The sequence below is a fragment of the Photorhabdus australis DSM 17609 genome (assembly GCF_000711895.1).
Classification (GTDB): domain Bacteria; phylum Pseudomonadota; class Gammaproteobacteria; order Enterobacterales; family Enterobacteriaceae; genus Photorhabdus; species Photorhabdus australis.
This window is the reverse complement of sequence record NZ_JONO01000010.1, coordinates 57,672-112,943: the sequence shown is the minus strand read 5'-3', so window position 1 is coordinate 112,943 and position 55,272 is coordinate 57,672. Positions and strand designations below refer to the sequence as shown.

The 55,272-nt window shown below is 41.0% G+C and carries 45 protein-coding genes and 2 pseudogenes (1 of these 47 cut by a window edge); 22 read left to right on the top strand and 25 right to left on the bottom strand.

Going from position 1 to position 55,272, the window contains the following annotated elements; translation table 11 throughout:
- Positions 1-280, top strand: a 280-nt coding sequence (locus BO26_RS05440; RefSeq protein ID WP_036769669.1) for a transposase, incomplete at its 5' end; no start/stop codon positions are given.
- A gap of 132 nt (positions 281-412) precedes the next feature.
- On the opposite strand, the gene BO26_RS05435 is transcribed toward BO26_RS05440, so the two are convergent.
- From BO26_RS05435 to fucP, 5 genes are all read right to left on the bottom strand, one after another.
- On the bottom strand, positions 413-1,504 hold the full coding sequence (locus BO26_RS05435) for a PLL family lectin (protein ID WP_036769664.1): 1,092 nt from the start codon (positions 1,502-1,504) through the stop codon (positions 413-415).
- Between the two features lie 711 nt (positions 1,505-2,215).
- Complete coding sequence (fucR, locus tag BO26_RS05430) at positions 2,216-2,917, bottom strand: L-fucose operon activator (RefSeq protein WP_036769660.1); 702 nt, start codon at positions 2,915-2,917, stop codon at positions 2,216-2,218.
- Complete coding sequence (gene fucK / locus BO26_RS05425) at positions 2,914-4,368, bottom strand: L-fuculokinase (RefSeq protein WP_036769656.1); 1,455 nt, start codon at positions 4,366-4,368, stop codon at positions 2,914-2,916. Before fucK ends, fucR begins: the two co-directional genes overlap by 4 nt.
- A gap of 51 nt (positions 4,369-4,419) precedes the next feature.
- Positions 4,420-6,198 (bottom strand): L-fucose isomerase, encoded by a 1,779-nt coding sequence (gene fucI / locus BO26_RS05420; protein ID WP_036769653.1) that lies wholly within the window; start codon positions 6,196-6,198, stop codon positions 4,420-4,422.
- 38 nt (positions 6,199-6,236) lie between these two features.
- A complete protein-coding gene (fucP, locus tag BO26_RS05415; protein WP_036769650.1) occupies positions 6,237-7,547 on the bottom strand; it encodes an L-fucose:H+ symporter permease in 1,311 nt (436 codons plus the stop codon).
- Positions 7,548-8,098: 551 nt separating this feature from the next.
- Here fucP and fucA point away from each other — a divergent pair.
- Entirely contained in the window at positions 8,099-8,746 is a 648-nt protein-coding gene (fucA, locus tag BO26_RS05410) for an L-fuculose-phosphate aldolase (RefSeq protein WP_036769648.1), read from the top strand.
- Positions 8,747-8,808: 62 nt separating this feature from the next.
- On the opposite strand, the gene BO26_RS05405 is transcribed toward fucA, so the two are convergent.
- From BO26_RS05405 to BO26_RS05395, 3 genes are all read right to left on the bottom strand, one after another.
- Positions 8,809-11,391 carry a TonB-dependent receptor gene (locus tag BO26_RS05405; RefSeq protein ID WP_036769644.1) on the bottom strand — a complete coding sequence of 861 codons (2,583 nt, stop codon included), beginning with the start codon at positions 11,389-11,391 and terminating at the stop codon, positions 8,809-8,811.
- 84 nt (positions 11,392-11,475) lie between these two features.
- The gene (locus BO26_RS05400; RefSeq protein WP_036769641.1) at positions 11,476-12,456 is read right to left on the bottom strand and encodes a FecR domain-containing protein; all 981 of its coding nucleotides are present in this window, start codon (positions 12,454-12,456) and stop codon (positions 11,476-11,478) included.
- 9 nt (positions 12,457-12,465) lie between these two features.
- On the bottom strand, positions 12,466-12,969 hold the full coding sequence (locus BO26_RS05395) for a sigma-70 family RNA polymerase sigma factor (RefSeq protein ID WP_051690880.1): 504 nt from the start codon (positions 12,967-12,969) through the stop codon (positions 12,466-12,468).
- 451 nt (positions 12,970-13,420) lie between these two features.
- On the opposite strand from BO26_RS05395, the gene BO26_RS05390 reads away from it, so the two are divergent.
- The 7 genes from BO26_RS05390 (at position 13,421) to cas6e (ending at position 22,694) form a co-directional block, all read left to right on the top strand.
- Positions 13,421-14,776 carry a Fic family protein gene (locus BO26_RS05390; protein WP_036769638.1) on the top strand — a complete coding sequence of 452 codons (1,356 nt, stop codon included), beginning with the start codon at positions 13,421-13,423 and terminating at the stop codon, positions 14,774-14,776.
- A 526-nt stretch (positions 14,777-15,302) separates the two neighbouring features.
- Complete coding sequence (locus BO26_RS05385; RefSeq protein WP_036769636.1) at positions 15,303-18,023, top strand: CRISPR-associated helicase/endonuclease Cas3; 2,721 nt, start codon at positions 15,303-15,305, stop codon at positions 18,021-18,023.
- 14 nt (positions 18,024-18,037) lie between these two features.
- Complete coding sequence (gene casA, locus BO26_RS05380) at positions 18,038-19,639, top strand: type I-E CRISPR-associated protein Cse1/CasA (protein WP_036769633.1); 1,602 nt, start codon at positions 18,038-18,040, stop codon at positions 19,637-19,639.
- A complete protein-coding gene (gene casB, locus BO26_RS05375; RefSeq protein WP_036769631.1) occupies positions 19,639-20,220 on the top strand; it encodes a type I-E CRISPR-associated protein Cse2/CasB in 582 nt (193 codons plus the stop codon). Before casA ends, casB begins: the two co-directional genes overlap by 1 nt.
- Before the next feature lie 20 nt (positions 20,221-20,240).
- Positions 20,241-21,275, top strand: a complete 1,035-nt coding sequence (cas7e, locus tag BO26_RS05370; protein ID WP_036769629.1) for a type I-E CRISPR-associated protein Cas7/Cse4/CasC — start codon at positions 20,241-20,243, stop codon at positions 21,273-21,275.
- Between the two features lie 11 nt (positions 21,276-21,286).
- Positions 21,287-22,033, top strand: coding sequence for a type I-E CRISPR-associated protein Cas5/CasD (cas5e, locus tag BO26_RS05365; protein ID WP_036769678.1), 747 nt, complete (start codon positions 21,287-21,289; stop codon positions 22,031-22,033).
- Positions 22,020-22,694, top strand: a complete 675-nt coding sequence (cas6e, locus tag BO26_RS05360) for a type I-E CRISPR-associated protein Cas6/Cse3/CasE (RefSeq protein WP_036769627.1) — start codon at positions 22,020-22,022, stop codon at positions 22,692-22,694. The genes cas5e and cas6e overlap by 14 nt, the downstream gene beginning before the upstream one ends.
- Positions 22,695-23,638: 944 nt before the next feature.
- Here the strand turns inward: cas6e and BO26_RS05355 are convergent.
- The 7 genes and pseudogenes from BO26_RS05355 to BO26_RS24800 form a co-directional block, all read right to left on the bottom strand.
- On the bottom strand, positions 23,639-24,406 hold the full coding sequence (locus tag BO26_RS05355) for a DUF4123 domain-containing protein (RefSeq protein WP_036769624.1): 768 nt from the start codon (positions 24,404-24,406) through the stop codon (positions 23,639-23,641).
- 401 nt (positions 24,407-24,807) lie between these two features.
- Positions 24,808-25,083, bottom strand: a pseudogene (locus BO26_RS05350) (hypothetical protein); the annotation flags it as partial.
- Between the two features lie 12 nt (positions 25,084-25,095).
- Positions 25,096-25,239: a hypothetical protein gene (locus BO26_RS23400; protein ID WP_157835527.1), complete on the bottom strand. Its 144-nt coding sequence runs from the start codon at positions 25,237-25,239 to the stop codon at positions 25,096-25,098.
- 66 nt (positions 25,240-25,305) lie between these two features.
- On the bottom strand, positions 25,306-26,055 hold the full coding sequence (locus BO26_RS05345) for a hypothetical protein (RefSeq protein ID WP_036769621.1): 750 nt from the start codon (positions 26,053-26,055) through the stop codon (positions 25,306-25,308).
- Positions 26,052-27,974, bottom strand: coding sequence for a lipase family protein (locus BO26_RS05340; protein ID WP_036769620.1), 1,923 nt, complete (start codon positions 27,972-27,974; stop codon positions 26,052-26,054). The genes BO26_RS05345 and BO26_RS05340 overlap by 4 nt, the downstream gene beginning before the upstream one ends.
- Positions 27,975-28,899: 925 nt before the next feature.
- A complete protein-coding gene (locus tag BO26_RS05335) occupies positions 28,900-29,508 on the bottom strand; it encodes a plasmid pRiA4b ORF-3 family protein (RefSeq protein ID WP_036769618.1) in 609 nt (202 codons plus the stop codon).
- Between the two features lie 304 nt (positions 29,509-29,812).
- A complete protein-coding gene (locus BO26_RS24800; protein WP_477707007.1) occupies positions 29,813-29,998 on the bottom strand; it encodes a hypothetical protein in 186 nt (61 codons plus the stop codon).
- 445 nt (positions 29,999-30,443) lie between these two features.
- Here BO26_RS24800 and BO26_RS05330 point away from each other — a divergent pair, with 445 nt between their 5' ends.
- Positions 30,444-32,036, top strand: a complete 1,593-nt coding sequence (locus BO26_RS05330; protein WP_051690879.1) for a sulfatase-like hydrolase/transferase — start codon at positions 30,444-30,446, stop codon at positions 32,034-32,036.
- A gap of 536 nt (positions 32,037-32,572) precedes the next feature.
- Here the strand turns inward: BO26_RS05330 and BO26_RS05325 are convergent.
- Positions 32,573-33,148 carry a tyrosine-type DNA invertase gene (locus BO26_RS05325; RefSeq protein WP_036769617.1) on the bottom strand — a complete coding sequence of 192 codons (576 nt, stop codon included), beginning with the start codon at positions 33,146-33,148 and terminating at the stop codon, positions 32,573-32,575.
- Between the two features lie 685 nt (positions 33,149-33,833).
- Between BO26_RS05325 and BO26_RS05320 the strand changes: the two genes are divergently transcribed.
- The 11 genes and pseudogenes from BO26_RS05320 to BO26_RS23050 all read left to right on the top strand — a co-directional run.
- Positions 33,834-34,373 carry a fimbrial protein gene (locus BO26_RS05320; RefSeq protein ID WP_036769616.1) on the top strand — a complete coding sequence of 180 codons (540 nt, stop codon included), beginning with the start codon at positions 33,834-33,836 and terminating at the stop codon, positions 34,371-34,373.
- Between the two features lie 81 nt (positions 34,374-34,454).
- On the top strand, positions 34,455-35,006 hold the full coding sequence (locus BO26_RS05315) for a fimbrial protein (protein WP_036769615.1): 552 nt from the start codon (positions 34,455-34,457) through the stop codon (positions 35,004-35,006).
- Positions 35,007-35,026: 20 nt separating this feature from the next.
- Positions 35,027-37,633, top strand: a complete 2,607-nt coding sequence (locus tag BO26_RS05310) for an outer membrane usher protein (protein ID WP_036769614.1) — start codon at positions 35,027-35,029, stop codon at positions 37,631-37,633.
- Between the two features lie 37 nt (positions 37,634-37,670).
- The gene (locus tag BO26_RS05305; protein WP_036769612.1) at positions 37,671-38,414 is read left to right on the top strand and encodes a fimbria/pilus periplasmic chaperone; all 744 of its coding nucleotides are present in this window, start codon (positions 37,671-37,673) and stop codon (positions 38,412-38,414) included.
- A 30-nt stretch (positions 38,415-38,444) separates the two neighbouring features.
- Positions 38,445-39,044 (top strand): fimbrial protein, encoded by a 600-nt coding sequence (locus tag BO26_RS05300; RefSeq protein ID WP_036769610.1) that lies wholly within the window; start codon positions 38,445-38,447, stop codon positions 39,042-39,044.
- Positions 39,037-39,603, top strand: a complete 567-nt coding sequence (locus BO26_RS05295; protein ID WP_036769608.1) for a fimbrial protein — start codon at positions 39,037-39,039, stop codon at positions 39,601-39,603. Before BO26_RS05300 ends, BO26_RS05295 begins: the two co-directional genes overlap by 8 nt.
- A 13-nt stretch (positions 39,604-39,616) precedes the next feature.
- Positions 39,617-40,108, top strand: coding sequence for a fimbrial protein (locus BO26_RS05290; RefSeq protein ID WP_036769606.1), 492 nt, complete (start codon positions 39,617-39,619; stop codon positions 40,106-40,108).
- 11 nt (positions 40,109-40,119) lie between these two features.
- Positions 40,120-40,665, top strand: a complete 546-nt coding sequence (locus BO26_RS05285; RefSeq protein ID WP_036769603.1) for a fimbrial protein — start codon at positions 40,120-40,122, stop codon at positions 40,663-40,665.
- Positions 40,666-40,700: 35 nt separating this feature from the next.
- Positions 40,701-41,516 (top strand): MrpH family fimbial adhesin, encoded by an 816-nt coding sequence (locus BO26_RS05280; protein WP_036769599.1) that lies wholly within the window; start codon positions 40,701-40,703, stop codon positions 41,514-41,516.
- 34 nt (positions 41,517-41,550) lie between these two features.
- Complete coding sequence (locus tag BO26_RS05275; protein WP_036769595.1) at positions 41,551-41,850, top strand: helix-turn-helix domain-containing protein; 300 nt, start codon at positions 41,551-41,553, stop codon at positions 41,848-41,850.
- Positions 41,851-42,137: 287 nt separating this feature from the next.
- Positions 42,138-42,233 (top strand): annotated as a pseudogene (locus tag BO26_RS23050) (IS481 family transposase); the annotation flags it as partial.
- Positions 42,234-42,362: 129 nt separating this feature from the next.
- Here the strand turns inward: BO26_RS23050 and BO26_RS05270 are convergent.
- The 9 genes from BO26_RS05270 to fdnG form a co-directional block, all read right to left on the bottom strand.
- Positions 42,363-42,791: an NUDIX domain-containing protein gene (locus tag BO26_RS05270; protein ID WP_036769592.1), complete on the bottom strand. Its 429-nt coding sequence runs from the start codon at positions 42,789-42,791 to the stop codon at positions 42,363-42,365.
- Positions 42,784-44,067, bottom strand: coding sequence for an adenylosuccinate synthase (locus tag BO26_RS05265; protein ID WP_036769589.1), 1,284 nt, complete (start codon positions 44,065-44,067; stop codon positions 42,784-42,786). Before BO26_RS05265 ends, BO26_RS05270 begins: the two co-directional genes overlap by 8 nt.
- Before the next feature lie 203 nt (positions 44,068-44,270).
- Positions 44,271-44,933 carry an HAD family hydrolase gene (locus BO26_RS05260; RefSeq protein WP_036769586.1) on the bottom strand — a complete coding sequence of 221 codons (663 nt, stop codon included), beginning with the start codon at positions 44,931-44,933 and terminating at the stop codon, positions 44,271-44,273.
- Positions 44,933-46,138, bottom strand: coding sequence for a phosphoribosyltransferase (locus tag BO26_RS05255; RefSeq protein ID WP_036769583.1), 1,206 nt, complete (start codon positions 46,136-46,138; stop codon positions 44,933-44,935). The genes BO26_RS05260 and BO26_RS05255 overlap by 1 nt, the downstream gene beginning before the upstream one ends.
- Positions 46,139-46,140: 2 nt before the next feature.
- A complete protein-coding gene (locus tag BO26_RS05250; protein WP_036769580.1) occupies positions 46,141-46,917 on the bottom strand; it encodes a HisA/HisF-related TIM barrel protein in 777 nt (258 codons plus the stop codon).
- A 675-nt stretch (positions 46,918-47,592) separates the two neighbouring features.
- On the bottom strand, positions 47,593-48,915 hold the full coding sequence (locus BO26_RS05245) for an SLC5/6 family protein (protein ID WP_036769577.1): 1,323 nt from the start codon (positions 48,913-48,915) through the stop codon (positions 47,593-47,595).
- A 539-nt stretch (positions 48,916-49,454) separates the two neighbouring features.
- Complete coding sequence (gene fdoI, locus BO26_RS05240; protein ID WP_036769574.1) at positions 49,455-50,096, bottom strand: formate dehydrogenase cytochrome b556 subunit; 642 nt, start codon at positions 50,094-50,096, stop codon at positions 49,455-49,457.
- Positions 50,096-51,022: a formate dehydrogenase subunit beta gene (fdxH, locus tag BO26_RS05235; protein ID WP_036769571.1), complete on the bottom strand. Its 927-nt coding sequence runs from the start codon at positions 51,020-51,022 to the stop codon at positions 50,096-50,098. Before fdxH ends, fdoI begins: the two co-directional genes overlap by 1 nt.
- A 12-nt stretch (positions 51,023-51,034) precedes the next feature.
- Entirely contained in the window at positions 51,035-54,082 is a 3,048-nt protein-coding gene (gene fdnG, locus BO26_RS05230) for a formate dehydrogenase-N subunit alpha (RefSeq protein ID WP_072023219.1), read from the bottom strand.
- Positions 54,083-54,919: 837 nt separating this feature from the next.
- Between fdnG and BO26_RS05225 the strand changes: the two genes are divergently transcribed.
- On the top strand, positions 54,920-55,272 hold the 5' portion of the coding sequence (locus tag BO26_RS05225; protein WP_036769568.1) for a CsgG/HfaB family protein. It continues 319 nt past the right edge of the window; only the first 353 of its 672 coding nucleotides appear in the window; its start codon is at positions 54,920-54,922; its stop codon lies beyond the right edge, outside the window.

Genomic DNA, 55,272 nt, shown 5'->3' with positions numbered 1-55,272 from the left:
GGATGGGGCGGGTTACAACAAAGCGCATCTGGTGAAGGACTGGGCTTATATCAGCAATATTGAGTTACATTACCTTCCTCCCTACAGTCCCAATTTAAACCCGATAGAGCGATTATGGAAGGTCATGAATGAACAGGTTCGAAATAACCGTTATTTCGCTAATAAACAGGAATTTCGAGACAAAGTGTTCAAATTTTTCACTACAACGCTACCTGATATAGCGGACTCGCTGACATCGAGAATTAATGACCATTTTCAGGTGCTAAAAACTGCATCTTGAAGTTTCTTGGGTATATATTTAACTAAGAATCTATTTTGAATACCAATGGCCCGATGCGAAGCAGTAAATTTTTTCTTTAATACATCAGGCCAAAGGTTACTCTTGTTTTGAACTAAGCTGGATTATTCAAAATTATTTGGTTGCTGAAGCATCGATCAAGATACCGCCAATGGAGCACCAAGTATCCCACGATACTTTGGATGGTGTGTTTTGCTGTATGAGCCAGAGTGTGTTATCAGTACCGCGTGCAAAGACGTTAAACCGACCGGAGGAACTTTTCATTACGACTGGCGCGCTGGTAATCGAGCCACCTAATGAGGCCCAGTCAGACCATAGACCTGAATGGGCTTCCGTCTGCCAGATGTGCCCGACTGAGTTATTGGCGTTACGCACAAAAACCTCGAGACGACCGTCAGTGTTGACCTCTACCGCTGGGTTGCTGGTGAGCACGCCACCTAGCGATTCCCAATTCGACCATTGACCAGCATATGTTTTTTGCCAGACGTGCCAGAGTGCGTTATCGGTGCCACGCGCAAAAATCTCAAGCCGACCATCGGCGTTACTGATTAGCACGGGTTCGCTGGTGATCTCGCCATTTAATGATTCCCAGGCTGACCATGGACCTGCTTGTTCTGTCTGCCAGATGTGCCAGAGAGCGTTATCAGAGCCACGTGCAAAAATCTCAAGTCGCCCTCCGGGATAGATATATACTGCTGGGTTGCTGGTGAGCACGCCACCTAGCGATTGCCAGTTCGACCATGGAGAGGAATGGGGAGCTGTTTGTTTGATGTACCAGAGTGCGTTATCACTGCTGCGTGCAAAGACTTCAAGTCGACCATCGTAGTTAGCACATACTACTACCGGGTCGCTGGTGAGCGAGCCACCTAAAGAGCACCAGCCGGCCCAACCGGAATTGGGAGAGAATTGCCAGTTATGCCAGAGTGCATTATCCGTGCTTCGCACGAATACTTCCAATCGACCGTCTGAGTTGATGTGAACGGCAGGTTTGCTAGTCGCTTGTCCCCGAAGTGAGTACCAGCCGTATAAGGTGGAGCTTGTATCTGATACCGTTTGCCAATTATGCCACACGGCATGGTCAGAGCCTACACCGAAAATTTCGAGCCGATTATCTGCATTTTTTCCCAGAGAGACCACACCGGATAATGCGTTTATCGAGTATTCGGTATTATATAGATTTAATGTTTCAGCCGAGTTTATTTTCATATATACGCCTCATTAAAAAAATAATCTTTCAGATTCACTAAATAGCCATTTAATACGCAAGATAATTAATTTTTTATACTAATTTTTTTTGCTGATTTTTGAACAGCATAAAATAAATATAATTATATATTATAAACGCCGTGTGTTGATATGTTTTTTTACATGTAATTGTTCAAAGGTAATTAATTAAATATAAACTGTTTTTTTATTTAAAAATCACTCTGTATTTCTATTTGCAATATTTTTGTATCTTGAATTATTTAGTGAATTTATTTGCAATAATATTTACTAATGGTTTGCTTATAACAACTTAAATGAACTAATGACTTGATCGCTTTATAATCTTATATTGATGGAATCTGGTATTGATTTGTAAATTTGGTTTTGATTTAAAATCTATTGGGTATATACCGAATGAACTTCAAGATGCTTGAGTTGTCAGACATAAAAACATTTAAATTCAACAGCATAGTCGTTTTTCAAACATGCACTTTGAAGTATCTTGAGTATATACCCTATGGATTTCAAGATGCATCACGGCGGCAAGGGAGCGAATCCCCGGGAGCATAGATAACTATGTGACTGGGGTGAGTGAGTGCAGCCAACAAAGAAGCAACTTGAAAGATGGCGGGTATAAAGGCCCATAGAAACCAGTATCAGACTTATTATGTGAAAATATCAGGAAGGATTATAACAGTTAACAGCTACCATTTAGTCATTCGATATTATATCAGTGATATTTCCATGATTTTCTATTTTAATTTCACTTTTTCGGTTAATTTTGCTTTTATCAATTAATAAAATTGATTGTAATGCTCGTTTTATAAGAATCTCTTTGAATGCTGCGTTATCAATATTCGAATCCCATAAATCGCCATTTGCATCAATGCCGTCACAGGAGAAAATGAAGAGATCAATTTCTAAATTTTTTAATTGAGCAATAAGTGATGAACTAATGTAGCAAGCATATTTACGATGAAGGACTCCCCCTGAGCTGATTAATTGAATGTTTTTTTTCTTTGATAATTCATGACAAATACGAATGCTATTTGTAAAAACAGTGATATTAATATCAGGGAGTTGTTTTGCTAAATACCAACAAGTTGAACTTGCATCAAGTGCAATGATCATTCCTTCGCTTATCCAGGTCACAGCTTGCTGAGCAATAAGCGATTTACTTGAGAAATGGCTTTTAACTCGAATGTGAAAGGGGTCTCCATTATCTAGTGTTTCTCCGTTTAAGCTTTTTGCTCTTCCATGTAAACGCAGAAGATGACCATGCTCCTGAAGCAATCGCAGATCTCGACGTATTGTTTCTCTACTTACGTGTAAAACTTCTGCAAGTTCAGTCGTTGTCAATGATTCATGTTGATGAAGAAGATCCATAATTTTTTGATGTCGCTCATTTCTCATAGGGGAATCTCTTTTATAAAATCCTGGGCTAATGAATCATAAGTTTTTTGGTGTTCACCGGGTGTATGAAGTTCATAGTGATAAGAAAATTGTTCACGGGCTTTTTCAGGCGATTCATAGTAACCTGCACCAAACCAGGCAAAGAAAGACGCGCCGAGTACAGTTGTTTCTGCTTCATTAAGTACTTTTATTGGCATGTTTAGAATATCGGCTTTTATTTGGTTCCAGAGATGATTTCGGCTACCCCCACCTACTAGCACTAATTCTTTAGAATGAAATCCGCTTATTTTCTCTAAAAGAGACAGATTTTGTTTTAACTGATATCCCAAAGCTTCTAATGCGGCACGATAAAAATGACGGCGATCAGTATTTAACGTTGTTCCACGCCACCCCGCTCTGGAGGTTAATAAATGACAATTCATTCTTAAGTTATTCGAACCGGGAGGAACCGATAAAGCTTCATGGATCATTTGGCGATAGGCTTCTGAAGGAGGAATATCTTGCCAGAAAAGTCCTCGAATCCATTCAAGTACCCCGGAAGCCAGCCATTGCAAACCTGGGTTAAAAAATCCTTTTCTCGCGTCCAATTCACAGGTAGAGCCAGCATAATAAGGTAAAATACCGGTATTTACATAAGGGGTGCGTACCATCAGAATTTCCCAGGTACCCGAAGATAATACGGGTTGATGCAAATCAGCGCCTGAACCAAATAAAGCAAATTGTGTGTCATGGCCAGAAGAAATAACTGGAATTCCTGAAGGCAAGTTTAACTTTCGGGCTGCCTTTGATGTCAAATTGCCAATTTGTTCGCCAGCAGAAACGAGTTCAGGAAATAAACGTGCCGAAATAGAAATCGCATCTAAGATTTCTTCACTAAATTGATCATGATGAATATTGAGTAACTGGCTGGTTCCGGCCATGGTTCTGTCAGTAGACATCACGTCTGTTAAGCGATAATTAATTAAAGAGGAGATAAATAACCATGCATGAGCTTGATTTAAAAGGGTAGGGTAATTTTCTTTTAACCAGATTAGTTTATAAAGCGTATTAAAATTAAATTGTCCGACACCGGATATCGTTTGTAATTTTTCAGCAGGGAAGTAATGAGTAATATTTTCAACAATGGGGATTGTTCGTGGACATTTCCAACTAATTATTGGATATAGTAGGTCACCTTTTGCGTTGACCAGTGTTCCGTCAACACCAAAGGTTGTCACCGTTACTGCGCGTATCTTATAACCTGATAATTCAGGGATAATCACACGGCAACAGCTCGCCAGCCGTTCTAAAATGGCATCCAGTGACCATATATGCCAGTGAGGATTGGCCTTATCCGGTTCACTGGTATTTAGGGTTGATTCTTTTGCAATCACATTACCTTGTGGATCAATTGCAATAACCCGCACATTCGTAGCACCACAATCTAAAACTAAAATGACATCTTGAGTCATGCGAGCTCCTATCATGAATAATGGCGGCACAATTCGTACCGCCGCCAGCGATTATTGCTTATAGAGAGGACCATAGTTTTGGCAGGCTCGGTAATCTGAACCTTCAGGATCCATACCGTGTGCACTCCATGAAGAAGGACGATAAATGGTTTTTTCATCCACGTTATGCATACAAACAGGGATTCTTAACATCGCAGCTAATGTAATGAAGTCTGCGCCAACATGACCGATAGAGAGCACTCCGTGATTGGCCCCCCAATTCGCCATAACAGAGTACACGTCCTTAAAGGCGCCTTTACCGGTTAAACGTGGTACAAACCAGGTTGTGGGCCAGGTTTCATTTGTTCGTTTATCCAGAACGTCATGAATATCTTTAGGCAGCTCTGCACTCCAGCCTTCAGCTATTTGCAGAACGGGACCAAGACCTTTAATCATATTGATCCGGCTCATGGTGAAAGGAACGCCTCCTTTTGTTAAGAATTTGGAGGAGAATCCGCCACCTCTGAAATATTCATGGATTGCCGGATACCACCGCGTTGCAGCCAGACAGGCATTCACTTCCTCGTTGGTAATTTCCCAGTGAGGTTTCATCGTAGGATGACCCTGCTCGTCTTTTTGACAACAGGTTCCGTCCAGCGTTGCAGAACCTGAATTAATGAGATGGAGTATCCCATTTTCTGCCAGCCCTGTAAGTTTTTGGCCCGTGACACGTTCAACAGATTCGGGAGACCAGAAGGTGCGAACATCAGCAAAAATCTGAGCGGTGTTTGTTAGCATATGACCAAATAGCATGGCGATGCCATTTAGGCTGTCGTTTTCTGTTGCAATCGGAAATGGCTGACGAATGCCGTTCCAGTCGAATGAACTATTTAAAATGGCTTCTGCCATATCGCCATTAGGGTATTGATCTGTCCAGTGACGTTGCCCCTGGAAACCTGCAACAATCGCGTTGTAGCCGAGAGCTTCTTCGCCATACCCTTTTGCTTTCAGCGTTGGATTTCCTTGCATCATGTCACGAATACAGATAGCCATGAGTAAACTTTCGCGCAGAATGTGACGATGACTTTCTGGTGAACGGCGATATTGTTCAGCATTCAGGTCTTCACCATATTGAAAATATTTATCTACCCAGGATAAGGCGAGTTCCAGCTCCTCTTCATCATATATTTGCTTATCAATACGACGGCGTAATTCAGTCATATCAACAGATTGGACTTTCATACCAAGCCAGGATTCAAAAAAGTTATGATCAACAATTGAGCCAGCGATACCCATTGAGACACCGCCAACAGCGAGGTAAGTTTTTCCTTTCATACTGGCAACGGCCAATCCAGCACGTGCAAATCGTAGCAATTTTTCTTTAACATCGTCAGGAATGCGAGTGTCATTAGTATCTTGAACTTCATGTCCGTATATAGAAAAAGCGGGGATACCTTTTTGCGCGTGAGCGGCTAAGGCTGCGGCAAGATAGACTGCACCAGGACGTTCAGTCCCATTAAAACCCCAGATAGCTTTCGGTCTGGTTGGTACCATATCTATTGTTTCACTGCCATAACACCAACATGGGGTGACAGTCACTGTCAGACCAACATTTAATATGCTGAATTTTTCATCACAAGCGGCAGATTCAGCAAGACCAGCAATGCACGAATCTGCAATAACGCATTCAACAGGGGTGCCGCAAGGATGGCAAATATGTTTAGTCAATAAATTAGCTGTCGCTTTTGCCATATTCATAGTTTGATCTTCGAGTGATTCACGTACCCCCAGACGACGACCATCAATAACTGGGCGAATGCCAATCTTGGGTAAATTCATATGCTTTTTCATGTTATTTCCTCATCTAAATAAAGTTGTTATTTGCCCCTTTAATTAAACGGATTACTGGGCACCGCATTTGTGCGGAATTTTGCGAAAATCAAAATCACAGAAAAACAGAGGGCGGGGACCAGCTCAGCAGTTGGAATGTGGCCTACAGCATCACTGACAAATCCCATAATAGGCGTTACGATGCCACCACCGACAATGGTCATGACAATCAATGAAGAGCCATATTTAGTATCCTGACCTAATCCTTTAATGCCTAATGAGAAGATGGTTGGGTATTGAATAGACATAAATATGCTGCAAATGGTCAATGCCATTAAGCCGATGTGCCCCCCGGCGAACGCGGAAATAATGCAAAGGATCATGGATATTGAGGCATAACAAGCCAAAACTTTTTCTGGAGCGAACCGTTTAACTAACCAAGTACCACTTGATCGACCAATAAAGAAAAGTACCATTGTTGCTGTCAGGTAATTAGCGGCATACCCCGGAGTCATACCCGGAATTTCATCAATGGCATAACGTATAAGGTAACTCCAGCAAGCTGTTTGTGCACCGACATAGCAAAATTGGGCTAATACGGCCCAACGCCAGTGCTGGATTTTGATAATACGTCGCAAAGACTTAAAGAATGAGCTGTTATTATCATGTGCATCACTTTGTATTACAGGAAATTTGGTCAATAAGACTAAAAAGGCAATGACCAAAACGACGGCAACGATAATCATGTAAGGGGATTGTACCGTCAAAACGAGGCTATGGTTATAGGCATCAAGTTGCTTAACGGTCATTTTATCAAGTGTTTCTTGGGGCAAATGGGGAACGTTAGATAAAATCAAGTTTTGCCCAAAAATAACGGCGATAATTGCCCCAAATGAATTAAATGTTTGTGCCAGATTAATTCGAAAATGCCCCGTTTCTTCTGGGCCTAAGACAGTGACGAAAGGATTAGCCGCTGTTTCTAAGCAGCCTAATCCGGCGGCGATAATAAAAAGCCCGAACAGGAATAGTGTATAATTCATCGCTTTTGCTGCGGGCCAAAAAAGTGCAGCACCCACAATATAGAACAATAATCCAGTCATTATTCCCGCTTTATAACTTAACTTATTCATTAATATACCAGCAGGAATGGGAATAATAAAATAACCAAAATAAAATGCCGATTGAATTAACCCAGCCTGGAAGTTTGTTAAGGTAAATGCCTTTTGAAATTGAGGTAGTAATATATCATTTAAATTATTTGCCACAGCCCATAAAAAAAAGAGAGAACATAAAATAGCAAAAGGAATTAAGTAACCTCTGTTTTTTTTCTTATCTCGAGCTATATTTGGTTGTATCGATATGTTATCCATATTACCCTCTATATTACCGCTGATATTGTAATTCTTCCAGAAGCAGTAGTATTTTTAGTCATTTATGAGATGAAAAAAGGATCTAAATCACATTTATTTATTCATTCGGCTAAACTGTGAACTTAATCACTGAAATAAACCTATTACCGACGTTCGTTTATATTTTCTTTTTATTTAATTTGGTCGTAAACATGACCGTATGATTTTTTTTATAAGAAAACGGTCAATCAAACCAATATATCTTATGGATTTCAAGATGCTTCGCGACGGCAAGAGAGTGAATCCCCGGGAGAATAGCGAACAATGTGACCGGGGTGAGTGAGTGCAGCCAACAAAGAGGCAACTTGAAAGATAACGGGTATAAATGACTGTTTGAGTTAGAAATGAAAAATACGGAATAAAAAAATAAATAGGGATATTTAGAAAAAAGAAAAAGTTCTGAAAATATTTGAAATTAATCACAAAAACTAACTAAAACGTTTATTTTAAAACAACAAAGTACTACAAAAATAAAAGGTAGATTTAATCATTTTTAAATAGGATAAATAATAATGAAAAGAAATGCATTATCTCGAGAAATTATTGATACATGTTTGGAAATGACCCAACTTGGGTTGAATCAAGGTACAGCAGGTAATGTCAGTGTCCGTTATAAAGATGGAATGTTAATTACCCCGACAGGGATACCTTATAGACAATTGACTGAAACACATATTGTCTATGTGGATGAAAATGGTCAACACGAGGATCATAAAGTTCCCTCTAGTGAATGGCGTTTTCATCAAGCGGTTTATCATGCCAGGCCCGATGCAAATGCAGTTATCCATAATCATGCAATTCACTGCGTCGCAGTTTCTATTTTAAATAAATCGATCCCGGCTATTCATTATATGATTGCAGCGGCGGGAGGAGATTCTATTCCCTGTGTACCTTATGCAACATTTGGCACTAAACAACTCTCCGACTATGTATTTGATGGGTTTAAAAATAGAAAAGCCATTTTATTACAGCATCATGGGATGATCGCTTGTGAGGTTAATCTGCAAAAAGCACTATGGCTTGCGCATGAAGTTGAAGTGCTCGCTCGCCTGTATTTACAAACTTTGGCGATTCAAAATCCGGTTCCTGTTCTGAGCCAAGAGGAAATAGCAATTGTGCTTGAGAAATTTAAGACATACGGCTTAAAAATTGAAGAATGAGATCATGCTGACAGAAAGTGGCATATCAACTCAATGATATGCCTTGTACTTAACTAATCGACTTAAAAGTAAGTTGTAATACCCGCGCGAAATGTTCTTCCCGGTGATGGAATATAGCCCAGGCTGAGAGGCTGGATATAATATTTATCAAAGATGTTATCCACACCAAACTCAAACTCTACATGCTTATTCACACGGGCAGTCAGAGAAATATCAGCCACGGTTGCTGGTCGCCAAATAATAGGTGCTAGCAGGGTAGCAGAACCACGGCCTGGTTTTCCTGCTGGCACTGATCTTTGACTATAATGGGAGACTCTTGCATTGAGAGAGATTTGGTCGTTTAAAAATCTTTGTGTCAAATCGAGTGATACGGCGTATTTAGGGGGAATATGGTTGGTGGCATAATCCGAAGGGAGGCTACGTGCAACACAGCCTTCATTTTCTGTACAGAATTTGACATTCGTGTAGTAATTCATAGATAAACGTGCGTCAAAGTGATCGCTGTGATAAACACTTGCTAATTCTAATCCTGCAAATTTCGCTGCTTTAATATTACTGATGTACATACTCCAGTAATCATCCATCCATGATCGGTTGATATAGTCCTTCACCCGGTTATCAAAGTAGGACATTTTAATATCGAAACTGTCATTTTGAGCAATGACATTCGGGAAGCGTGATGTCAGTCCGACTTCTATATTTTTTGAGATTTCAGGTTTTATATGGTCATCAACACTCATCAGGTAGCCACGAATACCTTCAACCATCGATGGAAAACGTGGTGCATAGGCATATTTGGCATGCAGTGCTGTTGCATGATTAAGCTCAAATTTAGCGCCGACCCAATAACCGTGGGCGTGATCTCGCTTATTGTTTACTTTTCCTGAAGTCAGTTGTGGTAACCAAGAGTTACCAGAATGAGCCGGGCTGTAATCTTCGACTCGATAGGATTTGTAATCCCATCCACCCATTAAAGTTAATCGTGCAATAGGAGAATAGTTTCCATTTAGGAAAAGATGATCTTCCCTACGCTGCCCTTCACGGTTAACTGCGTATTGCCACTTTCCTTCGCTTGGGCCAGTACGTTCACGAATAAAACTGGCGCCGTAATTCAACTCAATATCTTGATTTGAAAGTTCAAATAATGAGGTGTTATTCAGATTCATCCCTATTGTACGCATGAATTTTTTATCACCGAGAGTATTATTTGAGGTTCGGGGGCGGTCGTTAACCCGTGTTTGCCACACGCTTATGTCTAAGTTAATCCAGGGATTTGATGCCGGTTCCCATTTGTAATTAAGGCTGTGTCTGTTCATGTTGAGTCGTGTTAGTGGCCCTTGATCTAAAATCATGAAGGTTTGGCTTGGGCTTGCCATATCTGCAACATAAGATTCCCCATAAAGATTTTGGTAATGACTCACGATAGCGGAGATTTCGTGGCCATCACCAAAACGGATTTTTCCTTTACCCAATAGCGATTGGCTATCTTCAGAAGTATTAGGCACGGCATCTCCCATTGCATACAGTGAATAACCTGCCATCTGTTCACTGAATTGTGGAATGTGGCAATCTTGTGGATCGCTTTCACATAGATAACCGGGCATCCCACGTTCTTTGGCACCCGGTCCGTGTTTGCCAGAATGGTAATTACCACGTTTGCGCTGAGCGGCACCAAATAGCAATTCGTAGGACGGTTCGGCCACGGCGAAAACGATACTCCCGGTTCTATTCCTGGCATCAAAAAAAGAAGTTTTTGCTGGGGAAGGCCAGTCATTGCGCTGATAATCGTCAGGATTGGAATGGTTGTTCAGCAGACTGCCTTTCAGACGAAGCCCGACTTTTTGTCCCTCAAGCAGAATATCACTGGCTTCGATGGTTTTTATCTCCACGACACCCCCAATGGCTCCCATACCGCCTTTTCCGGTCGGGCCTTTGCTGATATCTACCCGGCCAATAAAATCGGGATCAATAAAGGAACGGTTGGAGACACCTTGATAACCGCGGTATAGAGCGGTCTGGTTAGATGCGCCGTCAACGGTCGTCAAGACTCGCCCTTGTCCTTGCAAGCCACGAACATTGACATCCAGACTGCCTGAACTGCGTGCTTCGCCGGATAAAACGCCGGGGGTTATTTTGAAAATATCGACAGGATGGATCACACCAAATTTTTCGATATCTTTGCCTTTGATGGTGGTACTGTCGAAACGCAATGGCTCATTTCCCGTGTACCCGCGATTGCCTGCTACCGTAAGAGGGTCTAGTTCTATGACACCATGGTTGGTCATATTCTTTGCCATTTTTACCAGCGTATAACTGCCATCGTCACGCTGGGACAGGCGTAAATGACAACCTGTGAGTAGTTGTACTAAACCTTGACGAGCGGTAAAACTGCCGTTTAACGAAGGTGCGGTTAACCCGTTGGTTAAATTTGGATCGAAGGAGAGCGCTGTACCGGTTTGAGCAGCAAAACGAGATAAAGAATTGCCTAATGAACCCGCCGGAATGTTGACAGAATAAAGGGGATCTGTTGGTGTGGTTGCGTACAGGGATGGTGCTGATAGTAGCATCAATGGAAGCAACAAGATGGTTAAAGGCTTTTTCTGCCAACATGGTTGTGAACCCGGACAGTTAATATGATATGGCATAGATAATTTCTCCACAGCTTTTTAAGCTCCTTTTATCTCTATGCCGTATGAGATTGAAAAAAGTGTCAGCAAAAATAATTATTTTTATCGACTGGGTGAAGAGAGGGTAACCCAATAACGAGTCAGGCTGTGCATTGAGAGAGGATAGGTTTGCAAGAGCATCTGTATTGCCAAATCTGTATCCTGTGTGGGAAAAGCACCGGAGACACGCAGATTAGCTACTGCATCATCACAGCGGATCACACCGGAACGATAGCGATTCAATTCGGTCACTACTGTTGCCAGCGGCAGGTTATCTGCCATTATCATGCCCTGTAACCAGCTTAGAGATGTGGATGAACGTGGATATGGTGAGGCAACTGCAAATTGAGTGAAATGTGTTGCTTTTCCGGCATACAGTATTTGTGATAATCCATTATCTGGCATGATGCGGACTGTCCCTTCCACGATTTCCACCTCAGTATGGGAGGCTTGTTGACGGACGCTGAATTTCGTACCGAGTGCCACAATAGAACCTTGTTTGGTTTGTACTTTAAATGGGCGTACTGGCTGGTGGCTATCTTTATGAGTTTCAATATAAATTTCTCCCAGCTTTAAACGAACAAGCCGCTGAGTATTGTCATAATCAACATCTGTTGCGCTTTGTGTATTTAACGTCAGTTGACCGCCATCGGGTAATGGCCAGTGCTGTATTTGTCCTGTCCGAGTGTGATAATCGCCAGTGAAGAGCTTAAATTGATCAGGTTGCCAGAAGAGTGATACCCCAGCCGGTATTAACAACATCAGAGTAAGCTTGCTGATAGTTTCTCGGCGGGAAAGAGTTTGCTTACTGTTTAACAGCGGTGAGGCGATATGAGGTGGTAGATGATGTAACCGGGTTAACAGACATTGTGCCCGCTCCCAGGCTTGAGCATGTTCTGGACTTTGTGCGCACCAGGCAGCGCAAGCATTCCGGTCAGCTTCGCTGACATGACTATCATTCAGAATGGTCAACCATTCTGCGGCTTCTGCCAAAATTGTTTTAGTGGATGTGCTTGATGAATGAGATGTATCCGTGGAGGTCATATCAATCCCTTATGCCATTGCTATCAGACACTGATAAAAACCTTGTTTCATATAGCGCTTTACCGTAGATAGCGAAATATTCATGTGATTTGCAATATCTTCATATTTCATTCCCTCTATTTGGGAAAGCAAAAAGACCGTTTGAACGGGTATGGAGAGCTGGCTAAGCATGATGTCAATTTCCTGAAGTGTTTCGAGGATAATCAATTTTTGCTCCGGTGCAGGAATAAGCTGCTCAGGCAGGCTGACGAGTAAATCCAGATACGACTGTTCAAGTGAGCGGCGGCGATACCAATTAATCATCAGTCCCCTAGCGATAGTGATGATATAGGCACGGGGTTCGTTTAGTTGCTGTGGTAAAGGTGAACGAAGTAATTTAACAAAAGTATCTTGAGCCAGGTCAGCAGCGGTTTCATCGCAGTTAAGACGATGCTTAAGCCAGCGAAATAGCCAATCATGATTGTGGATGTACATCCACTGGATCTGTTGAGTGTCCAAAACATTAACGGTCATTTTTATGCCACTTCATTAATGTAAATGTAAATCATTATCATTTTTATATGTTACAGGTAATTACTCTCCGTTACCAATGAATAATGGGTGGGGATACGTTGATTAAATGGGTTTTTATTTATCATTTAAAGCTATTGTATATTCGATATCACATTATTTGGCTCAACAAATAGATCAAATAATGATAAAAAATTTTTTTATTTCATTAAAAGTTTCTTTGTTTTTCTTTACTGTGAGTTTAGATAAATATCCTTAAATATATTCAATGAATATGTACCAGCCTACGAGAGTATTAACAATATGGGTATAAAAAAAAGGAATCTATCTATTTGAAATGGTGAGATAATTTTAAATCGCGCCATACTGATGGCACAAAAGTGGCGCGATTATCTGAATTGCGCCACTTTTGTGCCATAATAGCGCGCCATATTCTCACAGGAATTTCTTTTCTATGAACTCAATGACCAATATTTACGAGACGTTGCGTGTTGCATCACAACCTATGTCTGTTTCTGATCTATTAGCAGAGCATCCCTCTGTTCCCAGACGAACTGTCCAACGTTGGCTGGGACAGCTTGTTGAAGATGGAAAAATACACGCTTTGGGCGAAGGACGAAATCGTCGCTATGTTGTTTCTGGAAAAGAAACATCAAAGCAGGTAATCGAAAGATCCGGCAATTTCCCAAGTTATATCCCATTGTCTGAAGATAGTAAGGATGTTCTCGGTTATGTAGATCAACCTATGGAGGCTAGGGTACCCGTTGGTTATCAACGAGAGTTTCTGGAATCGTATGAACCCAATGTGACTCATTACTTGTCAGTTCCAATTCGTAATCATCTTTGGAGAATAGGAGGGACAAAACAAACTTCACAACCAGCGGGAACTTATGGTAGAGCTATTTTAGATCGTTTACTCATTGATTTATCATGGGCTTCAAGTCGTTTGGAAGGGAATACCTATAGTCGATTGGATACGATCGAATTAATTGAGTATGGCAAAATTGCGGTAGGAAAAGACGCGATTGAAACTCAAATGATCCTAAATCATAAATCCGCTATTGAATTACTCGTTGATGGGATAGTGGAAGCTGATTTTAACCGATATACCATTCTCAATTTGCATAGTGCATTATCTGAAAATTTATTGCTTAATCCTATAGATGAAGGACGTATCCGTCAGCATCAGGTTGAAATAGGAAAAAGTGTTTTCAGGCCGTTATCGGGAGAGGTCTATATTAGTGAAGTTTTAGATTCTTTGCTTGCGAAAGCACAAGTTATCTCAGATCCGTTTGAGCAATCGTTTTTTATCATGGTCCACTTGCCGTATTTACAACCTTTTGCAGATATAAATAAACGAACTTCCCGCCTGGCGGCTAACTTGCCGTTGCTGCGTTCAAATCTATGTCCGTTGACTTTTCTGGATGTACCGGAAGAAGCATATAGCCGCGCAATGCTTGGTGTTTATGAAATGACCAGAGTTGAATTGTTACGAGATCTCTATTTATGGGCTTACGAGCGTTCTACTCAAGAATATCTGGCTCTTAGGCAGGAAATTACTGAACCAGACCCGTTAAGGTTACAATATAGAAATACGATTAAGCAGGTTGTTTATCAGGTTGTTGTCACACCGGAAATGGATTCGCTTGAAGTTATAGATAATTTAATTTCCAATGAATTAAGTCCATCTGAACGTGATACGTTAAAGGCATTGGTTATTGAGGAATTACGGCGATTGCATGAAGGTGTTTTGGCGAGGTATGGGCTTCGACCGGCTCAATTTAAACAATGGAAGGAAAAACACCGATAGTCTTTGTATTCACTCGATTAAATGGTTGTGTGGTTGCCAAGCGTGTTGATGTTAATCATACAGCTGATTCAGGTAAATTAATTAATTAACTTTTTCGCTGTGGTTTGGTACCAGGATCTAAATTTATACGATTAATGATTAGAAATGTGATTCATAAGTCTATTTGTATATTGACAGAGCTAAACACCCATCAGTAATTTTATCTCATATCGACCTGACGTCCTATGGGCAGGGTAATCTATCTAAATGAATTCTTGGTGAAATGGTATGGACCTTTCATATGATTTTCTTTATTTATCAAATATATATTTATCGGTGGATTATCCTGTCAAGCTGCTTCATTGCAATACGATATCATGCTATTTCTGGTTAATGTTTGAATAAGGCAGTCTGAAATGTAATCTGTTTGGATGGGAGTGTTATACAGAATTATCCTAAAAAAACAGAAAGTAGTGTTTTTTTGATTTAAATTTTCGCATTATGTTCTAAAAGTATGTGGAAAAAGCGTTTAAATAAAGGGTTTTAGATGGAAATGCCAATTTATTTTCAATACTGGGGTAAGTCGAAGAGAGAGCCAGAGGCTAATAATGCAGATTATCATCTACTTCCTTATCATTGTTTAGATGTGGCTGCTGTAGGAATACAGCTACTTTCTTTAGAAAGATCATTGACCAAAGATCTTGCTAGTTTTCTGGCATTATCTACGAAGCAATTACAAAGCATAGCCTCTTTTGTATTTGCTTTGCACGATATTGGTAAATTTGCGTCCGCTTTTCAAAGATTGTTTTCCCATCAAGCAGTAGGTCTGTTTCAACCCTATTGCTTGAAGAAATATAATGGCCGTTATTTTAGCCATGCTCGTCTGGGATTATATTTTTGGGAAAATATCAAAACGAAGTTACTTAATAGACTCGTTAATATTGAAGGCATTGAGCAAGCGGAACAACAAGAAATGCTTGATACCTTAATGGTGTTCATGGATTGTGTGTTAGGCCATCATGGTCAGCCAATTGATAAAACAGACTATAAAACGATTAAACGTTTTACTGAACCTCATAATTTCAATGCTGCCACACTCTTTGCTCATCATTTAATTGAATTATTACAACCTGAGTTTCCCATTGAAAAACTACGATCCAAAGAATGGAGACGACGATTAGAGCAAGTGAGTTGGCAGTTTGCCGGTATTACAGTATTGGCAGATTGGATTGGTTCTGATAATCACTATTTTAAATATCAGTCTGAACCTATGCCATTAACGGATTATTGGCAATATGCTCAAACAGTGGCAAAAAAAGCGGTCATGGCGACAGAATTAGGTAAAACGCCAATAGTAAAACCATTTATTTCTATTCAGGAATATTACGGATTTGCCGCAACTCCCTTGCAACAATGGGCTGAATCAATACCAATAGATAATTCACCTCAATTATTCATTCTGGAAGATGTATCTGGGGCAGGAAAGACAGAAGCGGCATTAGCGCTCACACATCGCTTGATGCAAGCAAAAGCCGCCGATGGTTTTTATTTCGGTCTGCCTAGTATGGCGACATCCGATGCGATGTTTAGCCGGGTGGCTGAGCATTATCAACAAATGCTATCGACAGAAGATGGGAGCCGGCCAAATATTGTTTTGGCTCATGATGTACGGAAGATGATGAATAAACAATTTCGTGCAGCTGCTTTGGTCTCAAGATATATGGATAGCAGCGAGAGTAAGAAAGATATCACGGCTTCAGTGTTGTGTAGTCAGTGGTTAGAAGACTCACGTAAAAAAGCACTGTTAGCGCCTGTTGGTATCGGGACCATTGATCAAGCATTATTGGCTGTATTGCCAAGGCGTCATCAATCATTGAGATTGCTCGGGCTTAATCACAAGGTATTAATCGTTGATGAAGTCCATGCTGCTGATGAATTTATGTTTAATTTATTGGAAAATTTATTAGCGCTGCACCTTTATCAAGGTGGTTCGGCTATTTTATTAACTGCAACACTGACCCTTAAACAGCGTCAACGTTTAGCGGATATTTGGTTGAATACCGGTGGGTTAAATTCTCAATTACTGCGAAAAATTAATTTCCCGTTAGCAACAAAAATAAATTTAAACCCTGTAGCACCGATTATTGAACAACCGTTATCGAGTCGAAAAGACGTTAATCGGGAAGTTAAGGTCGAGTTTTTAAATAGCTTTAGCAGTTGTGTTGAAAAAGTATTGGCCGCAATTGTACAAGGGCAATGTGCAGTTTGGATTCGAAATACAGTAGAAGATGCGATTGAAGCTTATCAGGCGTTGCGAAACTTGCTCACTGAACCTGAGCGTTGCTTATTATTTCATAGCCGATTTGTACTGCAACATCGAAAAGAAATTGAAAGTTGTGTGCTGACGATCTTTGGTAAAAATAGTTATGGTGAGATGCGTCGAGGCAAGGCGTTAATTACTACGCGAGTGTTTCAGGAAAGTTTAGATACTGATGCTGATGTCATGATTTCAGATATTTGTCCTATCGATGATCTGATTCAACGAGCTGGACGTTTGCATCGCCATACGCGTGATAGTGATGGCATTTATCAACATGGCATTAAAGACTCACGTTCTGCCCCAGTACTTTTTGTCCATGCACCTGACTGGAAGGAGAATCCTGAATCAGATTGGTTAAGCCATAATTTCCGTAACACACAATATGTTTATCGATCTCCTGCACGTTTGTGGTTAGGCATGCGGGTGTTGAGAAAAATAGGTGCAATACGTATGCCTGCGGATGCCCGCCAATTAATTGAAGCGGTTTATGGTTACGGTGATGAACAAATACCTGAAGCGCTAAGACATCGAGAAGATGAATTAATTGGTGCAGAGCGAAGTCAGGCAGCTAAAGCCAAATCTTATTGGTTGCAATGGCAGTTATATGGTTACTGTGATCGAAGTGCTGATAATTGGTATGAAGATAATTCTGGTATTAATACGCGCTACTGCGATATTGAAACTGTTGAGGTGTTATTACTTAGACTGACCGATTCAGGACAACTCGTACCATGGGTAAATGCTGCTGAATTTTCAGTGCCATTAAGTACGGTTAAATTATCTAAAAATAAATATGCGGATAAATTAGCCCGAATCCCGACTAAATTAATTCCAGCGCTCAATAGATTGCAACAGCGATACCGTCAAATTAAATACTTGCAGCCTTGGTTGCCAGAAAAAGATCCAAAATTTACTTATTCTTCAACAATAGGCTTTTGTGAAAAATAAAAGCAGGAGGTGTTATGAACTTGGTTCAGGACCCATGGTTACCTTTCCGCCTACGTGACGGTAGTGAAAAAATACTGCCTATAAATGCGATATGTGATCATGATGTTATGGACTTTGCATTACCGCGAGCTGATTTTCAAGGAGCAGCTTACCAATTTGCTATTGGTTTATTGCAAACTGTTTTTGCGCCGAAAGATAAGTATCAATGGCATTCTCTGTATCAAGCATCACCTGATAAGAAAACATTACAACAAGCTTTTAATAAAGTTGTACATGCTTTTAATGTTACCGGTACAGGGCCTCTTTTTATGCAGGATTTTGATCCGCTACAAAAAATAAAATCAACTACTGTTGCTGGGCTATTAATTGAAGCCCCGGGAGCTAATGGTTTAAGACTTAATACGGATCATTTTATTAAACGAGGTGTTGGGGATGTGATGTCTCTTGAAATGGCAACGTTGGCACTTTTTACCTTACAAATTAATGCGCCGTCAGGGGGAGCGGGGCATCGTGTTGGATTACGGGGTGGGGGACCATTAACCACATTATTGCTGCCACAACATGATGTAACGTTATGGCGGAAACTATGGTTAAACGTCATTAATCGCAAAGAATGGCATTATTCGGAGCCTGATTTGACCAGTGCCCAGGTTTTTCCCTGGTTGGCACCGACAAAAGTGAGTATTGATCAAGGGACAGAAATTTATTCTGAGGATGTTCATCCCTTACATATGTATTGGGCGATGCCAAGACGTATACGTCTTGTCGTAGTGAATAATAAGCAAGTTTGCAAAGTTTCGGGTAAGTGTTCTGCGTTCACTGTTTCTGAATATCGTACACGAAACTATGGTGGCAATTACTCCGGTAATTGGGTTCATCCGTTAACGCCTTATAAATGGGATACTAAAAGACCCGCTGAACAGTTATCTCTTAAAGGCCAACCGGGCGGGGTGACATATAAAATCTGGGATATTTTGGTTTCTAGCCATCATAATAAGGGACAACGTTGTGCACCTGTAGTAAGCCATTTTTATACTTTATGTTGTGATTTCCCGGAACTACAAAGTGCAATGCCTCGTTTGTGGGTGTTTGGCTACGATATGGATAATATGAAAGCACGTTGCTGGTATTCTGTCTCTATGCCATTATTTTTTGTCTTACCTGAACAACAAGAAAAAGTTTGGAATCAAGTCAAAGAATTACAAAAGCTGGCAACTAATGTGATTTGGCTATGCCGAAACCAGATAAAAGCGGCTTGGTTTGAAAAGCCTATTGATGTAAAAGGCGATATTTCTTTTATTGACCTTATTTTCTGGCAACGCAGTGAGTCTTTATTCTTTTCAGTTATTCACCAGCTTATCGATAATGCCAAACAGAATGCGCCTATTTTGACACCTGAGCAAGCTAAACATTGGCTCAATACATTGTGCCATCTTTGTAGAGATTTGTTTGATGAACATATTACATTATCTGATCTTAGCAATGAGCGTTCAGTGGCAAGACGCATCAAAGCACGTCAGCATTTAATAATGGGGTTGTATGGACAGAATGCTTTAAGAGAGATCAAAATATTTATTGCTAATAACCATATTCAATTGTGTAAACAGGAAGAGTAATGGACAGTAAAATTGAAATCATATTATTGCGCTGGTGGCAAAGTATGTTTTTGTCACCAGAACAATTAAGAGAGAAAGGTATTACTCCGGCGCCTTCTATTTATAAAGCTCAACTAAAACGCTGTGAAAATATCGAGATGGCTATGTTAACCGACGGTTTTCGCGACTTATGGATCCGCTTACCTGATGAAATTAGTTTATCTAATAATCCGGTGAAAATAGAATATTGGGCGATGATAGCGGTGGCATTAGTTTATGTTAGAAGTAACAGTGACATAAAACTGGCGGTAGCAGCGGGTAGGAAAGGTGGTGGAAATAAATCGGTTGTCAGTGAATTGAGATTTTCACAATTACAAAGTGCTAAAACGCCTAATGAATTATTACGCCGATTACGTCGAATTCTACAGCAAGTAAAAGGAAATATTTCTGTTCTGGCCTTGGCTCAGGATATTGAAGAATGGTTTGCTGAATATGGAAAATTACAGCCATACAGGGCAGATAAGCGTATCAATGTGAGGTGGGTTATAGATTATTACCGTGCAGCAAGCGGCAAATCGATTGATTTATCAGATTTTCGTTAATTAATTCTGGGATAATTATTATGAGTCAGTTTATTCAATTACACCTGTTAACTTCTTATGCGCCATCTAACCTTAATCGTGATGATTTAGGTCGCCCTAAAACAGCCAAAATGGGGGGATTTGAACGTTTACGTGTGAGTTCTCAAAGTTTGAAACGTCACTGGCGTACTTCGGAATTATTTGAGCGAACGTTATCAGAGAATATTGGTATTCGTACAAAGCGTTTTGGTATTCAGGTATTTGAAGCCTTACTCAGTGCTGGCGTGAAAGAAAAATCGGCTAAGGCATTAGCTTCAACTATTGCGGGTGTTTTTGGAAAAACGAAAAAAGATGCATTAGAAATTGAACAATTGGCACATATTAGCCCGGCAGAACAACGGTCTGTTATGTCGCTGGTTGCTACATTGGCACGAGAGCGCCGAGCGCCGACATCCGAAGAGCTTAATTTATTAAAAGCTGAGCAAACTGCGGTAGATATTGCCTTGTTTGGTCGAATGTTGGCTTCCAGTCCTGCATTTAACGTCGAAGCCGCTTGTCAGGTTGCTCATGCTATTAGTGTACATAGTGTTGTCGTTGAAGATGATTATTTTACAGCGGTGGATGATTTAAATGATGGTAAGTCAGATACTGGTTCAGCCCATATTGGCGAATCGGGTTTTGCGGCTGCACTATTCTATAGCTACATCTGTATTAATAAAACGCAACTGATAGAGAATTTAGACGGTGATGAAGTGCTTGCTAATAGAGCGATTAAAGCATTGATAGAAGCCGCGGTAAGAGTATCGCCAACGGGTAAACAAAATAGTTTCGCTTCTCGTGCTTATGCCAGTTTTGCTCTTGCTGAAAAAGGAGAACAACAACCGCGTTCTTTATCCGTCGCATTTTTAAAACCAATAAATGACAGTGATCAAGGCCCCGCGGCAATTAATGCATTGGAAAAGCAGATGCAAAATATTGATAAGGTTTATGGTGATTGCGCTGATAAGCGATATAAATTTAACGCATTTACAGGGGAAGGGCGTTTAACTGAACTGCTTAAATTTGTGGTGCAGTAATGGGGGGCAGAATGAAGGCATATTTAGTCTTTCGATTATATGGCCCGATGGCAAGCTGGGGACAGCCTGCGGTTGGAGGGGAGAGACCCACGGGATTGTATCCTAGCCGCTCTGCGATTTTGGGATTATTGGGGGCGGCATTAGGTATTCGACGAGATAATGAGTCTGAATTAGCAAAATTACAAAAAAGTGTCTTGATAGCAATTAAACAAACTATTCCCGGTTTTTTTATGCGTGATTACCATACGACACAAGTCCCGACTCACGATAATCATGTCACTCATTGTAGTCGTAAAAGTGAATTAAGTGCGGATAAACTGAATACCATATTATCGAATCGTGATTATTGTTGTGATGGTATTTGGATAGTTGCTATTTCATTAACTAAACATGCTTCTTTTACTCTTGAACAATTGCAGGATGCTTTATTTAAGCCGGTATTTGTTTTGTATCTTGGCCGTAAATCTTGCCCACCAGCTTTACCTCTTTGTCCTAAATTGATTGAATCATCGACATTAAAAGCTGCATTAGATACACCTTTTCCACCGCTGACTCACTCTGATAAAGAAGATAAATCATGGCTGGGAGCGAATGGTTTTGTTACTTACTTTTGGGAAGGGGATAAAGATGAAATGATCGCTAGAAATATCTTGATAAACCATCCTTGGGATGAGCCGATTAATCGAGGGCGTTGGCAATTCAGGCAACGTATTATGTATCAACTTTCTGTTGAGGAGGGTGTTGATGTATCTATCTAAGATTATGCTCCGACAATCAAGTGAGACTGCAAATATATTGGCAAAACTTGGTGAAAATGGCGTTTATACTTCTCATCAATTATTATGGAAGTTATTTTCAGAGGATGAAAAACGTCATTTTTTATTTCGGGAAGAAATAGGAGTAATAGGATTACCTATATTTTATGTGTTGTCCAAAACTTCACCACAAATTGAGTCCCCCTTATTTGATGTTCAAACGAAAGCATTTTATCCGCTCTTAAAAGAGGGACAACGTTTAGCGTTCAAATTACGTGTCAATCCGACAGTCTGTACGATCGATCCTTTTGGAAAACGTCGGCGTCATGACGTCTTGATGCATGCTAAGTTTCAGGCGAGGCAGAGGGGGGAAACTGAACAGAGAAAAATAAAGGTCATCATGGAGAATGCTGCCCGTAATTGGCTCCTGAATAATCGTCGTATGCAGAAATGGGGTATTCAGTTTGATGATTTACTGGATATTGAAGGTTATACCCAGCATCGAAGCGTAAAAAAGAGAGGGCAGAAAATACAATTTTCCAGTGTCGATTTTCAAGGTCTTCTGACCATTACTAATAGTGATTTGTATTTGGCTCAGTATGCAAAGGGGTTTGGTCGCGCTAAGGCTATGGGATGCGGACTAATGTTAATCAGGACAGTATAATGGCATGCTGATTGAAAGTCGTAATTCGATAATCTCCGTTGGAAGAAACGTATTAATGTTGCGATTTCCTTGATTGATTAGGAATTAGTCGCTATTCTAAAAAACATAGGTAAAATGATTACCATGTTCCTCGCGTTAGCGGGGATAACATAAGCGCTGTATACATCTGGACCAGAAAGAATGTATTCCCTGTGCTCCATGGGATAAACCGCTATACTTAACGAGTAAGAGATAACGTGAAGTAATGTTCCTTGTGCTTACAGGGATGAACCAAACTCAATAAATCTTATTAATGAGAGAATGGTATGTTCCCTATATTGGCGGGGGTAAACCAGAGTATTTAAAATGAAGCGGTTATTTTTCTGAAATGTTCCTTGTTGTTGCGGGGATAAACCGCGTCAAGAGTGATGCTTTATTCAGATCACTAAATGTTCCTTGTTTCTACGGGGATGAACCGAGTAGTGCTCTAAATAGTGTGATGTTAAGGAAATGTTCCCTGTACTTTCGGGGATAAACCGTACGAAAATGACATCTATAATTTGTTTTCCCCAAGGTTCCTTGTCTTTACGGGGGTGAACCGAACTGATACTGATGTATTCTTGTTTTGGAAAAATGTTCCCTGTGTTTACGGGGATAAACCGAACAGTTAGCGTTTGATTCAACAGGGATATACTCGTTCCTCGTACTGACGGGGATAAACCGCTAAAAACAGAGCTATTCTTGTCTATAGCAATGTGTTCCCTGTGGCCCGTAGGACTTTGTTATCTGGGAGGAGACTCCGACATGGTGCTAAAGTTCTTTGGGTTCACTGGGATCAACCGGATTCGGGCTTTATGATGATGGCAGGGTAAAAAAGTTCCCCGTGTTTACGGGGATAAACCGATAATAGAAAAGAGTTGAGTAAAGCGGGTGAAATGTTCCCTGTGCCTATGGGGATACCGTGGTTATCCGTTTTCATTCAGCATTTGTAAGTAATCTGCACTGGTAAGATTGCTAATGTTACCTTTGTCTTTCCTATGCTCTTTTAGCCAATGGATAATCTTTTCTTGTAATATTCCTTCTGGCTCATCCAGTTTCATAGCCAGTTCACCGTGGTCTTCCCAGAGGTCATTCCAGATAGCGAATGCCATCCCTCTCAGGGCGTAATCGGAATGATGCCAGGCATGCGATAAATGACTACCCAAGACAAAGGGCCGTTCACTTCCATCTTGACCGCAATTTTCAGGGCGGAAATACAACTGTGGTTCAGGCAGATCGATCATTAACTCGCTCACTGGTGTCAGAAATGCTGACCAATCGCTCGTGATCATTGCCGGTAATAATTGGCTGAGAACACGCGGGTCCATACTGCGTAGAATCACTTGTTTCTCTTGCAATATCACCTGCTGGCGTGAACGCCAGTGATTAAGCTGTTGCGACCATGAATCATCACTGCGATAAGCCCAGCCCCAACTGTTATCACTTAAGGAATGGCTGTCAAGCCAATGACCTATAATTGATAAAGAATTCAATTTGGGTTGAATTAGCCAGGGGCTGCACTTCAGTAGGTGATCCATTGGGGTACCGCTATACAGTGGAAAAGCTTGCTCCACCCAGTCGTTGCTATAGAACGGAGCAACAGGGTTAGGTTCTGCCAATGAATTGAGCATAAAGAAAACGGGGGGTTTATTAGGGGTGTTCAGCCATTGTTGCCAAGTCATTGAAATATTCATATATCCTCCGAATAGTATATACCCAATAGATTTCAAGATGCATCGCGACGGCAAGGGAGCGAATCCCCGGGAGCATAGAGAACTCTGTGACCGGGGTGAATGAATGCAGTCAACAAAGAGGCAACTTGAAAGATAACAGGTATAAATTGGTTTTAATCCATGGTTCATAGGGGGGCTTTATTTCTGGTATTGGTGTTTAAACAGATTAGTAATAAGGTATTCATAGTTAGTTTTCCTCAATTCCGACAGCATTATTTGTATAGCGTGTTAAGGCTGTATTGCCCTATTTATTTTGCCGTAGACTTTGGCGACGTTATTTTCCAGTAATCTATTGATTGCCGATTGAGATCAATTCTGCCATTTGGATATTCAACCCATTCTTTCCCTTTAGTAATAGTGATTTTCGGCATTTTGGTTTCATCCAGACTTAATCCGTTATAGGTTGGTACCTTATGAGGTGTCATAGTCGCACTAAACTCATATTCAAGACAATCTTTTGATTTATATACAGCCGACACATACGGCTTTGTATATTTTGGTGCAACACCCTCCACTGTTATCCATGGCCCTTTTCCCTTAGATGAAAAGGGAAATAGCCAGTTAAAAAAGGTGTCTCCCATCGACCAGTAAATAAAAGACAACAGTGATAATAACAATGTAACTTTTAATATCCTCATACTGAAAGTTCCTTACCATTGCAGTAATGCTATAAAGCCAATATCCATTTTTCTTCCTGTTGACTGACGGTCAATGATTTTATTAACTTTTATCCATTTCCAGAAAACAGAGATTACGGTAGTAAATGGTATCTGGAATAAGTTTTTTATCAGCATCCATTTTCTCCTTAAGATGTCTGTGAACGTTTTTTTATGTTTATCATGGTCAGTTATCTTGATGAATTACTTTATATATCGATAATTGACATTTCGGGTATTGGTTTCAATGTGCCCATCAGGATATTCAACCCACTCGCCTTTTCCATTAGTAATGGTGATTTTTGGTATTTTGGTTTCATCCAGCTTAGGCTTAAAGATAATTTTCCATTCAGCTCCCGGAGTTAATTTTAATTGGAAGAAACGCGTACCTACTTCACCTCGTAAAAATAAGCGCTTCGGAAACCCTTCAACTATTTCCAGAATAGGGTAAATAACTGGTCTAAAATCTAGGGTATTTAATACCGCAGTTTCGCTGAGACTTGTTTGGGTTGCATCGTTGATAAAAGCGGTTAAACCTGTTCCATCGCCTCCCTCATTAACAACATCCTTCATCAGATGGCTGACGTCAGTATAACGCACAGACACAAAGGCTCGGTCTATCTTCCATTTACACCAACCACCACCACTAAAAGGCAATTTCGTCTGAAAGTAACCTGTTTGAGGATCAGTGATTACCTCTTGGTAAAGCACATTGTAAGTCGGTACTTTATGAGGTGTCATCGTCGCACTAAATTCATATTCAAGACAAGATTTTGAGATATACCTTGCCGCTACATACGGCTCGGTATATTTCGGTATGATGCCTTCCACTGTGATCCACTGCCGCTTTCCCTTAGATGAAAAGGGAAATAGCCAGTTAAAAAAGGTGTCTCCCATAGACCAGTAAATAAAAGACAACAGTGATAATAACAATGTGACTTTTAATATCCTCATACTGGAAGTTCCTTATCACCGTAGTAGTACTGTAAAGCCAGTTTCCCTTTTTCTTCCTGCTGACTGACGGCCAATGATTTTATTAACTGTTTATCCATTTCCAGAAAACAGAGATTACGGTAGTAAATGGCATCTGGAATAAGTTTTTTATCAGCATTCATTTTCTCTTTAAATCGGCGTTGGCTGTCTCGATAAATTGTTATTTTATCTGGTTCGCATAACTCTCTAAGGCGCGCATCAATATAACTTGCATATTTAGATGAGAAGTGATTAAGAATACCTAATTTGTCTTTTAACTCAGGGTTTTTATTTTCATCAAACAGTTTATCCTGTTCTTGTGGGCTTAGCTGATTAAACAGGGCATTTTGCTGCTCACCGGCCTGAGAGAAAAAGTGCTCTGTTTCTTTATTCAGTTCAGGAATTAAATACAGTTTTGTCGTATTGCTTAATATTTCCTCTGCGCTCAATCTGGTTATCAGCGATACATTACTGGCGGCAATCAGCCATTCCGGGCAGGCACTGGCCTTTAGAAAATGAACCACTTTACCATGATGCAGATAAATTTCTTTACTGGCTGTTGCTTGTTTAATTGCCTGAATAATCGGTGAGGGTGACAACAATTTCATGATTTCCCATTCATACCCTGCTAATGCCCAGTAATTGAAAAAAATATTATCCATATCCTGTTCAAAGGGTACCAAAGGAATGGGGTCATTTTCGTTAACATGACGATAATGGATAATAGAAGATAATTCTTGTACTGCACTGCGGGTTAATGTTCTTGGCATCCCGTAACTATAGAGACAGGGATGGTATTTTTTCAATTGTGCACAGTGCAGTAATGCTAGTGCGCCTCCTAGGCTGTGCCCGCAAATAAATAATCGTTTGCTTTTAGCTAACTGGATGACATCATTGAATACCGCTGTAGTTTTATCACTGGGAACTGTTAACTTCCCAACTAGATTGAATGCCTCCCAGAACCCTTTATGCACTTTGCCTCGGTGAATAAACTCGCTGCACAGGGCTTTATCATCGTTGCAACTCAAACTTAATGGTTGAAAAGTTGCATCAGTTAGGTCATTTGTCAGACTGGCGGTGCCACGCCAACTGACAAGAACATCATTGTGACTGGCGATATAAAACAGTCGGGTATCCCCCTGTTTATTGTTTGATGCTTTTGAATCAATAAATTCTACTCGGGCATAACGCTCACAGAACGGCACATCATAAACCACAGGCGTTGCCGAGACATCGTTTACCCGATAAGGAGGCTTCGAGACATCCACCATCTGCCGATTAAAGAAGTGAGTCACAGAGCCTTCAATATCAACATCTCCACTGGCATAAGCCAATACGCTCATTAAGCACTGATTATAGGCATTAACAATGGAATACTCTTTCTGATGATGCAATTGTAAAACCCATGCACGAAACGGACATATTTCCAATACATACCGTCGGCTTAATGGATGAACCTGATAGCCTTTTGGCTCAGGGTCAGGGAAATGATAGGGAGGTGGAATTTTTTTAGGATCATTCCAATCATCAAGCGCGGGCAAACCATCACTGATTTGCCCGATGGTCACATAACGGTACTGATAACCTTCCGCTTCGGCTTTTGGTTTCACCACCGATGCCTCTTCACCGCGTTTTTCTCGCAACGGACGCTGTTCCATCTCATCCGCTAGCGATTGGGCGTGAATATACAACCTTACTGGATGAGCCGACAGGTCTTCTTCCCTGAGTACCCCAAAACCATCCGTCTTCCCTCGACGCACATAATTCGGTAGTCCTCTGCTTATCAGGCTATAAGGCATATTTACCAGCGGTTTTCCCTGTTCATCCAACAACTGAAATTCTACCCAGTGTTTCAGAATTTTTTTACAGTCAAGACAATCAAGTGGGCTTAATTTACTCATCGATGTTGTTTCCTTAATTATGTCAGGGAATTGAAATGATTAATTTTTTCACCGAAGAAATTACAATAGTCAATTGGACGACAAGAATACAGGCATGAACTCCCACTCAATTCATTCCTGTGAAATAAGAGGAACAGAACCTGAAATATTCTTCATACTGCCCATGTGATGAAATTTAAAACAATAATTATTAAATTATCACCGAATAGCAAGAAAAAAATTCAATTTTTCAATTTACAAAAAAATAAATTTATTAGAGAGTATTAGAAGCAGAAAATGAGTGCTGTTACTATAGAATTGAAAAAGTATGAAAATGAAAAAAATCTCGAATTCATTTATTTTCTACTTAAGATGATTAATTATATTCTCTGCCTATCTATTTGATTAATTATTAAATCTCCGTTTCTGATAAATAATAAAATAATATACCCAATAGATTTCAAGATGCATCGCGGTGGCAAGGGAGTATAGATAACTATGTGACCGGGGTGAGTGAGTGCAGCCAACAAAGAAGCAACTTGAAAGATGACGGGTATATCCTGTTTTTGCGTCACATATTCATGAGTGAGATACAATGTATTCAGTTGAGAATCAGGTTGGAAGGTATTTTTTTAGCGAGATTTTGAGAATTTGCGGGATGCTTTATTGATAGTAAATCCGGCTACCCAGATTAAAGGATATCCTCCAGAACACGGATAGAAAATTCTGCCCAATGTTTCAAAAGGTTTACGGTCAGGACATTATTTTCGCTGAGTTTGTATTGATGAAATGGTTGGCGAGGACAGTACCAGTGCAGTTTGCCCGGAGTTAACCTGTAACACCGTCGAAACTGCACTCAATACTGAATTAAATATTATCTGTTCCACGAGAAAAAGTAGCTCAAATTAAGCACTTGAGGCTGTAATAGTGATGCATCTGAAATTTTTCAGTTCCACAAGGGTTGGTGGCGATCGCGTGACCAGCGATAATAAAGGGCTAAAAAGCCATTAATACTGTTTGGACAAAATAGCTCAGGATCGAAATGATCATTTTCTGCTAAATCAAGTAATCCATTTACCCATTGCCGCGTTTCTTCATATTCCTCGTGGGAAGGGTCATTAAGTATTGCTATTAAATTCTCATAGCCATAGACGCCGCCAGTATCTTCAAGAGGGCAGGCGCGCGCGCCATCCAGACAATAAATAGGTAGAGGAAGATCCTGTTCAGGATAATTGCTGTTTTCTAAGATGATTTCATGTTCCCAGTTATCGCCAAAATCATAGACGTAGCTAAACGTTCTGCCTTTTTGTTTAACCAAATCTATCAGGCGATATAAACCTTCTTCCTCTCCATCAGATGGCTCTTCTGGCATTTCTGTTAGCCGTTGCTTGCCGATACGAAATTCATGTAAGTGGCTATCTTGCCACCCCATAACGATTTGTATCGCATCATGCAATCTATCGAGCGGGATAGAAGCAGGAACGACAAATTGTCGCCAGATAGCCGGTTGTGAATCTATGAGGGTAATTTTTAACTGATAGAATTTCTCGTTCATTATTCATCTCCTAAGGGTTTCGGAATGATTCTTTCAACGTGTTCCGTTTGTTGTCAATATTTCGTTGAATCTTTTTGGCTAAAGTTATTGGAATACCAACATATCTGGCTTCCTTATGAAAGTCTTTAGCGATGTCATAAATTTCAGTAGCGATATTAATAATGGCTTTTGCCCCAGATAGCCCGGCTTAACCTGCCATTAATGCCATTGTTTGTTTTGTTATTTTTGAGCTATAGCCATTGAAAGCGGTCATATGCTTATTATAGCGTGTTGATATCCTTGTATCTTGAATTTAACCAAAGCATCATAATATCGAAACACCTTTTCCAGGTGCCATGTAAATCTTCTGGTTTTTGCTGTTTACTGCCGTGTAGGCAGCTTTAGAAATTTGATCGCGGGTAGCATGGTTAATCCGGTACTCATCCCGGCTTTTATGATTGGGACCAGAATATCCCAATGCTCTTGCTATTAATGAAAAAATGCATATCATTTACATTCTGTTAATCAAATTTTTAAGATTAATCATTGAAAGCTCCTGCTTAGGATAATCATTAACGAAATGACAGATAGATTGGTAAGGTATTTTTATGTGTTTGTTTAACCTTTTCATGTAGCAGTTTGAGTGAAGTTGCTTGCGGTTATACCCAATAGATTTCAAGATGGATCGCGACGGCAAGGGAGCATAGATAACTATGTGACCGGGGTGAGAGAGTGCAGCCAACAAAGAGGCAACTTGAAAGATAACAGGTATATACAAAGAATAGATGAAATTTAGAACATAATTGTGTTGAATAAAAATATGAGTAGAGTTGATCTCATTCAGGAACAGGGTTAATCAAATACAGATATTTCTATTTTGCAAAATAATCCATCTTAATAAGATAAAATCATTAATGCTTTAGGATTTTTTCCGTAGATTAAGGAAACGAGTTAAAATGTTGTTGAGTAAGAAGATTCGGGAAATTTTTGTTTTAATGTGCCTGTTTGGTTTTATTACACTGGCCCATTTAAGTCTTGGCTATCAGTTAAAGTTTATATATGTATTCAGTGCATTTTCAATCTTAATATTGTTATCTAATTTTAACTGTTTAATATATTATACCTTTATATTTTCCATTGGGTTAATTGGGGTGATTTATTCTCCAGTAGGATTAACTTATGGTTATCCTGATGTGAACTCAATAGGGTCTTTAATATATACTAATAAAAACGAAGCTATTGAGTTTATCAGTGGGCTTCCTTTATTTACATATTTAGTAGTATTAGTCACTATTATTTTAATGCTTTTATCTCTCAAGGTAAAAGTAACATTGAAGAAGAGCCATATAGGATTTCTTTCTCTGTTTTTTGTTTTATCCGCTTTTTGGTCACCGGTAAAAGGATATATCAAATCTGATTTCGATCCGGATTTTAACCTATTAGCATCTGGATTACCGGAAGTTAGATTTTTTAGTGATATCGTTGAGAGCTATAATGAGGTTAATTCGGAAAGAGTGAGGTTTGCTGAAATAATAAAACAGAAAGACTTCTGGCAGCCGGTTGTAGAAGAAGATAAATATGAAACATATATCATGGTAATTGGGGAAAGTGTCAGAAAAGATTTTATGGAGGCATATGGTTTTCCTTATGATAATACGCCGTGGTTGAATAAAGCCAATGCTAAAATATTTACAAATTATATCTCTTCAGCGGCATCGACTCAGCTATCTTTGACAAATTCATTAGCTTTGAGAAACGACAATAGTATCGATTTGAACAACAGTATTATTACGTTGGCAAAGAAAGCGGGTTTTTATACTTATTGGATATCTAATCAAGGTATGAAAAGTGCTTTTGATTCTCCGGTTGCTTTAATTGGGCAACAGGCAGATAGTTTTAATTTCCTGAAAAGTGGAAGTTCTGATGACAGGCTTTATTTACCGGATGATAAATTAATGCCTTATATAGAAAAAGCATTAATGTCAGAGAAAAAGAAAAAATTGATTATTATTCATTTGATGGGATCTCACCCACAAGCATGCGTCAGAACGAATGGAAAATATGATGTATTTTTACAGTCGGAAGAAATTTCCTGTTATATAAAGAGTATCGCGAATACAGATAAAATTCTTTCTGATATTGCATTTAAGGCTAATAGCCATCATTCAAAATGGACAATGATGTATTTTTCAGACCATGGGCTTTCTTATATTGATAAAGGAACGGAACGGGAAAACCTGACGCATAATGATAAAAATAAACAGAGTTTTCAGGTGCCATTTTTTATCACCGGCAGCGATTACCACCACCGTGAAGAAATAACGGCACAAAGAAGTGGCCTGTATTTTTTAACGTTATTTTCCCAATGGCTTGGAATAAGAGAAAAGAATATTCCTGATGATTGTAATATGCTTTCTAATGAGAAGTGCAGTGGACAAGATAATGTTATTACATTTAAAGATGAAGTGAAAAATTATGATAAATTAGATGAAGATTTCCTGGATATACAATCTTCATTGAAAGAGATTCATCAGTCTGCGTATAAATAATTTTCGATGGTTACTATGGTGATAGTTATTTTATTAACTATTTAACTGCCGGTGAAATTGAATGGAACAAGAGGATTTTTTCCCTGAAGGAAATTCAGTGAGAATGAATCCTCCTGCAACCTTTCGTGTTTTTCAATAGTGAATCACTTTTTATATTTTTTCTTGTTTTATAAATAGTTAGCAAATTTTCATATTTGATGTGAAAAAATACTTATTTTCTTGAGCGTGTTTGTCGTCATTGTCACCATTGCAGCAATGATCTATTCAGGTTAAAAGAGGGTTAGGATAGATTTTTAATTAAATTATATATGTCAAATATATATTTTCATTTAATGCCATCATCTATTAGTTTCCAAAAAAATTATTTTGAGATTAATTATAAGAAATAAAAATAGCTTTATGATGTTGATAATTATCCTGGGGGATAAAAAATCCTCATCAGTATATAGATGAGGATTTTAAATATTAGATAATATTCTTTAACTTCAGGAAAAATAACTACCCATATTACAATGTTTTTATAAAAAAGAGATACTTTAATCGAGGAATCTTTTTGAAGGAACTTCCCATATTCTAAAAAATCGTTTTACATTACTTGCTGTGTAAATAACGGTATGGGATATATTACGGTGACCGAGATAATCTTGAATAAGGCGCGTATCTCTCCCCAGATCAGCAAGAGCATAACCGCAGGCATGTCTTAACATATGTGGGTGAGGTGAAATACTGACTAATGCTTGTTTGCCATATCGCTTTAATAAACCATAAACCTGTTGACGTGAAATAGCGCCTGATTTTTGCGATAAAAAGACCCACGGTGTGTCTGCTTCTCTCCAACTCTTTCTGACAATAAGCCATTGATTTAAAGCATTAATTTCTTCAGCTATCAATGGGTGTGTTGTTGATAACCCCCCTTTTAATCGCCTCACATGAATAATTTCTGAACTAAGATCAAGGTCGGATAGTGTTAAATTGCATAGTTCGCTGACTCTAAACCCATGAATGAAGCACATGAGTAACATGCAGTAATCCCGTTCAGCATGACGACCCTGACGTGCTTTTTCTAAGATCGCATCAATTTCATGTCTGGTTAAGAATTTACGCTTCTTCATGAAAATAGTTCCTGTGAAATTTGAGCAGATAGTTATGGGTAGAAAATAATATTAATCTACCGGAATATACCAATTAATAGAACTATTATAAAATTATTAACTGGTAATTCTATTTATTTGGGACAAAATCTATAAAGACTGTTTTCAGATAGTCATAAATAGCCATTTTTCAATAGAAAATATCAGCTTGTAAACTTTGTAATTGTATATTTAGAAACTATTAGGTAATAAAGAGAAACTAAACAGAATGCACCAAACTGTAAATATGTTCCTACAAAACTACCTCTTAAGTCAAATTTTGTGTAATGGCAAATTGCCAATATTTAACTATTTATAATATAGAATCTTTTTCCATTATTCTTTACTATTTTTCATGTTTCATTATTAATTTATTGTAAAAAATTAGTTAGTTCATCTGAATTCAATCAGATATTAGTTAATCACTTAGATTATAAATTCAAAATTACATGTAATTTTGAATTTTTGCTTCAAATTATTACTTATGATTAGTTTTTTTAACTAAATAAAACAGTTTGGTGCATTTTGTTTGGTTTTAAAAATATTAATACGAAATTTTGAAATCCTATTTTGCACTGGATATCTGGTGTATGGAATTGGGTTCCTGCACTGCTATTTTCTTTACGGTTATGGGTATTTTATCCTTTAATTCAAGGAATTAACTTACATGAATTTGAATAAATTGGTTATGGCTCTGGGATTGGGTGTGGCTCTGGCTGCGGGTTCTGTAAATGCAGCTAACTCCAGTCAAGGTCATGGAACTGTGACTTTTACGGGCTCTATCATTGATGCACCTTGCTCTATCACACCGGAAACGGTTGAGCAGGTTGTGCCAATGGGTGCTATTTCTAACGCAGCGTTGAAAAACGGTGGCCGTTCTTCCTCCAGGTCGTTCAAAATTTCTTTAGAGAACTGTACTACCGATACGCTAAGTACGGTAACAACGACGTTTGTCGGTGCCAAATCCAATATAGTCGGCGGTGACGGTCTGTTGGGTATTGAAGGGACAGCTAAGGGTGCAGGCATTGCGATCACTGATGCAGGAGGGAATAAGATTAAACTGGGTACGCCTTCTCCCGCTGTAGCGCTGCATGATGGTAATAATGATCTCAATTTTGCTGCTTATCTTCAGGGGGATACAACACCTGATGCAGTTATTCCGGGTGAATTTACTGGCATTGCCAATTTCCAGCTGACTTATCAATAACTCTTTTCATGCATGGAAACGCTTACTGGTAGTAGGCGTTTCCTGATAAAAGTTTTGCATGAGTTTAGTTGGAGAAAAGTTATGAGCCGATGTGTTGCCGTTGTTGTGGTGCCCTGCATGCTAATGTTTTCTTGCATTGTTGTTGGTGCTGAAGCGATTGCTCCACGAGGAGCGCAAGGGCATGGTCGCGTTAGCATGCAAGGAGCCATCATTGATACGGCCTGCGCGATTGATGCAGGTAGTGGTGACCAAACGATTGAATTGGCCACTACTCCAGTCAGCCGGGTGATACGTGATGGACAGGGGCCAAAACGCCCCTTTTCCATCCGCTTGATTAATTGCGTACTTGCCTCAGCGACATCGGGTACACCAGATTGGCGTCACTTTCAGGTAACGTTTGATGGTGCGTCGGATGGGAATAATTTCCGGTTATACGGTGTGGCACGAGGTGTAGCGTTACAAATTACTGATATACGGGGCAATCAGGCATATCCGGGGACCCCACTGCCAATAAGTGCTTTGCAAGAAGGGCATATGACCCTGAATTACGCGATGCGCCTGGTGGGTAATCATCAATTATTACAGGTGGGGCAATATCGAACCACCGTCCGGTTCAGGCTGGATTATTATTAATCATCGATTCAGAGAATGTTATGGCTTTGTTTTTGGGTGTGACCACTGAACACAACAGGGTGGTCTTGGCTCGATGTGTCTGGAAACCTCTTGCTGTTTTAGTATTGTTCGCGTTGATGGGTACTCACATTGCGTATGCGGAAGAAGAAATTGAATTTAATACGGATGTATTGGATGTTCAGGATCGCTCGCGGATTGATTTAAAAGAATTTTCCCGTGCGGGTTATATCATGCCGGGGGATTACCAGATGATGGTACGTCTGAATAACAGTGAACTGCCGGAGATGCCGGTGACTTTTATGGTACCACCAGATGATCCGAGAGGGAGTGTGGCATGTTTGTCGCCTGATGTGGTGAAACAACTGGGTTTACGGGCGGAATGGGAGGCAAAACTCACCTGGTGGAATAATAATCAATGCCTGGAGGTTAAAACGCTACCTGGCATGATGGTGCGTGGGGATTTGGGCAGCGATACGTTATATCTGAGCGTACCGCAGGCTTATCTTGAATATAGTTCGCCGGATTGGGACCCACCGTCACGTTGGGATGAGGGAGTCTTGGGGATGTTGTTTGATTACAACGTTAACGCTCAGGTATCCAAACCAACTAAGGGAAAAAGAAATCAGAATGTTAGTGCCAATGGTACGACTGGAATAAACGTTGGAACATGGCGTCTGCGGGCGGACTGGCAGGCACAATATAACCACGTCACTGGCCGGACAGGTAGCACAGAGAAGAATTGGGATTGGAGCCGTTACTACATGTATCGGGCGATTCCTCATTTGCAGGCCAAGCTGACGCTGGGTGAGGATTATCTCAATTCAGGTATCTTTGACAGCTTCCGTTTTACCGGGGCAAGTTTGGTCACTGATGACAATATGTTGCCACCAAACCTGCGGGGTTATGCGCCGGAGGTCACCGGTGTGGCGAAAACGAATGCCAAAGTGACTATTCGTCAACAAGGGCGAGTGTTGTATGAGACTCAGGTTGCGCCAGGGCCATTCCGTATTCAGGACATCAATGATGCGGTCAGTGGCAAACTGGATGTGCGAGTGGAAGAGCAGGGAGGCGGTGTACAGGAGTTTCAAGTTGATACTGCGAGTATTCCTTATCTGACTCGTCCGGGGCGGGTACAGTACAAACTAGCAGCGGGTAAGCCGACCAACTGGAAGCATCGCAGTGAGGGGAAGGGTTTTGGTGTCGGGGAATTTTCCTGGGGGATAAACAATGGCTGGTCACTGTATGGCGGGGTATTGGGGGCTGGAGATTATAACGCATTGTCGCTGGGGCTAGGGCGTGATCTGATGGCCTTCGGTGCTCTGTCCTTTGATGTCACTGAATCCCGCGCTCATTTACCGGATGAGAATCAAACCCTGACAGGAGGGTCTTATCGCTTGAGTTATTCCAAGCGTTTTGAGGAGTATGACAGTCAGGTGACTTTTGCAGGTTATCGCTTCTCAGAGCGTGATTTCATGAGCATGAGTCAATATCTGGATCGCCGTTATCATGATGGCGATGGGGAAAGTGGCAAAGAACTCTATAACATTATGCTGAATAAACAGTTCACGACTTTGGGGATTAGCACTTACCTGAACTATAGCCATCAGACTTACTGGAATCGACCGAATAATGATCGCTATAACTTATCTGTATCGCGCTATTTCGATATTGGTACTTTTAAAAATATTAACCTGAACTTATCGGCTTATCGTAATAAATATGAAAGCAAGAATGACGATGGCATGTATTTAACATTGTCCTTACCGTGGGGTCATTCAGGAACGATCAGTTATAACGCGATGGTCAATCGGAGAGGTAATTCCAACACTGTTGGTTATTACGGACGGATAAATGAGAACAGTAGTTATCGTTTAGCGGCGGGTAGCAGTATTGATGGCAAGGCAACGGCTAACGGTTATTTCACTCATTACGGCGACCGCACTCAATTGACGACAAGTGCGAGTTATCAGGATGGACGTTACACCACGGCAGCACTTTCTATCCAAGGGGGGGTGACCGCTACGACAGAAGGCGCGGCGCTGCACCGTATCAATATGCCGGGAACGACGCGCTTGATGGTGGATACCGAAGGTGTGGGGGGAGTACCCGTGAAAGGTTTTGGTGCGATCACCCATACCAATAGATTCGGTAAGGCGGTGATCTCGGATGTGAATAACTACTATCGTAACAGTGCGAGCATTGACTTGAATAAACTGCCAAACAATGTGGAAGCAATACGTTCAGTACAGCAAGCAACACTGACAGAAGGTGCGATTGGTTACCGTAAATTCCAGGTGATAGCCGGGGAGAAGGCAATGGGATTGATCCGTTTATCAGATGGGAGTACCCCACCGTTTGGTGCGACAGTGTTGAATAAGGATAAACGGGAAATTGGTATCGTCAATGACGGCGGGAATACCTACCTGAGCGGGATAAATCCAGGTGAGAAGCTGGATGTGCGCTGGGATGGCGAATTGCAGTGTGTCGTTGAGTTGCCAAATAAGTTACCCGCAGTAGAAGAGATGGCTTCCTTGTTGTTGCTGTGCCAGTTGGCCAACGGTAATAACAGCCATAGCGCGAATGCCTCGCTGTCATCATCAAGGTTGATGGAGCAGGCCCGTAACTAATTCTGAAATGACATATTCTGAAAATGAGTAATTGAGCATGAAATTGAAGAACACAATGAATGCAGTAACGATCGCGGTCCTGAGTCTGTCAGTGGTCAGTGAGGCAATGGCAGCTATTGCATTGGATCGTACCAGGATCGTATTTAACGGTGAGGAAAAATCCACCAGTATGGACATTAGCAATCAAAACAAAGAGCTACCATATTTGGCTCAGGGCTGGATAGAGGATGAACAGGGAAACAAAATCAACGGCCCGCTGGTGGTGACACCGCCCGTACAGCGGGTGGAACCGGGTGCAAAGAGCCAGGTGAAAATACAGTCATTGCCAACAATAGCGCAGTTACCACAGGATCGGGAGAGCCTGTTCTATTTTAACCTGCGCGAGATTCCGCCACGTAGTAAGAAACCGAACACATTACAGATTGCGTTGCAAACTCGGATAAAACTGTTTTATCGACCAAAAGCGATTTTTGCTGGCCGCACTGAGTTAGATAACCCGTGGCAGGAAAAAATGACCCTAACGCGCCAGGGTGACCAGTATTGGGTAAATAATCCGACACCGTATTACATCACGGTGGTTGATGCATCGAACCAACTTAAGGGGAAGACGGTGACAGGTTTTCAGCCGTTGATGGTAGCGCCAAAAGGCAGCGCAGTGCTGAGCGGTAGTGCGGGGGTATTAGGGGGAGCGCCAGTGCTAACGTATATCAATGATTATGGAGGCCGACCACAACTAACTTTTAGTTGTGTGGGGAACCATTGCCAGGTGGCTAAGCGTTAATCGTGGTGGGTTACGCCGAGAGGAGGGGTGATGCACATAAAGCAGACTGGCCGTGCACTGGCATTGGTGCTCCTGCTGATACCGGTTGCGGTGAGTCAGGCAATAGATAACCGAGCCGCAGATGCAGATATAGAGGGATATCATGGCGAACTACATGTGTTTGGTACGCTGACTGAGGCGGCATGCCGTCTGGATATGACCTCTGAGTGGCAAGAAGTAGTTCTGGGGACGACGCCGAGCAGTGATTTACGTCGTCCAGGGGATAAAGGCACGCCGATACCGTTTACATTGAAGTTTCGTGACTGTCTGCGGACCAAAGGAGCCGTGCGTGATGCACGGACAGGTAATCTGACGTGGAGTCATTTACAACCGGTGGTAACGGTGAGTTTTGTGGCACCCGCGGATCAGGATTGGCCCCATCTGGTACGAGTAATGGGTATAACAGGATTGGGGTTACAGATAACGGACACTGAGAATAATGATATCCGGTTGGGGGAACGGGGACGCCCGCGTTTTGTCGCATCGGAGCAGGACAGTCTGGAATATTACGTGACGCCGGTACGGACACCGAGAGCACTGGGAACCGGGCAATACCGGGCAAATCTCGATTTCAGGGTGAATTATGATTAGGTCTCTGCGAATGAAAGGACCGCATTATTGGCGGAAGACATTGAGCGTATTACTGTTTGTTTGCTTGTTCAGTGTCGGTGTTCCGGCTGATTTACCGACAAAAAGGATAAATGTAGCGGCAATACCGATAAACGATCCTTCAGGTAAAACACCGGTCAACATTTATGGGGTTGTTATCGCTCCTCCGCCTTGTGAGATTAATAATGGTAATACCATTGATGTGGATTTTGGTGAAGTGATGATTAACCGGATTGATGGGGTTAATTACATGAAACCCATTAAATACACAGTGAAATGCGAAAAGATGCCGGCTAATGCAATGAAAATGAAGATATCGGGCAACACAGCCAATTTTGATCGGATGGTGTTAGAAACCAATCGTGCTGGGCTTGGGATTGCTGTTATGCATAACGGGCAGAAATTCCCTGTGAATGATTGGATGAAATTTACTTATCCCAATTTTCCTGAATTACATGCGGTGCCAGTGAAAGAGATGAGCGCGGTATTGAAAGGCGGCGGTTTTGGCGCCGGAGCCACCATGATGGTTGAATACCAGTGAACAGGAGATACGAATGAATCATTTGATTTATCGTGCTTTTTGGGCTGTTTGCCTGGGTTTGATCAGTGTAATGCCGGGGCGAGCGGCAGATAATATGTGGTTCCACGGCACACTGCTTGAACCACCTCCCTGTGTTATCAATGACGGCAATATGATTGATGTCTATTTTGGTCACAATGTTGGAATACATAAGGTGGATGGGGTGAATTATACCCGGCCAGTGCATTACCAGTTGGTATGTGTGCCTAATACCTCTGGCTGGAGTTTAGGATTGACAGTGATTGGGCCACAAACCTCATTTGATGCTGCTGCCCTGAAAACCAATATTGCTAATTTGGGCATCCGTCTCACTCTGGATGGTCAAGCATTTACGCTTAACAAGCGTATTCCAGTTACATCAGAGAAACCGCCGGTAATACAGGCTGTACCAGTGAAAAAACCGGGAAGTACATTACCGGAAGGGGTGTTTGAAGTAACGGCGACATTACTGGCGGAATACCAGTGAAAGGAAAGCTAATGAAACATTTTAAATTATTCGTGTTGCGTATTGGTTTTATGGTTATTGCGACCACAACTTACTGCAATCAGGCGGTACAGGCGGCGGATAATATGCGTTTTTATGGTGCATTAGTTGAAGAACCCTGCACGATTCAACCGGGTGATGAAGATATCAAACTCGATTTTGGAACTATTGCCGAAAAATACTTGTACCAACATGGTCGGACCAATAGTGAGCTTTTTCAATTAAGGCTATCTGGATGCGATATTAGCGTAGGCAAGTCTATTAAACTGACATTCAGTGGCATAGAGAATACGCAGCTTCCGGGCTTATTAGCGTTAGGAGCGGGTAGTCTGGCTTCTGGGATTGCTATTGGTATGGAAACTGCTGAAGGCAAACGGTTGCCACTGAATAAAGAAGGGGGTACCTACCCGCTAAAAGAGGGTGAAACCTTAATTGAACTGAAAGCGTATGTGCAGGCTGAGCCGGCTGCAATCGCCAACCAGACAATTAAGCGTGGCACATTTCATGCTGTTGCAACGTTTAATTTGAATTATGACTAATTGCACCGCTTTAATTTTATTATTAGGTAACCTAAATGAAAAAGTTATTTCTTATTTGTTTGGTACTTTTATCACTGTTCTCATCAGGGGCGGAGGCATCGATATTTTCGTATATTACTAAATCAGAAGGTACTCCGGCTAATGCATATTATACCTTTGTCATTGAACGCTGGGACGAAGAAGACGATTTTACGCCGAATCCTTGTTATGGCTATTCAGCCTGTTGGATATCTGTTAACCACCGTCATACTGTAGATGGTTATTCAGGGCAACCATTTAGACTATTTAATATTCGTGTAGAAAGCTACAGGACAATGAAACAAGTTCAGCAGGTGATATTGAAACAAACAAGTTTCCCGATCACTGGGATTGCAAAACATGTTGGTCCGGCTATTGAGTCTCACCAGGAATGTGTCGGTCTGTTTTATGAAACAGATCGTAATGGTTTTAGGGGAAGGCTATTGCCCGGCTCTTTATGTGGTGTTGCTCCCCCACCGATCGGTTTTTGTAAGGTGAGTGAAGGCTCGGTTGAACTTAACTACGGCAATATTGATGAAGCAAAATTAGAAGGTGCAACCCGATCTGAAAATATCAATATCACCTGTAATCGGGATATGAATATTATCGTGACCGCGACAGGGCCAGATAGAGGGGTGGTACCTTTAAGAGGTGATGGAAGCTTGAAAGCCCAATTGTTATTAAATGACCGAAAAGGCGAACAAGGCGTTCCTATTTTTGTACCGGCTGGCGGAATTGTACCCGTTACAGTGAAATCGATTTTACAGAAAAACGGCAGGGTAGAAGCCGGGCCATTCTCAGGATCAGGCGCAATTATTTTGGCAATGCCATAAATGAGTGTTTTTTTAAGTTAAAGGCTGGGTGAAAATGAGACAAGATCATCTATTAGTAGGGAAGCGTATTCAGAAAAGAAGGAAGGAATTAGGCATGACCGCAGTAAAATTGGCGGGACAAATTGGTATTAGCCAACAACAACTCTCACGTTATGAGAGAGGGATAAACCGAATTGATTTGTCCCACTTGGTGCAGATAGCTTCAATATTGGATACACCGATAAATTGGTTTTTCCTTGATTGTTATTCCCCTGCAACCAAGATGAATATTAATAAATTAACGGACCAATATATCCCGATTGCGGAAGCAACATTGGGTAAATTTGGTTGTTAATTGATAACAGCTTAAACAGGAGGATGTATAAACGGGTTTATGGTTGAGTTGCGTGACCGATGGAACGGTCACTTTCATGGTTTTTTTATTAATTAGCGATGCCATTTCTGGAAATAAATAGTTCGTTCTTATCTATTAATCTTATCTTTATTGCTTATCATTTAGCACCTTGAGCATGGCTTCTACGGAATGATAACGATGTTCTGTTTTTATTTCTGGTTCCCTGGTTTCTTGTGGTGAGTGAGTGCAGCCAACAAAGAGGCAACCTGAAAGATAACGGGTATATAGGGAAAGTTGAACACTCCCACCTTACCGATAAGCAAGAGTTTTACCAATCATTAAATTATAAAGGGGATGTAGATTTAGAGACCAAATTGGCTGAATAGGGGGCGTTTTACAATTATTACAGACCTGAAAGGTAAAACGCCTTATTTTTTGCTCCTGTATACAAGTTAAGCTGCGATTTCTTCTGAGATCTCAATGTTTGATATGTGTAAACCCATATAGCGTATCTAACCGCGCATTTCTGTTATTTCTATTTCTTTGTCGAAGCGCAGATGTTCATCGGCAGCCATAGGAATTAACCAACGCAGATTGTAGATGACATTATCTGGTAATATATTGGTTTCATAAATATTGACGATCTCTTTTTCAACAGATTTTACCGAATAAACACGATCATCAAACATATAGAGAAAATTAACCCGATAAACGCCAGGGCGGGTTAAGACAGTAAATAATCGCCATTCTTCTGGGCGTGTTTCAATGCCGGCTTCTTCAGCAAATTCTCTGGCCATTGCTTGCTGAGGATTTTCACCTGCTTCAATTTTTCCACCAATTCCATTGAGTTTTCCGTTTTGCCAACTGGGCTGTAATTTTGAAATCAGGGATACATGTTTTTTATCTTGAGAAAACATAAATCCTGTTACATAGTTAATCATTATTTTCTCCATTCTCTTCTTTCATTACTAATGTCTGATTTCTGTCTGGCCCATAGGAAATATATTTGATTGGGATACCAGCATAATCTTGAATAAAAGATAAGAAGTTAATCAGTTCAACGGGAAGTTGCGCTAAATGTGTATATGACGAGTTAAGTTTACCCCAGGATTTAAATATTTTATAGATGGGTTTTACTCTATCGAACTGTAATAATGCGTCATCGCAACAAACGATTTTATCGTCAATTTCATAGGCAATAGCGACTTTTATTTCATGTAAGTCAGCCAGAACATCAGTATTCGTTATAGCGAGTTCTGTTACCCCGTTGAGTTTTACCGCATGTTTAATCAAGCATAAATCCAGCCAGCCGCAACGCCGTGGTCTTTTTGAAACGGTGCCGTATTCGTTCCCGCGCTCCCGGATATAATCAGCCGGTTCTGACAATAATTCAGTGGGGAATGGTCCATTGCCTACACGAATCATATAGGATTTCATCACACCGACAATATGCATTTTCTGCGCGGGTATGCCTATCATTGCAAAGCAAGTTTGAACCAGGGTCTGATACGCTACGGTATAAGGATAAGTACCAAAACTATTATCTAAGAAAGTAGCCTGTGATGTTTCAAGTAAAACATCTTCACCAGAATTCAGTAAATCACCGATAATTTCATTCGTGAATGTGAAATAAGGTTCTAATTTCTTGCCATATTGATACGTTTCCTCTAACATCTCTTCAAAATCTAAGCTGATATTTCCACTAAAAACATGGTTAATTTGCTTCTCTCTAATATCCCAAAGAAATTGTAATTTATTCCTTAGTCTTTCTTTATCCAGAGTATCAATAAGCCGAATGCCATGGCGATTATATTTATCTTCAATGCAGGCTCCGACGCCAACACCAACCGATCCTATTTTATTTTTTCCTTTATATTGTTCTGATGCTTTATTTAGCTCAGCATGCAATGGTAATACGATATGGCAACGTGGATCGATAAATATGCTGGAATGAATATTTTCTCTTTGTATGAATTCTATCTCTCTAATGAGTATCGGCAGGCTGATTAATGCCCCCTGACATATATATAAATTTTTTTTATTGAGTGATGAGGGTAACTGAGAAAATGAACCTCTTATATTACCACATTGCACACTATGACCCGCATTGGCTCCTCCATTGAATCGAGCAATATTATTTACATTGCCAGATAAATAATCAACAAATTTTCCTTTGCCTTCATCTCCAAATTGAAGGCCAACTACAGCTATTAACATAAATCTATTCCTTATTTATGGAGTTATCCTAAATAATAATTTTATATCTTACTATTTGTTTAAAGATGCTAAGTTTACTCTTGAGATCATGATGTTAAATTTCTATTAATACTCCATTATGGATAATTAACTTTCAAACAACCGGATGAATTTTTTCTTATATAGTTATTTGAGAAAATTAATTATTTTCGGTATTCTCCTGCTTATTGTTTATATACCAACGAATCCGCTATTAATAAGGCTTCGCTTAATGTATCAACAACGGGAACCCCCGCGGTTTCAAGACTTACCCTGTTGTGGGTTCCTCCGGTATAAAGAATGGCGTGAGTACCTGCGGCTAATGCGGCGATTGCATCATCAGTAGCATCACCAATAACAACGCTTTGCTCAGGTGGAATATTCAGATTTTTTATATGATTAGCTAACTGCACTGATTTGCCCGTTGTTAATAATGGCGTATTTCTACCATCTATATAGGTGAAAAATTTGCCAATACCATGATTATCAATCATAGGTAACAACTCATCATGTTGCATCAGTGAGCATAGAGATTGAGTTGCACCGGTTTGATGTCGGGAAGCCAGTAATTGGCTCGCTCCTTCAGTTAAGCTGGCTTTCTGAAGACCTGGTCGATAGTGAAGATTAAATATCTTTCCTATCACTGACCATTCAGAGGATGAGGGTTCACGTCCAATCACTTGTTTATAGAAAGCTTGTACTGGAACACAATAATATTGCCGATATTCTTTCAGAGTTAGTGGTTTAATACCAATTTCAGCAAGTGCAAAATTCGTTGCATTCAATGCGGCATTGACATCATTAAGCAATGTCCCATTCCAGTCCCAAATAATATGTGCGGGTGTCATCACTTGTTTACTCCTTTTCCAAACTCACTGTTGCGGGTTGAACACTCAGGGCATTGATATGCCAAAGCTTTAAATGCATCTATCGGCTGTTCATTGTTCAGCGACGTTTGTGATCTCAGGCTTGATAAAAGACGCAATAATTTTGTTATCCATGTGGAGTCAGCCAGACTGTCATTAAGGATAGATAACAAACTGTATGAATAGGCGAGCCAATCCGCCGTGGTTGTATGTGCGTGCTTGCCATCCGTTAACATCTGATCGACCAAACTATTCAGGACACGATGATGTCTGAAACACCAGGGTGTTAATACATCCAATGTTTCAGGGTTAAAGACCCGATCAGGATGCCCATAAACACGAGTTCGTAATAATTTTCCCCAATGTAATTCGACAGCTCGTGTTTTCGGGCGCAGTCCGGTCTGTGCTATGACCAGATCGGTTGCCTGACGTAAGGTATCGCCTGTTCCACAATTATCATCAATAATCGTAACCGTTCGACCTGGTGGAATATCACGTCCCCAAAGACGGTGACTTTTATGTGATGCATCGTCGTAACGTGAAACCTTCACTAAATGGAGATCGCTATTCCATGCGGCGGCTGTCACTGCCGCAGCCGCTGATCCCCCTAACATGACTCCAACGACAGAAGAGTTTGGATTGATATCAGTTTGTGCCGCAACTAAAGTTAACAGATGGTTATCCCCGTCAATAAATGTTCTGGGTACCATGTGTTCAGTAGACAGCGGCAATTTCAGGTCATCGATCAAAGAGGGTGAAAAAGTGAATGCTGTGCCGGTCAATGTTGAACTGATAACCCTGGCACATTCTTTGATCCCATCAATAAACGGTATGATCTCTTCATTAACAGTCCGGGGAGAGCTTAATAAGCTATCAACCACTCTGAGCAACTTTGTCAGGCTATGATCGGCCAAAATGTATTTTGCCGGGGCAGCACACTGTTTGTCTGTACATTGAAGTTCAGTGATGTGCTGCGTGTAATATTTCGTTGTCGCCAGAAGTTCATGGCAGGATTTCTGTGCGTAATAAGCAACGCCGCGCGAACCGACAAATGCCGATTTCTTTGTCAATAAACCAGGAAGTGTCATCACTTTTTGGGTTAAATAGTTCGTTTCAGGTACGCCACGTAGCTCACCCAGTAAACCTATAGAGCGAAAATCCAAAACAGGAAATAGAGACTTGGACATATTCAGCTCTTCGGTAATTGAGTGGCGGCAAGGGCATCTTCGAGAGGAACCAGTCCAATATGTAAAGCCTGACCAAGAATTGCACCTTCGACACCGAGGGTAGACATGTCTGCCAGAGCACGGAGATCATCGAGACTGGATACTCCGCCACCTACAATCACGGGTGATGAAGTCTGTGCACAGACTTCACGCAATAGAGTAAAGTTTGGTGAACTCATCATGCCGCCTCGTTCAACGTCGGTTACGACGTAGCGTTGACAGCCTTGTTTGTCAAGACGCTCAAGGACATCCCAGAGATTGCCATTACTTACATTCCATCCGTGGGTTGCCAGTTGATAGCCTTCTGATGTGCTTTTTACATCCAGTGCAATTGCGATTTTATCGCCATATTCTGCGATAGCCTGAGCGCACCAATCTGGTTTTTCTAATGCTGCTGTTCCTAAATTAACTCGCTGGCATCCAGTTGCTAATATGCGGCTCAAAATCGCTTCATCCCTGATCCCGCCACAGATTTGCACATTGATATTCACTGCAGCAATAACATCAGCGATAAGGTGGCTATTTGAGCCTCTTCCTGATGCGGCATCAAGATCAACAACATGTATCCATTTCGCTCCGGCACTTTGCCAGGCGAGTGCAACCTCGACCGGGGTACCTAAAGGTTTTCGTAATGTTGGGCTTTCACCACGGGTTAATCGAATGGCAGAATTCGATGTCATGGCGACTCCGTCAACAATATCAACAGAAGGAAATATCTCGAATGGTTCCTTATTCATCATTGATGCATCCAAATATATAGTTTTAAATTAATAACAATTAGTTATTAATACGATTACAGGGTTTAACTTGATTAACAGAAGTCCCTTTTGATTTATCGAAATGAGCTAATTAATGCAATGAACCAAATCAAAGCTTCATTGATGAACAATAATGAAAAGATAAAATTCCTCAACAAAATAATTAATTGATTTAATGGTTTTTATAACTTTGTTAAGTTACTTAGATTAATATTTACTTAATAGGGGGTAATTTGGCAATGGATAAAGTGAAATTAAATTGAATGGTTGTGGTAATTAATTCTGATTTCACATCTGGTTATAGTGGATGATGTATATAAGTTTAATAATTATAGTTTTTTATTCCATTTTGGATATTAATAATTTATTTTTTTATACTATTTTGTTTGATATAATTTCACTATGTTTTATTTTATATATATTTTTTTCATTATAAATAATCAATGTACTATTTATAATGAAATCAGATATTCAAGTCTTATGGCATAAGGCGCTTAAAATATCGACAGGAAATTAAATTATCGCAATCAAACCAATTTAGGGTTGATCCTTATTTTTAACTGAAATATAAATATGAAACTTCAGGAATGGGTTAAGTTTAGAAAGCGCAGCTTGTTATCAGACTGCGCTTTGCTTAATCAATATCTTTATTTCAATTCAGGAAAATGCCAGCAATGGTGAGATACATAATAGGAATCCGGTGAAAATAATCAGGATCAGAGAAACACCTTTATATTTATGCAGCATTGGCACTTTGTAGACCAAATAAGCTGGGATTAAACAACCGACCATGCCGAAGATTGGGCTACAGATGGAGGTAAAGCTCAGTACCGGTGCATTGAGGATAATCGCTCCCCAGGCCAGCAGAATAGCGAAAATCATGATGCCTTTTTGTACCCAGTTTTCATTGATTTTTTCTGTTGGCATGAGACGTGCCAGAATATTCATAACGATGCCTTGGGTAGCTTCGCGGAAACCAAGATAGACGCCAAAGAAGGCGGTCATCACCGCAAAGATGTTCAATAAGACACTGATAACTGTTACCCAGCCGCCGGGGAGGAATTTTGCGGCAATTGCTAGAGCTGAGATATTTTGCTCATAAGCTTGAACGGCTTCATCATGTCCCATTGCTAAGGTGAATGAAACGGCATAGAAGAAGACGGTACAGAACAGGACACCAAAGGCGATATTCATTGCTCTTAATGCCTTGTAACGGGCGACTTCACGATTTTTCTCGTGATGGCGGTAAGAGATAACCATTGGGCTTAAGGTCTGAATAAACAGAATGGAAGTCAGAGTAAATGGCAGTGTAATGATTGCCTGTTTTATCAGGGTTCCTGGCGGTGGCAGCGCGCCGACATTATATAAGTGCCACATACCGATCATGGATAACCCCAGTGCCGCGACTACGAATAGTTTGGACAGCACCATAACGCTGGATAATTTGAACAGCAGTCGTTCACCAAGGGATGAAAGTGCGACCAGAATACAAATCAATACCAACCCGTAGAGTGGATTATCAGATAACAGACCTTCCGTGACACCAAAAGTCTGTAGATAGGACGCGCTGTCATTGGTGATGGCTGTTGAGTAAACAAACATCCAAATCACCAGCATCACGAAGTAAAGTGCACCTAATAGAATGCCCCAATTTTTACCAAGGTAACCACTGATAACGCTGGGATAATCTTTACATTCAGGAGATTCCGCCAGCGTATTGATAAACAGCCGTTGGAACAGATACATCGCTGGATAACCAATCACCGATGACAGCAGGAAAACCCATAATCCCATTAAACCGACTTGAACTGGCAGGAATACAATACCTGCACCAATTGCCATTCCGATGCTCATGATGACCCAGCCAACATCAGTATTGTCGAACTTGATCGCATTTCGCCATTCGTTTTCAGTCATGTTTGCCCGTTTTGCTGCGGGAGAATCTGCGACAATGGCATGATTATTTTTTGCCGTTTCCATAATGGCTCCGCTTATTATTTCCGTTAAAAATTTAGGTGTTATAGGGGAAAGTTGCCGCACGTTGGTAATGATGTGACAACCCTATTTTGAGCAGATTTTTTATTACATATGGATGATCGTCCACTATGCAGAGAAATCTTTTGCTTCTTAAACATAAGTAAGAATATTCATGGAGAAAGTTTTCTTTTTGCAGGGTAATTGACCCACTATGTGCAAAAAAGGGAAATCGTTTTTTAATGGTATAAATTGCATGGTGAAGTATTGTAATTAATTGATTTTCATTTCTTTTCATTGTCTGATAAACAGTGAAAAGGAAAATTTAAGTGAAAAAAACAAACAATTGTAAAAAGATAATGGTGGATGTTATTGCATTAAATAGGTGAAATGGGAATATAACAGAATAAAATAATTATTTATATCGATTAAATCTAAAATATTGAAGTGTTTCACTACCTTTATCTTGCAAAAAGAACCATGCCGGAATATCACTGTTGGTTATTCAAATAGCATGGTTCAGGTAAATTCAGCAGGAAAATGTGTTAAGGATTTTTCTTCTCTTGCTGCTCTTTCTGACGGATTTCTCTATACCAGCGAGGATGATGTTTCTTCGCCCAGCCGCGAGTTACCCAGCCTTCAACCATTGCTCTGATAGAGCCTTTCACCCAAAACGCAGCATAGGCATGTATCAGAATAAGCAGGATCAGGCCAACGCCAGCCAGAGAGTGCACCAGAAGCGCAAGCCGGATCAATGGGATGGAGAAGAAATCAGCAAAATAGGGACGCCAGATAATCACTCCGCTGATTGCCAGTAAGATTAGGCAGATGCTAATAGACCAGTAGATCCCTTTCTGACCAAGATTGTATTGACCGATATCGCCAGCTTCTTGGTTTCTTAGGATTTTATGGATGTTTTTCAACCAGATAATGTCCTCTTTGTCGATAAAGTTATGTTTGAAGTATCTGATAAACATAAAGATAAATAAGAAAAACATCACCGAGCCGATAAACGGATGTAGTATCCGGGCTAACTGGGGTGTGCCTAAGATATTCATCAACCAATTAAAGGATGGAAAAAAGAATCCTAGCCCACTGAGCCCGGTAAATAGAAAACAGAGTACTACCGCCCAGTGATTCACCCGCTCAATCGGTGAGTGGCGGAGAATAGTATCTTGCTTCTTCATCACAATTTCTCCCCATGAGTGGATTTTTCAGGTACTTCATCATCCTGACGGGCATGTTCTTCGTCTTCTTCGTTGGTACGGTTTGGGCCAATGCCAACATAGTGGAAAATGCTGGCGGCAAAGGTGGCGGCAAAACCCACGGCGGCCAGTGGTTTCCAGATGCCTTTCCAGAAAGTCACGGTCGGGCTGATGGTCGGATTATCAGGCAGGCCGTGATAAAGCTGTGGCTTATCTGCATGATGTAAAACATACATCACATGAGTTCCTCCAACGCCAGCAGGATCGTATAAACCTGCATGCTGATAACCGCGACCTTTCAACTCAGAGACCCGTTCAGACGCTAGATTTTTCATATCTTCTTTGGTGCCGAAATGGATGGCTCCGGTCGGACAGGTTTTCACACAAGCGGGTTCCTGGCCGACACCAACTCGGTCTACACACAAAGTACATTTATACGCTCGGTTATCCTCTTTATTGATTCGCGGCACGTTGAACGGACAGCCCGCGATGCAATAACCACAGCCGATACAGTGCTCTGATTGGAAATCCACAATGCCGTTGGCATATTGAATAATTGCACCTTCTGACGGGCAGGCTTTTAAACAGCCCGGATCTGCGCAGTGCATACAGCCATCTTTACGAATCAGCCACTCCAGTTTGCCGTGTTCTTCGACTTCGGAGAAGCGCATCACGGTCCAGGATTTAGCCGTCAGATCGGTTGGGTTATCATAAACACCAACGTTAAAACCTACTTCATCACGGATATCATTCCACTCTGAACAGGCCACCTGGCAGGCTTTACAGCCAATGCAGGTGGTAACATCGATCAGTTTTGCCACTTCTTCCTGATGATCACGGACACGAGGGGCCGGAGTGAAGGAATGAGTGGCAGATTTACGAATAATGTCTTGAGATTGCATAGTCAACCTTCGCTCCTGTTATACCTTTTCCACATTCACCAAAAATGCTTTGTATTCCGGTGTATGTGCATTGGCATCACCCACGGAAGGCGTAAGCGTATTGGCCAGAAAACCTTTTCGGGTTGCTCCGGCAAAACCCCAGTGGCAAGGAATACCAATGGTTTCAACTGGCTTACCGTTAATGGTCAGTTGCTGAATTCGCTTGGTGACAACCGCTTTGGCTTTGATAAAACCACGTTTGGAAGATACTTTGACTTCATCACCCTGAATAATGCCTTTTTCTGCCGCCAACTTTTCTCCGATTTCAATAAACTGTTCGGGCTGAACTACGGCATTAAGTTGGGCGTGTTTTGTCCAGTGACGGAATAATTCGGTAATGGAATAAGTAGTTGCAACATAAGGAAATTCATTAGCTTCTCCCATATAAGCGACATCAGAATGAAAGATCCGCGCAACCGGATTAGAGATAACATTTGGATGAAGGGGGTTTGTACCGATAGGTGATTCAATCGGTTCGTAATGTTCAGGAAAAGGACCATCAGCCATTTTATCAAGGGAGAATAAGCGAGCGACCCCTTCTGGGTGCATGATAAACGGTCCGACATGGTTTCCCGGTGCAGCGTTGTTGTAATCAACAACATCAAAGCCACTCCATTTATTTCCATCCCATTTGATTAATTGACGGTTTGGGTCCCACGGTTTGCCTTGTGGATCAACTGATGCACGATTGTAGAGCACCCTGCGGTTTTGCGGCCATGCCCAAGCCCAACCCGGAGTACAGCCCAGTCCTGAGGGATCTGAATTATCGCGGCGCGCCATTTGGTTACCTTCTTCGGTCCAGCAACCGGTGTAGACCCAGCAGAAGCTGGCTGTGGTGCCATCATTTTTTAGCTGAGAGAAACTGGAAAGTTGCTGGCCTTTTTTCAGCATGATATTGCCGTTTTCATCTTTAATATCCGCTAAGGCTTTACCATTGGCTTCACGGGCAACTTCTTCTGGTGTTGGATCTTCAGGATTTTGATAATCCCATGACAGATTCATGATGGGTTCAGAGTAAGCGCCACCTTCTATTCGGTAAAGTTCACGCAGACGTAGCAACAACTTGCCAAGAATTTTACCGTCGTGTAATGCTTCTCCCGGTGGTTGTGCGCCTGCCCAATGCCATTGCAGCCAGCGGCCTGAGTTAGCAATTGAGCCGTTTTCTTCTGCAAAACAGGAGGAAGGCAGACGGAAAACTTCGGTTTGGATATCAGCCGGATTGACATCATTCATCTCGCCGTGATTTTGCCAGAAGTTAGATGATTCGGTGACCAAAGGATCAATCACCACCAGATATTTCAGTTTTGAGAGTGCCTTACTGGATTTATTTTTATCTGGAAATGCCGCTAGCGGGTTGAAGCCCTGAACAATGTAGCCATTCATTTTGCCCTGAGCCATTAGCTCAGCTTGTGTCATGATATCGTAGCTTCTGTCCCATTTCGGGAGCCAGTCATAACCCCAGTCATTTTCGGCTGTGGCGTGTTCTCCCCAGAAGCTTTTCAACAAACTGATAAAGAAATTCGGTGTATTTTTCCAGTAATTAACTTGATCTGGCACGATGGTTTTTGGCGTTGTTTGCGCCAGATAGGTTGCGAGATTCTGCTGTTTTTCACTAGGTAAAGGCAGATAGCCGGGCAAGTTAAGAGACAGTAAACCAAGGTCACTGTAGCCCTGAATATTGGAGTGACCACGCAATGCATTCACACCGCCACCCGGCATTCCCACGTTACCTAACAGTAATTGAACCATAGCCGCCGCGCGGATGATCTGAGCACCGCCTGTATGGTGAGTCCAGCCGAGTGCGTAGAGAATAGTTGCGGTGCGGTTGGTGACTGCGGTATTTGCCAGCTGGGAACAGATATAGAGGAAATCTTCTTTTGAAGTCCCACACAGGCTGGAAACCTGCTCTGGGGTATAACGTTCAACGTGGTTTTTTAGTAAGTTCCATACACAGCGTGGATGAGACAGCGTGTCATCTCGTTTGGCGTAGCCTTGCTCATCGGTTTCGTAATGCCATGAGGATCTGTCATAGCTTTTGGTGGTTTGATCAAAGCCACTGAATAGGCCATCTTCGAATTGGTAATCTTGACGAACGATGAAACCGGCGTTGGTGTAAGCTTTAACGTACTCAGATTGGATAGCATTATTCTCTATCAAATAGCGGATCATACCCAGTAAAAAGGCGGTATCTGAACCGGCACGAATTGGCGCATAGAAATCGGCTACTGCGGCACTGCGATTGAAACGCGGATCAACCACAATAACCTGGGCGTTGTTTTTAATTTTGGCTTCAATAACCCACTTGAAACCGACGGGATGTGCTTCGGCAGCATTTCCGCCCATGATCAGGACAACGTTGGCGTTTTTAATATCGACCCAGTTGTTAGTCATGGCACCACGGCCAAACGTTGGTGCCAGAGCCGATACCGTCGGTCCATGGCAAAGACGAGCCTGACAATCAATGGCGATCATGCCCATCGCGCGGGTGAATTTCTGATCGAGAATACCGGTTTCATTACTGGCGGCGGAGGAGCAGAGCATGCCGGTTGTCAGCCAGCGGTTGACGGTGACATTATTTTCGTTTTTCTCAACAAAATTGGCATCACGGTCATCTTTCATTAAACGAGCAATGCGCTCAATCGCTTCATGCCAACTGATACGTTGCCATTGATCAGAACCCGGAGCTCGGTATTCGGGATATTGCAGGCGGTTTTCACTGAGAATATAGTCAAGTACTCCAGCTCCTTTCGGACACAGAGAGCCGCGACTGACTGGGTGATCCGGATCACCTTCAATATGAAAAATGCTTTCTTTGGCGTTTTTTGCACCATCCCCCAGGCTGTACATCAGAATGCCACAGCCAACAGAGCAATAAGTGCAATTATTACGAATTTCACGTGAGCGCAGTAGCTTGTACTGGCGAGTTTCAGCTAGCGCAATGGATGGAGCAAATCCCAGCGCGGCGGCTGTTGTTCCCGCCATACCACCTGCGCAGATCTTGAAGAACACTCTTCTACTGACCTGCATCGGTCTTCTCCTTAATTTTTTGAATGACGACATTGCTTTACTTTTGATGCAATAACGCATTGACGAATCAGGCGAAATTGCTTTCATAGCCCGGCTCGTTTTTCATCCAAAACATTCCTGGGTATCGCAGAGAACCCACTGCATTGATGAGTTATAAACTACCTGAGGTTATTATTATCCATAATATCATAAAGAGTATTCTGTTGTTAAATTTGGAGAATCTCGTTGTAAAATAAATAATGATATTAAAATCATTTTATAATTATGTTTTGCAATTGTTTATAATTAATGTGACGATATATTTGAATTAGATTAATTTTTCCTTAATTAATATTTGATTTGGCAGAATTTATACCCAATAGATTTCAAGATGGATCACGACGGAAAGGGAGCGAATCCCCGGGAGCATGGATAACGATTTTCCTTTGTTCATATTTGTTCCCATTATGTCTATTAAATGCTGAAAATTCCTATTTTACCTATTTAACTTAATTAACTTATTATTTTTGAACGATATTTGTTCATTAATAATAAACATTTGTGCCAGCGGATACGAAAAATTTAATTAACAATATAAACATCAATAAAATATTTAAATTTTAATTTAAGTTAATTTAGTTTTATTAACTATGCAGATAAAAGCAATTAATAACAATGTGGTATAACAGGTGTTTTTTTACTGTTTTAGCATAAAGTGCTAGCCACACTACTCAGGCTTATTCATAATAATTTCTGATGTAAATAAATTTCGATGAAAATGTTATCTGCCAGTTTTTACATCTCACAGTTGATGTCAGGCGGATGAACGAATAATTTTTTATGCAGGAATAGATTGTTATGCAAGGTAAGTTGGTTTTATCTTCAATTTGTTTGGTTTCAGCAATATTAACTGGATGTGCAACTGAATCTTCCAATACCGTTCAGGTACAGAAAGTTAATTCTTATAACACGGTATATCAAGGTGTTCGTAGCCCAATTGCTATCGGTAAGTTTGAAAATCGCTCCAGTTATCAAAATGGGATTTTCTCTGATGGTGTTGATCGTCTGGGTAATCAATCTAAAACGATTTTAATCACGCATTTACAACAGACTGGACGCTTTACGGTGCTGGAACGTACCAATATGAAGGAACTGAGAGCTGAGGCAGGCTTACAAGGTAAGTCGCAGAAGCTGAAAGGGGCTAACTACAT

Bases quoted from the DNA above. Each gene is read 5' to 3' on its own strand.
- cas6e (WP_036769627.1), top strand. From the start codon at position 22,020: ATGTATCTATCTAAGATTATGCTCCGACAATCAAGTGAGACTGCAAAT.
- BO26_RS05340 (WP_036769620.1), bottom strand. From the start codon at position 27,974: ATGAGTAAATTAAGCCCACTTGATTGTCTTGACTGTAAAAAAATTCTG.
- BO26_RS05270 (WP_036769592.1), bottom strand. From the start codon at position 42,791: ATGATTAACTATGTAACAGGATTTATGTTTTCTCAAGATAAAAAACAT.
- BO26_RS05260 (WP_036769586.1), bottom strand. From the start codon at position 44,933: ATGACACCCGCACATATTATTTGGGACTGGAATGGGACATTGCTTAAT.
- BO26_RS05355 (WP_036769624.1), bottom strand. From the start codon at position 24,406: ATGAATATTTCAATGACTTGGCAACAATGGCTGAACACCCCTAATAAA.
- BO26_RS05290 (WP_036769606.1), top strand. From the start codon at position 39,617: ATGAATCATTTGATTTATCGTGCTTTTTGGGCTGTTTGCCTGGGTTTG.
- BO26_RS05390 (WP_036769638.1), top strand. From the start codon at position 13,421: ATGAACTCAATGACCAATATTTACGAGACGTTGCGTGTTGCATCACAA.
- BO26_RS05335 (WP_036769618.1), bottom strand. From the start codon at position 29,508: ATGAACGAGAAATTCTATCAGTTAAAAATTACCCTCATAGATTCACAA.
- BO26_RS05295 (WP_036769608.1), top strand. From the start codon at position 39,037: ATGATTAGGTCTCTGCGAATGAAAGGACCGCATTATTGGCGGAAGACA.
- BO26_RS05255 (WP_036769583.1), bottom strand. From the start codon at position 46,138: ATGTCCAAGTCTCTATTTCCTGTTTTGGATTTTCGCTCTATAGGTTTA.
- BO26_RS05250 (WP_036769580.1), bottom strand. From the start codon at position 46,917: ATGATGAATAAGGAACCATTCGAGATATTTCCTTCTGTTGATATTGTT.
- BO26_RS05315 (WP_036769615.1), top strand. From the start codon at position 34,455: ATGAGCCGATGTGTTGCCGTTGTTGTGGTGCCCTGCATGCTAATGTTT.
- fucI (WP_036769653.1), bottom strand. From the start codon at position 6,198: ATGAAAAAGCATATGAATTTACCCAAGATTGGCATTCGCCCAGTTATT.
- fucA (WP_036769648.1), top strand. From the start codon at position 8,099: ATGAAAAGAAATGCATTATCTCGAGAAATTATTGATACATGTTTGGAA.
- BO26_RS05385 (WP_036769636.1), top strand. From the start codon at position 15,303: ATGGAAATGCCAATTTATTTTCAATACTGGGGTAAGTCGAAGAGAGAG.
- BO26_RS23400 (WP_157835527.1), bottom strand. From the start codon at position 25,239: ATGCTGATAAAAAACTTATTCCAGATACCATTTACTACCGTAATCTCT.
- casA (WP_036769633.1), top strand. From the start codon at position 18,038: ATGAACTTGGTTCAGGACCCATGGTTACCTTTCCGCCTACGTGACGGT.
- BO26_RS24800 (WP_477707007.1), bottom strand. From the start codon at position 29,998: ATGATATGCATTTTTTCATTAATAGCAAGAGCATTGGGATATTCTGGT.
- fucR (WP_036769660.1), bottom strand. From the start codon at position 2,917: ATGAGAAATGAGCGACATCAAAAAATTATGGATCTTCTTCATCAACAT.
- fucK (WP_036769656.1), bottom strand. From the start codon at position 4,368: ATGACTCAAGATGTCATTTTAGTTTTAGATTGTGGTGCTACGAATGTG.
- BO26_RS05265 (WP_036769589.1), bottom strand. From the start codon at position 44,067: ATGTTAATAGCTGTAGTTGGCCTTCAATTTGGAGATGAAGGCAAAGGA.
- BO26_RS05325 (WP_036769617.1), bottom strand. From the start codon at position 33,148: ATGAAGAAGCGTAAATTCTTAACCAGACATGAAATTGATGCGATCTTA.
- BO26_RS05305 (WP_036769612.1), top strand. From the start codon at position 37,671: ATGAAATTGAAGAACACAATGAATGCAGTAACGATCGCGGTCCTGAGT.
- casB (WP_036769631.1), top strand. From the start codon at position 19,639: ATGGACAGTAAAATTGAAATCATATTATTGCGCTGGTGGCAAAGTATG.
- BO26_RS05275 (WP_036769595.1), top strand. From the start codon at position 41,551: ATGAGACAAGATCATCTATTAGTAGGGAAGCGTATTCAGAAAAGAAGG.
- fdnG (WP_072023219.1), bottom strand. From the start codon at position 54,082: ATGCAGGTCAGTAGAAGAGTGTTCTTCAAGATCTGCGCAGGTGGTATG.
- BO26_RS05330 (WP_051690879.1), top strand. From the start codon at position 30,444: ATGTTGTTGAGTAAGAAGATTCGGGAAATTTTTGTTTTAATGTGCCTG.
- BO26_RS05435 (WP_036769664.1), bottom strand. From the start codon at position 1,504: ATGAAAATAAACTCGGCTGAAACATTAAATCTATATAATACCGAATAC.
- BO26_RS05280 (WP_036769599.1), top strand. From the start codon at position 40,701: ATGAAAAAGTTATTTCTTATTTGTTTGGTACTTTTATCACTGTTCTCA.
- BO26_RS05345 (WP_036769621.1), bottom strand. From the start codon at position 26,055: ATGAGGATATTAAAAGTCACATTGTTATTATCACTGTTGTCTTTTATT.
- BO26_RS05245 (WP_036769577.1), bottom strand. From the start codon at position 48,915: ATGGAAACGGCAAAAAATAATCATGCCATTGTCGCAGATTCTCCCGCA.
- fucP (WP_036769650.1), bottom strand. From the start codon at position 7,547: ATGGATAACATATCGATACAACCAAATATAGCTCGAGATAAGAAAAAA.
- cas7e (WP_036769629.1), top strand. From the start codon at position 20,241: ATGAGTCAGTTTATTCAATTACACCTGTTAACTTCTTATGCGCCATCT.
- BO26_RS05405 (WP_036769644.1), bottom strand. From the start codon at position 11,391: ATGCCATATCATATTAACTGTCCGGGTTCACAACCATGTTGGCAGAAA.
- cas5e (WP_036769678.1), top strand. From the start codon at position 21,287: ATGAAGGCATATTTAGTCTTTCGATTATATGGCCCGATGGCAAGCTGG.
- BO26_RS05320 (WP_036769616.1), top strand. From the start codon at position 33,834: ATGAATTTGAATAAATTGGTTATGGCTCTGGGATTGGGTGTGGCTCTG.
- BO26_RS05395 (WP_051690880.1), bottom strand. From the start codon at position 12,969: ATGACCGTTAATGTTTTGGACACTCAACAGATCCAGTGGATGTACATC.
- BO26_RS05310 (WP_036769614.1), top strand. From the start codon at position 35,027: ATGGCTTTGTTTTTGGGTGTGACCACTGAACACAACAGGGTGGTCTTG.
- fdoI (WP_036769574.1), bottom strand. From the start codon at position 50,096: ATGAAGAAGCAAGATACTATTCTCCGCCACTCACCGATTGAGCGGGTG.
- BO26_RS05285 (WP_036769603.1), top strand. From the start codon at position 40,120: ATGAAACATTTTAAATTATTCGTGTTGCGTATTGGTTTTATGGTTATT.
- BO26_RS05400 (WP_036769641.1), bottom strand. From the start codon at position 12,456: ATGACCTCCACGGATACATCTCATTCATCAAGCACATCCACTAAAACA.
- BO26_RS05300 (WP_036769610.1), top strand. From the start codon at position 38,445: ATGCACATAAAGCAGACTGGCCGTGCACTGGCATTGGTGCTCCTGCTG.